This window comes from Herbaspirillum huttiense, assembly GCF_047300815.1.
GTDB lineage: Bacteria > Pseudomonadota > Gammaproteobacteria > Burkholderiales > Burkholderiaceae_D > Herbaspirillum > Herbaspirillum huttiense_A.
Genome location: NZ_CP178608.1, coordinates 5,399,201 through 5,455,094, shown reverse-complemented (window position 1 = coordinate 5,455,094; position 55,894 = coordinate 5,399,201). Strand labels below are relative to the sequence as shown.

The 55,894-nt window shown below is 63.6% G+C and carries 54 protein-coding genes (2 of these 54 cut by a window edge); 31 read left to right on the top strand and 23 right to left on the bottom strand.

What is annotated here, in order from left to right; genetic code table 11:
- The 6 genes from mnmG to ACLRDN_RS24980 all read left to right on the top strand — a co-directional run.
- A protein-coding gene (mnmG, locus tag ACLRDN_RS25005; RefSeq protein ID WP_413458468.1) for a tRNA uridine-5-carboxymethylaminomethyl(34) synthesis enzyme MnmG crosses the window boundary here: on the top strand, positions 1 to 747 show its 3' end. Its footprint begins 1,182 nt before the window's first position; the window shows 747 of its 1,929 coding nt (coding positions 1,183-1,929); the start codon falls outside the window, past its left edge; the stop codon is at positions 745 to 747.
- 52 nt (positions 748 to 799) lie between these two features.
- Positions 800 to 1,462, top strand: a complete 663-nt coding sequence (rsmG, locus tag ACLRDN_RS25000) for a 16S rRNA (guanine(527)-N(7))-methyltransferase RsmG (RefSeq protein WP_039782933.1) — start codon at positions 800 to 802, stop codon at positions 1,460 to 1,462.
- Entirely contained in the window at positions 1,462 to 2,013 is a 552-nt protein-coding gene (locus ACLRDN_RS24995; protein ID WP_413458467.1) for a lipocalin family protein, read from the top strand. The genes rsmG and ACLRDN_RS24995 overlap by 1 nt, the downstream gene beginning before the upstream one ends.
- 69 nt (positions 2,014 to 2,082) lie before the next feature.
- Positions 2,083 to 2,715 carry a leucine efflux protein LeuE gene (gene leuE / locus ACLRDN_RS24990; protein WP_413458466.1) on the top strand — a complete coding sequence of 211 codons (633 nt, stop codon included), beginning with the start codon at positions 2,083 to 2,085 and terminating at the stop codon, positions 2,713 to 2,715.
- A gap of 20 nt (positions 2,716 to 2,735) precedes the next feature.
- Positions 2,736 to 3,506, top strand: a complete 771-nt coding sequence (locus tag ACLRDN_RS24985; RefSeq protein WP_413458465.1) for a ParA family protein — start codon at positions 2,736 to 2,738, stop codon at positions 3,504 to 3,506.
- Between the two features lie 148 nt (positions 3,507 to 3,654).
- Positions 3,655 to 4,566, top strand: coding sequence for a ParB/RepB/Spo0J family partition protein (locus tag ACLRDN_RS24980; RefSeq protein WP_413458464.1), 912 nt, complete (start codon positions 3,655 to 3,657; stop codon positions 4,564 to 4,566).
- A gap of 87 nt (positions 4,567 to 4,653) precedes the next feature.
- On the opposite strand, the gene ACLRDN_RS24975 is transcribed toward ACLRDN_RS24980, so the two are convergent.
- A complete protein-coding gene (locus ACLRDN_RS24975; protein WP_413460445.1) occupies positions 4,654 to 6,210 on the bottom strand; it encodes a glucan biosynthesis protein G in 1,557 nt (518 codons plus the stop codon).
- A gap of 259 nt (positions 6,211 to 6,469) precedes the next feature.
- Between ACLRDN_RS24975 and bglX the strand changes: the two genes are divergently transcribed.
- Positions 6,470 to 8,824: a beta-glucosidase BglX gene (gene bglX / locus ACLRDN_RS24970; RefSeq protein ID WP_413458463.1), complete on the top strand. Its 2,355-nt coding sequence runs from the start codon at positions 6,470 to 6,472 to the stop codon at positions 8,822 to 8,824.
- Between the two features lie 111 nt (positions 8,825 to 8,935).
- Here the strand turns inward: bglX and ACLRDN_RS24965 are convergent, their stop codons facing one another.
- Positions 8,936 to 10,792 (bottom strand): ABC transporter ATP-binding protein, encoded by a 1,857-nt coding sequence (locus ACLRDN_RS24965; RefSeq protein ID WP_413458462.1) that lies wholly within the window; start codon positions 10,790 to 10,792, stop codon positions 8,936 to 8,938.
- Positions 10,793 to 11,163: 371 nt separating this feature from the next.
- On the opposite strand from ACLRDN_RS24965, the gene ACLRDN_RS24960 reads away from it, so the two are divergent.
- Positions 11,164 to 11,820: an HD domain-containing protein gene (locus ACLRDN_RS24960; RefSeq protein WP_413458461.1), complete on the top strand. Its 657-nt coding sequence runs from the start codon at positions 11,164 to 11,166 to the stop codon at positions 11,818 to 11,820.
- Between the two features lie 71 nt (positions 11,821 to 11,891).
- Here the strand turns inward: ACLRDN_RS24960 and ACLRDN_RS24955 are convergent, their stop codons facing one another.
- Complete coding sequence (locus ACLRDN_RS24955) at positions 11,892 to 13,595, bottom strand: methyl-accepting chemotaxis protein (protein WP_413458460.1); 1,704 nt, start codon at positions 13,593 to 13,595, stop codon at positions 11,892 to 11,894.
- 374 nt (positions 13,596 to 13,969) lie between these two features.
- Between ACLRDN_RS24955 and ACLRDN_RS24950 the strand changes: the two genes are divergently transcribed.
- Positions 13,970 to 15,745 (top strand): ABC transporter ATP-binding protein/permease, encoded by a 1,776-nt coding sequence (locus tag ACLRDN_RS24950; RefSeq protein WP_413458459.1) that lies wholly within the window; start codon positions 13,970 to 13,972, stop codon positions 15,743 to 15,745.
- Between the two features lie 120 nt (positions 15,746 to 15,865).
- A complete protein-coding gene (locus tag ACLRDN_RS24945; protein WP_413458458.1) occupies positions 15,866 to 16,714 on the top strand; it encodes a D-amino acid aminotransferase in 849 nt (282 codons plus the stop codon).
- A gap of 3 nt (positions 16,715 to 16,717) precedes the next feature.
- On the opposite strand, the gene ACLRDN_RS24940 is transcribed toward ACLRDN_RS24945, so the two are convergent.
- The gene (locus tag ACLRDN_RS24940; RefSeq protein ID WP_413458457.1) at positions 16,718 to 17,314 is read right to left on the bottom strand and encodes a hypothetical protein; all 597 of its coding nucleotides are present in this window, start codon (positions 17,312 to 17,314) and stop codon (positions 16,718 to 16,720) included.
- A gap of 4 nt (positions 17,315 to 17,318) precedes the next feature.
- The gene (locus ACLRDN_RS24935) at positions 17,319 to 17,897 is read right to left on the bottom strand and encodes a ComF family protein (protein ID WP_413458456.1); all 579 of its coding nucleotides are present in this window, start codon (positions 17,895 to 17,897) and stop codon (positions 17,319 to 17,321) included.
- Between the two features lie 259 nt (positions 17,898 to 18,156).
- Between ACLRDN_RS24935 and ACLRDN_RS24930 the strand changes: the two genes are divergently transcribed.
- Positions 18,157 to 18,438 (top strand): DUF493 family protein, encoded by a 282-nt coding sequence (locus tag ACLRDN_RS24930; RefSeq protein WP_017452757.1) that lies wholly within the window; start codon positions 18,157 to 18,159, stop codon positions 18,436 to 18,438.
- Positions 18,439 to 18,503: 65 nt separating this feature from the next.
- Here ACLRDN_RS24930 and gcvA read toward each other — a convergent pair whose 3' ends face one another.
- On the bottom strand, positions 18,504 to 19,454 hold the full coding sequence (gene gcvA, locus ACLRDN_RS24925; protein WP_413458455.1) for a transcriptional regulator GcvA: 951 nt from the start codon (positions 19,452 to 19,454) through the stop codon (positions 18,504 to 18,506).
- 195 nt (positions 19,455 to 19,649) lie between these two features.
- On the opposite strand from gcvA, the gene ACLRDN_RS24920 reads away from it, so the two are divergent.
- From ACLRDN_RS24920 to ACLRDN_RS24905, 4 genes are all read left to right on the top strand, one after another.
- Positions 19,650 to 19,964, top strand: coding sequence for a DUF2917 domain-containing protein (locus ACLRDN_RS24920; RefSeq protein ID WP_413458454.1), 315 nt, complete (start codon positions 19,650 to 19,652; stop codon positions 19,962 to 19,964).
- 35 nt (positions 19,965 to 19,999) lie between these two features.
- On the top strand, positions 20,000 to 20,692 hold the full coding sequence (gene lipB / locus ACLRDN_RS24915; RefSeq protein WP_276842421.1) for a lipoyl(octanoyl) transferase LipB: 693 nt from the start codon (positions 20,000 to 20,002) through the stop codon (positions 20,690 to 20,692).
- Positions 20,693 to 20,732: 40 nt separating this feature from the next.
- The gene (lipA, locus tag ACLRDN_RS24910; RefSeq protein WP_008333855.1) at positions 20,733 to 21,725 is read left to right on the top strand and encodes a lipoyl synthase; all 993 of its coding nucleotides are present in this window, start codon (positions 20,733 to 20,735) and stop codon (positions 21,723 to 21,725) included.
- 85 nt (positions 21,726 to 21,810) lie between these two features.
- On the top strand, positions 21,811 to 22,116 hold the full coding sequence (locus ACLRDN_RS24905; RefSeq protein ID WP_413458453.1) for a hypothetical protein: 306 nt from the start codon (positions 21,811 to 21,813) through the stop codon (positions 22,114 to 22,116).
- Positions 22,117 to 22,156: 40 nt separating this feature from the next.
- Here the strand turns inward: ACLRDN_RS24905 and ACLRDN_RS24900 are convergent, their stop codons facing one another.
- Entirely contained in the window at positions 22,157 to 22,738 is a 582-nt protein-coding gene (locus tag ACLRDN_RS24900) for a hypothetical protein (RefSeq protein WP_413458452.1), read from the bottom strand.
- 448 nt (positions 22,739 to 23,186) lie between these two features.
- Between ACLRDN_RS24900 and ACLRDN_RS24895 the strand changes: the two genes are divergently transcribed.
- Positions 23,187 to 23,936, top strand: coding sequence for a Fic family protein (locus ACLRDN_RS24895; RefSeq protein WP_413458451.1), 750 nt, complete (start codon positions 23,187 to 23,189; stop codon positions 23,934 to 23,936).
- A gap of 6 nt (positions 23,937 to 23,942) precedes the next feature.
- On the opposite strand, the gene ACLRDN_RS24890 is transcribed toward ACLRDN_RS24895, so the two are convergent.
- Both ACLRDN_RS24890 and ACLRDN_RS24885 read right to left on the bottom strand, forming a co-directional pair.
- Entirely contained in the window at positions 23,943 to 25,361 is a 1,419-nt protein-coding gene (locus tag ACLRDN_RS24890; RefSeq protein ID WP_413458450.1) for a coniferyl aldehyde dehydrogenase, read from the bottom strand.
- 33 nt (positions 25,362 to 25,394) lie between these two features.
- Positions 25,395 to 27,026 carry a GMC family oxidoreductase gene (locus tag ACLRDN_RS24885; protein WP_413458449.1) on the bottom strand — a complete coding sequence of 544 codons (1,632 nt, stop codon included), beginning with the start codon at positions 27,024 to 27,026 and terminating at the stop codon, positions 25,395 to 25,397.
- Positions 27,027 to 27,261: 235 nt separating this feature from the next.
- Between ACLRDN_RS24885 and ribA the strand changes: the two genes are divergently transcribed.
- The 3 genes from ribA to ACLRDN_RS24870 all read left to right on the top strand — a co-directional run bounded on the left by ribA (position 27,262) and on the right by ACLRDN_RS24870 (position 32,327).
- Positions 27,262 to 27,948 carry a GTP cyclohydrolase II gene (ribA, locus tag ACLRDN_RS24880; protein ID WP_039790315.1) on the top strand — a complete coding sequence of 229 codons (687 nt, stop codon included), beginning with the start codon at positions 27,262 to 27,264 and terminating at the stop codon, positions 27,946 to 27,948.
- Positions 27,949 to 28,169: 221 nt separating this feature from the next.
- On the top strand, positions 28,170 to 29,330 hold the full coding sequence (locus ACLRDN_RS24875) for a CobW family GTP-binding protein (RefSeq protein WP_413458448.1): 1,161 nt from the start codon (positions 28,170 to 28,172) through the stop codon (positions 29,328 to 29,330).
- A 156-nt stretch (positions 29,331 to 29,486) separates the two neighbouring features.
- A complete protein-coding gene (locus ACLRDN_RS24870) occupies positions 29,487 to 32,327 on the top strand; it encodes an EAL domain-containing protein (RefSeq protein ID WP_413458447.1) in 2,841 nt (946 codons plus the stop codon).
- A 68-nt stretch (positions 32,328 to 32,395) separates the two neighbouring features.
- Here the strand turns inward: ACLRDN_RS24870 and ACLRDN_RS24865 are convergent, their stop codons facing one another.
- A complete protein-coding gene (locus ACLRDN_RS24865; RefSeq protein ID WP_413458446.1) occupies positions 32,396 to 33,331 on the bottom strand; it encodes an AEC family transporter in 936 nt (311 codons plus the stop codon).
- 162 nt (positions 33,332 to 33,493) lie between these two features.
- On the opposite strand from ACLRDN_RS24865, the gene mnmC reads away from it, so the two are divergent.
- Positions 33,494 to 35,371, top strand: coding sequence for an FAD-dependent 5-carboxymethylaminomethyl-2-thiouridine(34) oxidoreductase MnmC (mnmC, locus tag ACLRDN_RS24860; RefSeq protein ID WP_413458445.1), 1,878 nt, complete (start codon positions 33,494 to 33,496; stop codon positions 35,369 to 35,371).
- On the opposite strand, the gene ACLRDN_RS24855 is transcribed toward mnmC, so the two are convergent.
- Positions 35,346 to 35,687, bottom strand: coding sequence for a hypothetical protein (locus ACLRDN_RS24855; RefSeq protein WP_413458444.1), 342 nt, complete (start codon positions 35,685 to 35,687; stop codon positions 35,346 to 35,348). The genes mnmC and ACLRDN_RS24855 overlap by 26 nt on opposite strands.
- 220 nt (positions 35,688 to 35,907) lie before the next feature.
- A complete protein-coding gene (locus ACLRDN_RS24850) occupies positions 35,908 to 36,885 on the bottom strand; it encodes a GNAT family N-acetyltransferase (protein ID WP_413458443.1) in 978 nt (325 codons plus the stop codon).
- 244 nt (positions 36,886 to 37,129) lie between these two features.
- Between ACLRDN_RS24850 and ACLRDN_RS24845 the strand changes: the two genes are divergently transcribed.
- Entirely contained in the window at positions 37,130 to 38,737 is a 1,608-nt protein-coding gene (locus ACLRDN_RS24845) for an NAD(P)/FAD-dependent oxidoreductase (RefSeq protein WP_413458442.1), read from the top strand.
- Between the two features lie 77 nt (positions 38,738 to 38,814).
- Here ACLRDN_RS24845 and phaP read toward each other — a convergent pair whose 3' ends face one another.
- The 3 genes from phaP to ACLRDN_RS24830 form a co-directional block, all read right to left on the bottom strand.
- Positions 38,815 to 39,384: a TIGR01841 family phasin gene (gene phaP / locus ACLRDN_RS24840; protein ID WP_006463404.1), complete on the bottom strand. Its 570-nt coding sequence runs from the start codon at positions 39,382 to 39,384 to the stop codon at positions 38,815 to 38,817.
- A 238-nt stretch (positions 39,385 to 39,622) separates the two neighbouring features.
- Positions 39,623 to 40,831, bottom strand: a complete 1,209-nt coding sequence (locus ACLRDN_RS24835) for a patatin-like phospholipase family protein (protein ID WP_413458441.1) — start codon at positions 40,829 to 40,831, stop codon at positions 39,623 to 39,625.
- Between the two features lie 134 nt (positions 40,832 to 40,965).
- Entirely contained in the window at positions 40,966 to 41,172 is a 207-nt protein-coding gene (locus ACLRDN_RS24830; protein WP_413458440.1) for a DUF3717 domain-containing protein, read from the bottom strand.
- A gap of 264 nt (positions 41,173 to 41,436) precedes the next feature.
- Between ACLRDN_RS24830 and ACLRDN_RS24825 the strand changes: the two genes are divergently transcribed.
- The 7 genes from ACLRDN_RS24825 (at position 41,437) to ACLRDN_RS24795 (ending at position 49,016) form a co-directional block, all read left to right on the top strand.
- Positions 41,437 to 42,672: an SfnB family sulfur acquisition oxidoreductase gene (locus ACLRDN_RS24825; RefSeq protein ID WP_413458439.1), complete on the top strand. Its 1,236-nt coding sequence runs from the start codon at positions 41,437 to 41,439 to the stop codon at positions 42,670 to 42,672.
- 40 nt (positions 42,673 to 42,712) lie between these two features.
- A complete protein-coding gene (locus tag ACLRDN_RS24820; RefSeq protein WP_413458438.1) occupies positions 42,713 to 43,975 on the top strand; it encodes an SfnB family sulfur acquisition oxidoreductase in 1,263 nt (420 codons plus the stop codon).
- Positions 43,976 to 43,984: 9 nt separating this feature from the next.
- Positions 43,985 to 45,364, top strand: a complete 1,380-nt coding sequence (locus tag ACLRDN_RS24815) for an LLM class flavin-dependent oxidoreductase (RefSeq protein ID WP_413458437.1) — start codon at positions 43,985 to 43,987, stop codon at positions 45,362 to 45,364.
- Positions 45,365 to 45,485: 121 nt separating this feature from the next.
- Positions 45,486 to 46,307: a MetQ/NlpA family ABC transporter substrate-binding protein gene (locus tag ACLRDN_RS24810; RefSeq protein WP_413458436.1), complete on the top strand. Its 822-nt coding sequence runs from the start codon at positions 45,486 to 45,488 to the stop codon at positions 46,305 to 46,307.
- A 150-nt stretch (positions 46,308 to 46,457) separates the two neighbouring features.
- Positions 46,458 to 46,607: a hypothetical protein gene (locus tag ACLRDN_RS24805; RefSeq protein WP_413458435.1), complete on the top strand. Its 150-nt coding sequence runs from the start codon at positions 46,458 to 46,460 to the stop codon at positions 46,605 to 46,607.
- A 138-nt stretch (positions 46,608 to 46,745) separates the two neighbouring features.
- The gene (locus ACLRDN_RS24800; protein WP_209535018.1) at positions 46,746 to 47,678 is read left to right on the top strand and encodes a DMT family transporter; all 933 of its coding nucleotides are present in this window, start codon (positions 46,746 to 46,748) and stop codon (positions 47,676 to 47,678) included.
- Between the two features lie 12 nt (positions 47,679 to 47,690).
- Positions 47,691 to 49,016 carry a DUF2863 family protein gene (locus ACLRDN_RS24795; RefSeq protein WP_413458434.1) on the top strand — a complete coding sequence of 442 codons (1,326 nt, stop codon included), beginning with the start codon at positions 47,691 to 47,693 and terminating at the stop codon, positions 49,014 to 49,016.
- A 9-nt stretch (positions 49,017 to 49,025) separates the two neighbouring features.
- On the opposite strand, the gene ACLRDN_RS24790 is transcribed toward ACLRDN_RS24795, so the two are convergent.
- Positions 49,026 to 49,352, bottom strand: a complete 327-nt coding sequence (locus ACLRDN_RS24790) for a hypothetical protein (protein ID WP_209585218.1) — start codon at positions 49,350 to 49,352, stop codon at positions 49,026 to 49,028.
- Positions 49,353 to 49,763: 411 nt separating this feature from the next.
- Between ACLRDN_RS24790 and ACLRDN_RS24785 the strand changes: the two genes are divergently transcribed.
- Positions 49,764 to 50,609, top strand: coding sequence for a transporter substrate-binding domain-containing protein (locus tag ACLRDN_RS24785; protein ID WP_413458433.1), 846 nt, complete (start codon positions 49,764 to 49,766; stop codon positions 50,607 to 50,609).
- A gap of 103 nt (positions 50,610 to 50,712) precedes the next feature.
- On the opposite strand, the gene ACLRDN_RS24780 is transcribed toward ACLRDN_RS24785, so the two are convergent.
- From ACLRDN_RS24780 to ACLRDN_RS24750, 7 genes are all read right to left on the bottom strand, one after another.
- Entirely contained in the window at positions 50,713 to 51,111 is a 399-nt protein-coding gene (locus ACLRDN_RS24780) for a PIN domain-containing protein (protein ID WP_413458432.1), read from the bottom strand.
- A complete protein-coding gene (locus ACLRDN_RS24775; protein ID WP_413458431.1) occupies positions 51,108 to 51,437 on the bottom strand; it encodes a hypothetical protein in 330 nt (109 codons plus the stop codon). The genes ACLRDN_RS24780 and ACLRDN_RS24775 overlap by 4 nt, the downstream gene beginning before the upstream one ends.
- A gap of 31 nt (positions 51,438 to 51,468) precedes the next feature.
- Complete coding sequence (locus ACLRDN_RS24770) at positions 51,469 to 51,660, bottom strand: hypothetical protein (protein WP_413458430.1); 192 nt, start codon at positions 51,658 to 51,660, stop codon at positions 51,469 to 51,471.
- On the bottom strand, positions 51,660 to 51,950 hold the full coding sequence (locus ACLRDN_RS24765) for a hypothetical protein (protein WP_413458429.1): 291 nt from the start codon (positions 51,948 to 51,950) through the stop codon (positions 51,660 to 51,662). The genes ACLRDN_RS24770 and ACLRDN_RS24765 overlap by 1 nt, the downstream gene beginning before the upstream one ends.
- A gap of 255 nt (positions 51,951 to 52,205) precedes the next feature.
- On the bottom strand, positions 52,206 to 52,979 hold the full coding sequence (locus ACLRDN_RS24760) for an amino acid ABC transporter ATP-binding protein (protein WP_413458428.1): 774 nt from the start codon (positions 52,977 to 52,979) through the stop codon (positions 52,206 to 52,208).
- A gap of 10 nt (positions 52,980 to 52,989) precedes the next feature.
- Positions 52,990 to 53,655, bottom strand: a complete 666-nt coding sequence (locus ACLRDN_RS24755; protein ID WP_413458427.1) for an amino acid ABC transporter permease — start codon at positions 53,653 to 53,655, stop codon at positions 52,990 to 52,992.
- Positions 53,656 to 53,809: 154 nt separating this feature from the next.
- Complete coding sequence (locus ACLRDN_RS24750; protein WP_413458426.1) at positions 53,810 to 54,013, bottom strand: hypothetical protein; 204 nt, start codon at positions 54,011 to 54,013, stop codon at positions 53,810 to 53,812.
- Between ACLRDN_RS24750 and ACLRDN_RS24745 the strand changes: the two genes are divergently transcribed.
- A complete protein-coding gene (locus ACLRDN_RS24745) occupies positions 54,012 to 54,809 on the top strand; it encodes an SDR family NAD(P)-dependent oxidoreductase (protein WP_413458425.1) in 798 nt (265 codons plus the stop codon). The two genes, ACLRDN_RS24750 and ACLRDN_RS24745, sit on opposite strands and share 2 nt — an antisense overlap.
- Before the next feature lie 59 nt (positions 54,810 to 54,868).
- Positions 54,869 to 55,894: the 5' portion of a D-amino acid dehydrogenase gene (locus ACLRDN_RS24740; RefSeq protein ID WP_413458424.1), read on the top strand. 240 nt of this gene lie beyond the right edge of the window; only the first 1,026 of its 1,266 coding nucleotides appear in the window; it begins with the start codon at positions 54,869 to 54,871; its stop codon lies beyond the right edge, outside the window.

Sequence of the window (55,894 nt, the reverse complement as noted above, 5' to 3'; positions counted from 1 at the left end):
CAGACCCAGGGCCGTGAAGCCTGGACTCCGCGCCGCGATGAAGCCTACCTCGGCGTGCTGGTCGACGACCTGGTCACACAGGGCGTGCAGGAGCCATACCGCATGTTCACCAGCCGCGCCGAGTATCGCCTCTCGCTGCGCGAGGACAATGCCGACCTGCGCCTGACCGAAATCGGCCGCGAACTCGGCTGCGTCGGCGATGCACAATGGGAAGCCTTCGAGCGCAAGCGCGAAGCCGTTTCACGTGAAATGGAGCGCCTGAAGTCGACCTGGGTGAACCCGCGCATCCTGGCTGCGGCTGAAGCCGAGCGCGTGCTGGGCAAGGCCATCGAACGCGAATACAACCTGCTGGACCTGCTGCGCCGTCCCAACGTGACTTATGACAGCCTCATGGGCCTGACCGGTACCGAAGGCCAGGCGCTGGCCGGCCCCGGCATCGAAGAGGGCCCGGTGCGTGAACAGGTCGAGATCCAGGTCAAGTACGCGGGTTACATCGCGCGCCAGGCCAACGAGATCAGCCGCCAGGATCACAATGAAAACCTGAAGCTGCCGGCCGACCTCGACTACATGGACGTCAAGGCACTCTCCATCGAAGTGCGCCAGAAGCTCAACAAGCATCGCCCGGAAACCCTGGGCCAGGCTTCCCGCATTTCCGGGGTGACCCCGGCGGCGCTGTCGCTGCTGCTGGTGCACCTGAAGAAGGGCGGCCTGAAACAGGCGGCGGGCGCTGACAACCAGGCGGCGTGAAGATAAATACCGGACACCTGTCCCGAACCAGATCAATACCAAGGCATCACGGATGAGCAACACTGCAGACCTGAACAATCTGACCCGCACCCTGAAGGAAGGCGCAACGGCCATGGGCCTGGCGCTCTCCGCTGCCCAGATCGACAAGCTGATGGCATACCAGGCCCTGCTGGCCAAGTGGAACAAGGTCTACAACCTGACGGCCCTGCGTGATCCGGCGCAGATGGTGACGCACCACCTGCTCGATTCGCTCTCGGCAGTGTCGGCCTTCGCGGGTGCCCAGCGGGTGCTGGATGTGGGTGCCGGTGGCGGCCTGCCGGGCATCGTGCTGGCCATCTGGGCGGCCGAGGCGCAGCCGCAGATGCAGATTACCCTGGTCGATACGGTTTCGAAGAAAACCGCCTTCCTCAATCAGGTGAAGGCCCAATTGCACCTGGGCAATGTGACGGTGCTGCATGCGCGGGTCGAGCAGTTGCCTGTCGAGCAACAATACGATGTCATCACTTCGCGTGCTTTTGCGGAACTGAAGGACTTCGTCACATGGTCGAACCACCTCCTGCAACAAGGTGGCAAGTACATCGCCCTCAAGGGCGTGCTGCCGCAGGAGGAAATCGACCGGTTGCCGGCGGGGTGGAAGGTGCAGCAAGTGCAGCCCCTGCAGGTGCCGGGCCTGGATGCCGAACGGCATCTCATCTTCATGGAAAGAACGACCTGATGAACAAACTGAAACTGGCCCTGGTGGCCACCATGGTCTCGATGGCAGCCTACGGCGGCCTGGGCATGGCGTCCGCTTCCGCCCAGGAGGTCAAGACGGTCCCTTCGGTGGACCTGAAGCGTTACGCCGGCAAGTGGTACGAAATCGCCAAGATTCCCAACAGCTTCCAGAAAAAATGCATTTCCAGCACCAGCGCCGAGTATTCCGCGCGCGATGATGGCATGATCGATGTCGTCAACCGCTGCAAGACGGCCGATGGCATGGATGAAGCCAAGGGTGTGGCGCGGGTGGTCCCGGGCAGCAACAACAGCAAGCTGGAAGTGCGCTTTGCACCGGCATGGCTGTCGTGGATCCCGATGGTGTGGGGCGACTACTGGATCATGGACCTGGACGATCAATACACCCTGGCCACCGTGGGCAGCCCCTCGCGCGAATACCTGTGGATCCTCTCGCGCACGCCTACCATCAGTGACGAGCAATACGAGAACGCACTCAACAACGCCACCAAGCAAGGGTTCGATACCGCGCGGGTGGTCAAGAGCAAGCCGTAACACGGTAACTCACATCAGGCCAGCGGCCCGGGCAGCAACCCGGGCCGCTCACATTCAAGGAGACCCACCATGCAGGCGATCTTTCATTCCCTCGGCATCACCGACATCTGGCAACTGATTGCGGCCACCATGGTGTTCCTGCTCCTGCCTGGTCCCGGTACCTTCTGCATGCTCACCTGCGCGGCCAAGAGCGGCTTGCGCGGCGGCTTCATGGCACAGGCTGGCATCATGCTGGGCGACATCGTGCTGATGTTCCTGGCTGCGGCCGGCGTGGCCGCCTTGCTGCATGCCAATCCCTTGCTGTTCCATGGCCTGCAATACCTGGGCGCGGCCTATCTGGCCTACCTGGGCGGACGTCTCCTGTTTGCAAGAGACGAGGGCGGTGGTACAGTCGTACCCTTTTCCAATGCCGCAGATTTCCGGCGCGGCTTTTTGGTCACCTTGTTCAACCCGAAAGCCATCGTGTTCTACATGGCCTTCTTCCCGCTGTTCCTGGATCCGGCCACGCAGCAAGGCGCGCTGACCTTCTTCACGATGGGCGCAGTCATCAGCAGTTGCACCCTCCTGTATGGCAGTTTCCTGGTCATCGTCGGCAATGCCGCCGCGCGCCGCATGGCCCGCAATCGCACCATCGCCAAACTGGCTTCACGGGCAGCCGGCGTATTCCTGATCGGTTTCGGCATCAAGTTGACCACGCAATAACGCACTCATAAGAACGAACTATGGCAAAAATATTTTGTGTCGCCAACCAGAAAGGTGGCGTAGGCAAGACCACTACCGCAGTCAATCTCGCGGCTGGACTGGCACAACTGAACCAGCGCGTGCTGCTGGCCGACCTCGACCCGCAGGGCAACGCGACCATGGGCTCGGGCGTGAACAAGGCGACGCTGGAAGGCTCGATCTATGAAGTGCTGCTGGGCATGTCCGACATCCGCGCCGTGCGCAAGCGCTCGGAGGCCGGTGGCTTCGACGTGCTGCCCGCCAACCGCGAACTGGCCGGTGCCGAAGTGGAAATGGTGGAGCTGGAACAGCGCGAAGCGCGCCTCAAAATCGCCTTCGCCGCTGTCGCCGATGACTATGACTTCATCCTCATCGACTGCCCGCCTGCGCTGTCCATGCTGACCTTGAACGGCCTGTGCTCGGCGCATGGCGTCATCATCCCGATGCAGTGCGAGTACTACGCGCTGGAAGGCTTGTCGGACCTGGTCAACACCATCAAGAAGGTGCACGCCAAGCTGAACCCGGAACTGAAAGTCATTGGTCTCTTGCGCGTGATGTTCGATCCGCGCATGACGCTGTCGCAGCAGGTCTCGGACCAGCTGGAACAGCACTTCGGCGACAAGGTCTTCAAGACCGTCATCCCGCGCAATGTGCGACTGGCCGAAGCGCCCTCATATGGTCTGCCGGGCGTGACTTTCGATCCTTCGTCCAAGGGCGCGCAGGCGTACATCGCCTTCGGCGCGGAAATGGTTGAACGCATCAAGACGCTGTAATTCAGGCGCTGATCACAGCGCGAATTCGGGCGTGAATTCATACGCGAATCAACGCTTGAATTGACGCTTGAATTCACGCTTGAATTCACGCTCCAATTGCAGCACTTCCCAACGCCGTAATCACGCATCGTTTTCATCAGGCAATCGCATGGCAACTCTACCGAAAAAATCCAAGGGTCTGGGACGCGGACTGGACGCGCTTCTCGGCGGCTCCTCCGACATCACCGAAGAAGCCCAGGCGCAAGCTGCGCAGGGCCTGCCCACGGTGATGGCCGTGACCGAACTGCAGGCCGGCAAGTACCAGCCGCGTACCCGCATGGATGAAGGGGCGCTCAATGAACTGGCGGCCTCGATCAAGGAACAGGGTTTGCTGCAGCCCATCCTGATCCGCGCCATCGGCCAGAAGAACGGGAAAGATACCTACGAGATCATCGCCGGCGAACGCCGCTTCCGCGCGGCCAAGATCGCCGGGCTGAGCGAGGTGCCGGTGCTGGTCAAGAACGTGGACGACCAGACCACGGCCGCCATGGCCCTGATCGAAAACATGCAGCGCGAGGATCTGAATCCCCTGGAAGAAGCCCAGGGCATCCATCGCCTCATCACCGATTTCGCCTTCACCCACGAGCAGGCGGCACTGGCCGTGGGACGCTCGCGCAGTGCGGTCTCCAACCTGCTGCGCCTGTTGAACCTGGCCAAGCCGGTGCAGACCATGCTCATGGCCGGCGACATCGACATGGGCCATGCCCGCGCGCTGCTGGCCGTCGATGCGGCGACCCAGATCCAGCTGGCCAACCAGATCGTGGCCAAGCGCATGTCGGTGCGCGATGCCGAGAAACTGGTCACCCGCGCCAGCGCCGAGCAGGCCGCCAAGCCGCGCGAAGCCAAGGACAAGTCGCGCGACATCGCGCGCCTGGAAGAAGAACTCTCGGACCTGCTGGCCACCCAGGTCAGCATCAAGACCGGTGCCCGCAACAAGGGCCAGCTGATCATCAATTTCAATGACCTCGATGCGCTCGATGGTGTCATCGCGCGCCTGCGCGGGGAGTCGGTGGAGAGCTGATCGCATCATCTTTCTGCATCAAAGCAAAAGGGGCTGCTCCATTCGGAACAGCCCCTTTTTTATTGATATAAATAATTTACGCCGACATCAGAAAGTCCGCTGCACATCCGAACGCGGCGGCAGCTGATAGCTCCAGGTCTCGGTGAGCGGCTTGCCGTTGGCGGTGAGCGCTGCGCGCAATTCGACCGCCTGCGCCACGTTGCGAATCTTCACCCGCAGCGTCAGGCGCCAGCCATTGATGGCCGGATTGGGCTGCAGCTGGGCATCGATCAGTTCGCCATTGTTGGAAACATTCACCTGAGGCTGTACCGCCGTCCCTGCGGGCAGGGAGCCCAACGGGCCACCGGTGAAGTCCACCAGCAAGGCCGTGGTGCCGTCGAAGGCGCGGATCAGGTTGGCCTGCGTGAGCTCGCCATCGGTATGGAAGGTCTGCTTGACCCAGCCCACTTCATTGTTGAGGATGGCCGGTTCATCCATGGTCCAGTGGATGCGGTAATCATAGGCCAGCGGCGTGCCGCGTGCGGGCTGTTGTGCAGGCACCCAGTAGGCCACGATGTTGTCGTTGGTCTCGTCGGCGGTCGGGATTTCAACCAGTTGTACGGCACCTTTGCCCCAGTCGCCCTTGGGTTCGATCCAGGCCGAGGGACGCAGGTCGTAGCGGTCCTTCAGATCTTCATAGGAAGAGAATTCGCGGCCGCGCTGCAAGAGGCCAAAGCCGCGCGGGTTGGTGACTTCGAAGGAACTCACTTCCACGTTCTGCGGATCGTTCAACGGACGCCACAGCCACTCGCCATTGCCCGTGTGGATCGCCAGGCCGTTGGAATCATGAATGGCCGGACGGAAGTTGCGGCGCGAGGATTGCTGGTTCGGTCCGAACAGGAACATGCTGGTCAGCGGCGCAATGCCCAAGCGGCCCACCTCCGCGCGGAGGAACACGCGCGCCTGCACATCGAGCAGGGCATCCTTGCCGGGCGTGAGGGTGAACTTGTAGGCGCCGGTCGCGCGCGGCGAATCCAGCAGCGCATAGAAGGTCAGCTGCTTTTCGCCCGGGGCCGGACGCTGGATCCAGAACTCGGTGAAGTTCGGGAATTCCTCGCCGCTCATCATGGCCGTATCGATCGCCAGACCGCGTGCCGAGAGCCCGTACACCTGTCCCTTGCCGATCACGCGGAAGTAGCTCGCGCCCAGCACGCTCATGACTTCATCTTCCTTGTCATCGCGGTTGAGGGGATAGACCACGCGGAAGCCCGCATAGCCCAGGTGCGCCGTGCTGTCCTTGGCCAGCGCCAGGTCGCCGAAGTTGAAGCGGTCGGTGCTGTAGCCCACGTCCTGCACGCGGCCATCGATGATCTCGTGGATGGTAACGGGAGCATTGAACTGCATGCCCTGGTGATAGAAGGCCAGCTTGAAGGGCGTCTTCTGGTCGCGCCATTCGAACTTCTCGCTCCTGGGCTGGATCTTCATGTAATCGGCGAACTGCATCGCCGCGAAGGTCGGTGAGAGATTGCTCACCGGTTTCTGATAGGGTTTGGCGGCCATGTCCCTGGCGCGTGCCACGGCCTGGTTGAGGTCGAAGCCCTGTGCGCCCTGTGCCTGTACCGAGGCCGCCAGCAGGGATGCCGACAGTACCAGTCCCTGCAGCAGGGGCCATTTCAATCCATGTCTGATCAATGCATTTCTCCACGAAGAAGCGGCGCGCGGGCATGAGCACCCACATCGCCGCCATGCGCCTGCGTGTCCCGCAGGCATCAAAACAGAATAATATAGCGAACCGTCCGGCTGGCTAAGCATCAAACAACGCAAGCAATAATTGCTCCCGCCGCCCCGGCTGCTGTCCCGCTTGTGCAGGTCACAGAGTAGAGGGCAGACCGCCGTCAAAGTTTAAAAAAGAGAGAGGAAACCCGTGCCCCACCAGCTTACCGAGCGGCAAGCCGCGCCCGCGCGCCGTCCCCGCCTGGCCTTGGCCATGACCCTGTGTGCGCTGGCCTGCAGCGCCGCGCTCACCGGCCCGGCCGCCCACGCGCAAGCCAATCCCGCCTTGCTCGGCGACAAGACTGCCTTCATCGATGACCTGCTGCGCCAGATGACGCTGGAAGAAAAGATCGGGCAGTTGCGCCTCATCAGCATCGGCCCTGAAATGCCCGCCAAGAAACTGGCCGAGGAACTGGCTGCCGGACGCGTCGGTGGCACCTTCAATTCCGTCACCCGTCCCGAGAACCGTCCTTTGCAGGACGGTGCCATGCGCTCGCGGCTGAAGATCCCGATGTTCTTCGCCTATGACGTCATCCACGGCCACCGCACCACCTTCCCCATCGGACTGGGGCTGGCCTCCAGCTGGGACATGGACATCGTCGGACGCGCCATGCGCATCTCCGCCGAGGAAGCCGCAGCCGACAGCATCGACATGACCTTTGCGCCCATGGTCGACATCAGCCGCGATCCGCGCTGGGGCCGCACCTCGGAAGGCTTTGGTGAAGATCCTTATCTGGTCTCGCGCATTGCCGAAGTCTCGGTACGCGCCCTGCAGGGCGACACCAAGCCCATCGCCGCCAATCGCGTCATGGCCAGCGTGAAGCATTTTGCGCTGTATGGTGCAGTCGAAGGCGGACGTGACTACAACGTCGTCAACATGGATCCGCAGCGCATGTACAACGACTACCTGCCGCCCTATCGCGCCGCCATCGACGCAGGCGCGGGTGCGGTCATGGTGGCGCTCAATTCCATCAACGGTGCACCGGCCACCTCCAACACCTGGCTGCTGCAGGACCTGTTGCGCCGCGACTGGGGCTTCAAGGGCCTGACCGTATCCGACCATGGTGCCATCACCGAACTGGTCAATCATGGCGTGGCACAGAACGATGCCGAAGCTGCGCGCCTGTCCATGAAGGCCGGCACCGACATGAGCATGGCCGACCAGGTCTACATCAAGCAATTGCCGGAGCTGGTGCGCTCGGGCAAGGTCTCGCAGCAGGAGCTGGACAACGCCGTGCGTGACATCCTCGGGGCCAAGTACGACCTGGGCCTGTTCAAGGATCCGTATGTGCGCATTGGCCGTGCGGCCGATGATCCGGCCGACGTCTATGCCGACAGCCGCCTGCATCGCCGCGATGCGCGCGAAGTGGCGCAGCAGTCCATGGTGCTGCTGGAGAACCGCAATGCCGCACTGCCGTTGAAGAAGAATGCGCGCATCGCGCTGGTCGGCCCGCTGGCCGATTCGCACATTGACATGCTGGGCAGCTGGTCCGCCGCCGGCAAGGATAAACAGACCATCACGCTGCGCCAGGGTTTGCAGGCGGCCATGGACGGGCAGGGCAAGCTGGTCTACGCACGCGGTGCCAACATCACCGAAGACAAGCATATCGTCGATTACCTCAACTTCCTGAACTGGGATGATCCGGAAGTGGTGCAGGACAAGCGCAGCCCCAAGGCCATGATCGATGAAGCGGTGAAGGCGGCGCGCAATGCGGAAGTGATCGTGGCCGCCGTGGGCGAATCGCGCGGCATGTCGCATGAATCGTCCAGCCGCACGTCACTGTCGCTGCCGCAGAGCCAGCTTGATCTGCTCAAGGCCCTCAAGGCCACGGGCAAGCCGCTGGTGCTGGTGCTGATGAATGGCCGTCCGCTGGATCTGAATTGGGCCCGCGAGAATGCCTCGGCCATCCTGGAGACCTGGTACACCGGCACCGAGGGCGGCAATGCGATTGCCGACCTGCTCTTCGGCGACGTCAATCCTTCCGGCAAGCTGCCCATCACCTTCCCGCGTTCGGTCGGCCAGATCCCCAGCTATTACAACCATCCGCGCGTGGGCCGTCCCTATACCGAAGGCAAGCCGGGCAACTACACCTCGCAGTACTTCGATGAGCCCAATGGCCCGCTGTATCCGTTCGGATACGGTCTGAGCTATACCGAGTTCAAGCTCTCCGAAGTGCGCCTGTCGCAGCCGAGCATGACGGCGGACGGCAAGGTGCAGGCCAGCGTGACGGTGAAGAATACGGGCCGCCGCGCGGGTGCGACGGTAGTACAGTTGTACATCCGTGATGTCGCTGCATCAGTGGTACGTCCGGTCAAGGAGTTGAAGGATTTCCGCAAGGTGATGCTGCAGCCGGGTGAAGAAAAAGAGGTGCAGTTCAGCATCGATCGCAAGGCGCTGTCCTTCTACAACGCCAAGCTGGAATACGTAGCCGAGCCGGGCGAATTCCAGGTGCAGGTCGGGCTGGATTCCAAGGACGTGAAGACGGCCTCGTTCACTTTGCAATAAAGCCGGGCAGGAAAGAAAAATGGGCGCACTCGACAGTGCGCCCATTTTTTTTGCAACAGCCAGAAATGATCTAAATCATTTATAAAAATCAGGCGTCACGCCTTCGTGCCATCACGCCATCACGGCGGCATCCTCTTCCTCTTCACCGAGGAAGCCACCACTTTGATGCGACCACAAGCGCGCATACAAACCACCGGCGGCCAGCAATTCAGCGTGCGTGCCTTGCTCCACGATACGGCCCTGGTCCAGCACGATGAGCCTGTCCATGGCCGCGATGGTCGAGAGGCGGTGTGCAATGGCCACCACGGTCTTGCCTTCCATGAGCTTGTAGAGCGAGGTCTGGATGGCCGCTTCCACTTCCGAATCGAGTGCACTGGTGGCTTCGTCCAGCAGCAGGATGGGCGCATCCTTCAACATCACGCGGGCAATGGCGATGCGCTGGCGCTGGCCACCGGAAAGCTTCACGCCGCGCTCGCCCACATGGGCGTCGTAACCGGTACGGCCCTTGGCGTCGGCCAGGGTACCGATGAAGTCATGCGCCTCGGCCCGTTCAGCGGCGTGGATCATCTCGGCATCGCTGGCATCGGGACGGCCATAGGTGATGTTCTCCCGCACCGAACGATGCAGCAGCGAGGTGTCCTGTGTGACCATGCCGATCTGCGCGCGCAGGCTGTCCTGCGTGACGTGGGCGATGTCCTGGCCATCGATGGTGATGCGGCCGCCCTCGATATCGTAGAAGCGCAGCAGCAGGTTGACGATGGTCGATTTGCCGGCGCCGGAGCGGCCCACCAGGCCGATCTTTTCACCGGGGCGGATCACCAGGTCCAGCTTGTCCACCACCGGGCGCGGGGCCGAGCCGCCATAGCTGAAGCTGACACCCTCAAAGCGCAGTTCGCCCTGGCTGACCTTGATCGGTTTGGCATCGGGCGCATCCTTGACCTCGTGCGCACGCGCCAGCGTATTGATGCCATCCTGCACCGTGCCCACGTGTTCGAACAGCGACGACATTTCCCACATCACCCAGTGCGCAATGCCGTTCAGGCGCAGCGCCATGGCAGTACTGGCGGCCACCGCGCCGATGCCGACCTTGCCCTGGGTCCAGAGATACAGCGAGACCCCGGTGGCACCGATGATGAGCACCATGTTCAGGATGTGATTGACCACCTCGAAGCCCGATACCAGGCGCATCTGGCGATTGACCGTGGTCAGGAATTCACGCATGGCGCTGCGGGCGTAATCGGCCTCGCGACCCGCATGCGAGAACAGCTTCACGGTGGCGATGTTGGTATAGGCATCGGTGATGCGTCCGGTCATCAGCGAGCGCGCATCGGCCTGGTTGCGGGCCACTGCCGACAGGCGCGGCACGAAGTAGCGCAGCGCCACCGCGAAGGCGGCCAGCCAGACGAAGAAGGGGGCCAGCATCCACATGTCGAAGCTGCCGACCACACCGATCAAGGTAGCGAAGTAGATGGCGATGAAGACCAGGATATCGCCCACGATCATGCAGAAATCACGCACCGCCAGCGCGCTTTGCATGACCTTGGTGGCCACGCGTCCGGCGAACTCGTTCTGATAGAAACTCATGCTCTGGCTCAACATGAGGCGATGGAAATTCCAGCGCAGCAGCATGGGGAAATTGCCCGCCAGGGTCTGGTGCTTGTACATGGTCTGCAGCGCGATGAGCAGCGGACTGGCCGCCAGGATCACCACCAGCCACACCAGGGTATGGCCTTCCTGCGCCCACAGCTGCGCCGGCTCGATCTTGGAGAGCCAGTCGACGATGCGGCCGAGCGCAGCAAAGAGCAGCGCCTCGAAGACACCGATGATGGCCGTCATCAGGGTCATGGCGGCGATATAGGGCCGCACGCCCTTGGTACAGAACCAGATGAAGCGCATGAAGCCGCGCGGCGGCGGCAGCGGCTGCGACTCGGGGTAGGGGTGGACCAGTTTTTCAAACCAGCTGAACATCAGGGAACTCCAAAAATCGGATCAGGGCCGACGGCGGTGCGCCAGGCAGGCTGCCAGCGAGGCAGCCACCAGCGTAGCGGCGCGGTCGGGCGTTGTTACTGTGGCGTACCGGAAGGGAATGTTGCGCGTGGCGGTACGCCGTTCATGCGCGGCGGGCAGATCGCTGCGGCAGCAGGGCCGCTATCGTGATCCCGGGGCAGGCCGCGAAATTGATGGAAGCCGCATCATCTCACATGCGCCCCGCTTGCGTGTAGCAGAGCCTTGGGAAAACACTTGTCGGAAAATCGGAATGGTGAACCCGGCCGTATTTTCCGGTCCTTGTGATTGATCTGCGATACTGATGAATTGTCACCTTTGTATCTGTTTGAATCATGAATCTTTCCCAGGTTGCCGCTGCCTTCCGCCCCTTCGACACGCTGGCCGCACAATTGTTGCCGCAGGTCGAGGATGACGCCGGCGATGGCTCGCATGACCTCTCGCATCTCTTGCGCGTATGGAACAACGCCCGCCGCCTGCAGGCCGAGGAGGGCGGCGACCTGCGCATTCTGCTGGCGGCCGTCATCCTGCACGACTGCGTGCGGGTGGAAAAGAATTCGCCGCTGCGCAGCCAGGCTTCGACACTCTCTGCCCAACGCGCACAGGAGATTTTGTTGTCACTGGGATGGACGCAGGAGGAGGCACAGCGCGTGGCCCATGCCGTGCAGGCGCACAGCTATTCGGCGCAGATCACGCCGCTGACGCTGGAGGCGAAGATCGTGCAGGATGCCGACCGGCTCGACGCCATCGGGGCCATCGGCGTGGCGCGCTGTTTCTATGTGGCGGGGAGGATGGGATCAAGCCTCTATGAAGCGCTCGATCCGCAGGCGCAGCAACGGCCGTTGCAGGATGCGCGCTATGCGCTGGATCATTTCCCGGCCAAGCTGTTTCGTTTGCAGGAAGGATTCCAGACGGCGGCCGGTGCCGCCATGGCGCAGGCGCGCCAGGAGAGGATGCGCGGGTTTGTGGAGCAATTCCTGGGCGAGCTGTAATGTGAGGTATCGCCCTTGTGCCGTCAGCCTGGTAGCGCCGGGAGGCGAACCAGGCTGACGGTGCCCTTGGATCACGCCGCCTTGCGCACCACTTCCAGCTTGGGCACCACGCGCAGCGGGACCTGCACGGTGTTGAGCGCAGGCGCGGGCGCCGGGGTTGCCACCAGGCCGGTCGCATCGGGCGCTTCCAGCTGGAACACACCGACGGCCCGTGTCAGGCTCACGGCCTGCTCCTGCAGCGTAGCCACGGCGGCGGTGGCTTCTTCCACCAGGGCCGCATTGTGCTGGGTCACCTGATCCATCAGCGCGATGGCCTTGTTGACTTCCTCGATGCCCAGGCTCTGCTCATGGCTGGCCGAGGAAATCTCGCCCATCACATCGGTGACCTGCTGCACGCTGGCCACGATCTGCTCCATGGTTTCGCCAGCGCGTTCCACCAGGCGGGTACCGGTTTCCACATTGCCGACCGAAGCATCGATCAACTGCTTGACCTCCTTGGCGGCGGCAGCACTGCGCTGGGCGAGATTGCGCACTTCGGTGGCCACCACGGCGAAGCCGCGTCCCTGTTCGCCGGCACGGGCTGCTTCCACGGCCGCGTTCAGGGCAAGGATATTGGTCTGGAAAGCGATGCCATCGATCACGCCGATGATGTCGACGATCTTGCGCGAGGAGGTGTTGATGGCCGCCATCGTATCGACCACTTCCTCCACGATGGCGCCGCCCTGTTTGGCGATGTCGGAGGCATTGCGTGCCAGTTCATTGGCTTCGCGGGCGTGGCCGTCGTTCTGCTTCACGGTCGCGGTGAGCTGCTCCATGGCCGAGGCGGTTTCTTCCAGCGAGGCAGCCTGGTCTTCGGTGCGCGCCGAGAGGTCGCTGTTGCCCGCGGCAATCTGGGCGCTGATGGTGGCCACACCCGTGGCCGCATCGCGCACGTCGGTGACGGTATTGCGCAGGTTGCCGCTCATCTCCGAGAGCGCGGCCATGATGCTCAGCCGCTTGCCGCCAATGCTTGCCGGCTGGGCCGCAGCGTCGGCGTGATAGAGCTCGCCGCGATCCACTGCCAGCGCGAGCTGCTTGACTTCATCGGGCTCGGCCCCGAGTGCGCCACGGATGCTGCGCGTGATGAGCGTGGCCAGTACCGCGCCCGCCACCAGGGCAGCCCCCAGCAGCACCAGCATGAAGGCCTGGAAGCCGTGGGCGGTGCTGCGGGCCTTGGCAGATTCGGCCTGGCTCATGCTTTCTTCCAGGTCGATGAAGCCGTTGATGGCTGCCAGCCAATCGGTGAAGGCCGGCTTCACCTGGGTCAGCAGCAGCTGCCGTGCGCCTTCGGTATCACCCGCATTGCGCAGGGCGATGGCCTTGGCGGCCAGCGGCATGGCGCGGGCCTCGATGGCCTTGATGCGTTCCAGGCCGGCACGTTCATCGGCGCTGACCTTCATGGTGGAAAAGGCGGCATCGAGGGGCCGGGCCGATTGCTGGTAGTCGGCATCGAGCTTGTTGATCTGGGCGATGACGTCCTTGAGTTCGCCCTCACCCACCAGGGTCAGGTCGCGCAGGGCGATGGCGCGGTCGTGCACGCTGCCACGGAAATTGATGGCATAGCGCTGCTTGACGCTGTTGTCTTCGCTCACGGTGGCCAGGCTGCCTTCGATGGCGTTGACCTTGGAAATGCTGGCCACCGTCAGCACCAGCATCATGGCCAGCACCAGCGCAAAGCTCAGTGACAGTTGGGCCGCCACGCTGAGCGAACGGCGCTTGGGGGTTGAGGCTTGCATGTGATTCTCCGGAAAATGTAAGCCGATGCTCTGGCGGTGCGTTGCAAGGGTGGGTGGCGCTGACGGGGCCCGACAAGGAAGCGGACCTGGTGCGTCGGATTATTGCGGTCCGCCCGGCCGGCGCCAATGACACAAAAGTATTAGCCGACCACCTCCGCGTTTGGCATTGATGTCAGGCAACACCGGCAAAGACTGCAGTCTAGCCGTGATCGAAGCTCGCCGTGATTGATTGTCTGGATGCATTCAATAGCCGTGAATGCTGGTTCGAAAGAGCATTAAACGGGGCTTAATGCTTTCCTGATGCGGTTTAAGCCTGGTTTAAGTCTTCTGCGGCAAGCTGGGCAGCAAGGAAGACAACCCCCACAGGATTCGCCATGACCGAACAAACACCTGGCCAGCAGGCCAGCCATGCCAATCGCGCCACCCGCGCGGAGATCTGGCGCCTCATCAAGCCCTTCTGGGTCTCCGAAGAAAAGTGGAAGGCCTGGGCCCTGCTGCTGGCCATCCTGGCGCTGAACCTGGGCATGGTCTACATCAACGTGCGGCTCAATTCCTGGAACCGCGACATGTACAACGTCCTGCAGTCGCGCGACTATCCGCAATTCAAGTCGCTGCTGTGGCAGTTCTCGGGGCTGGCCTTCGTCTTCGTGGCCATCGCCATCTACAGCGTCTACCTCAAGCAAGCGCTGCAGATCCGCTGGCGCTACTGGATGAGCACGCGCTACCTCGACCGCTGGCTGGCGCATCGCGCCTACTACCGCATCGAGCAGGGGCAGGAGGGCCGGCTCTCCGACAACCCCGACCAGCGCATCGCCGAGGACCTGCACGCGCTCACCAGCGATACGCTCTCGCTGGTGCTGGGGTTCATCTCCAGCAGCGTGACGCTGTTCTCCTTCATCCACATCCTGTGGTCGGTGAGCGGGCCGCTGTCCTTCACGGCGCTGGGACAGTCGTGGGTCATCCCCGGCTACATGGTCTGGTTCGTGATCGCCTATGCCGCCATCGGCTCCGGTGTGGTGTGGTGGATCGGCCGTCCGCTGGTCGGCTTGAGCTTCAACCAGGAACGCTTCGAGGCCAATTTCCGTTTCGGACTCATCCGCGTGCGCGAGCATGCCGAGGCCGTGGCCCTGTATCGCGGCGAGCCGCGGGAACGCGCACAGCTGACTGCACGGCTGGACGACATCCGCGCGAACTGGTGGAACATCATGCGGCTGACCAAGAGGCTCAACGTGGCCGTCAATTTCTACGGGCAGTTCGCGGTGATCTTCCCCATGCTGGTGTCGGCACCGCGCTATTTTTCCGGGGCCATTTCGCTGGGCGTGCTGATGCAGATCAGCGATGCCTTCGGCCAGGTGCAGGATGCGCTGTCGTGGTTCATCAATGCCTTCACCACGCTGGCCAGCTGGAAGGCTTCCATCAACCGGCTGGCCGGCTTCCATGCGGATGTCGAACGCGCGGCCGGCATGCCGCGCACGCTGGCCGTGACGCAGCATGGCGGCAGTGCAGTGACGCTGGAGGGCGTGCAGCTGTCCTTCCCCGATGGCAGCCTCATGCTGCGCCGCCTGGATGCGCGCGTGGAGTCGGGCGAGCACGTGCTCATCAGCGGTCCTTCCGGATGCGGCAAGTCGACCCTGATCCGCGCCATGGCCGACATCTGGCCTTACGGCGAGGGCCGCATCGCGCTGCCGCAGGATGCGCCCGCGATGTTCCTGCCCCAGCGCAGCTACCTGCCCATCGGCACGCTGCGTGCAGCGCTCTCCTATCCGGCTGCCGAGGGCAGTTTTGATGACGCGCTCATTACGCGTTACCTGGGTTTGTGCCGTCTTGCGCATCTTGCCTCCCGGCTGGACGTGGCGGCCAACTGGAGCCAGGCGCTGTCACCGGGCGAGCAGCAGCGCCTGGCATTCGTGCGGGTGTTCCTGAACCGTCCGCGCCTGGTGTTCCTGGACGAGGCCAGCAGCGCCATGGACGGCGAGACTGAGGAAGCGCTCTATGCCGCCTTGCCGCGCGAGCTGCCGGGCGTGACCGTGATCAGCATCGCCCACCGCGAGACGCTGGCGCGCTTCCATGACGTACGCTGGAAATTCGTGCCGCCCGCCGCCGGCGAGGGGGCCGGACACCGTGTGGAAACGCTGCCGATGGCGGCGTGAGGGCAGGGCGGCGTTATACCGTTTTTGCATAGGGACGCCGGGAGCCGCGTGACAGAATGGATTCATCGCGGCACGGTTGCCGCCTTCACCCGATCACTCTCGATTACCGGAAAGCCCATCATGAACGATCCCATCGTCTACCTCAACGGCGAACTCACGCCCCTCTCCGAAGCACGCGTGCCGGTGCTGGACCGCGGCTTCATCTTTGGCGACGGCATCTATGAGGTGATCCCCATGTATCGCCGCAAGGCCTTCCGTGGCCGGCAACACCTGGCGCGCCTGTTCCGCAGCCTCGACAGCATCGGTATTCCGAATCCGCATGACGAAGCCGGCTGGAATGCCCTCATCGACCAGGTGGTCGAGGCCAATGGTTTGGACGACCAGATGATCTACCTGCAGGTCACCCGGGGTGTGGCCAAGCGGGCGCATGCCTTCCCCAAGGAGGTGGTGCCGACGGTGCTGATCATGACCAATCCGATGGCCCTGCCGCCGGCGGCTTCCATCGAGAAGGGCGTGGCCTGCGTGAGCATGGAAGACCGCCGCTGGCTGAACTGCCAGATCAAGTCCACCTCGCTGCTGGGCAATGTGCTGGCAGCGCAGTTCGCGGCCGAGCACCAGGTGACCGAAGCGATCCAGTTCCGTGATGGCTATCTGTCGGAGGCGTCGTCCTCCAACGTGTGGGTGGTCAAGGAGGGCAAGATCGCAGCGCCCCCCAAGGACAACCTGATCCTGGAAGGCATCCGCTATGGCCTGATGGAAGAGCTGTGCGCCGAGCAGGGGATCGTGCTGGAGTCGCGCCGCATCACGCGTGAAGAAGTGCTGGCGGCCGATGAGCTCATGATTTCCTCGGCCAGCAAGGAAGTGCTGCCGGTGGTCACGCTCGATGGCCAGCCGGTCGGCAGCGGCCAGCCGGGGCCGGTGTTTGCCAAGGTGTATGCGGCGTATCAGGCGGCCAAGGCGCGGCTGTAAGAGTTAGTGGGCGGCGTACAATGCGCCGCTCACGTCCTGCGTGAACAGGTTGGATTGCTTTGCATTGACATGCAGGGCAGGTAGCCTGTGTTCCAGCCCGAGCTTGCGCTGCGCTTGCAGACGCGCGGAGGCGCTCATGCACGAGAGCAGGGCCTCGATCCTCTCTGCGCACTTCACCGCCAGGAATTGGGTAGGCGGATCGATGAAGACCCAGGAATATTTCTGGCGATTCAGCAGTTCGATCACGTTGCCGAGCGTGCCGGTACTTTTGGCGTCCCAGATCATCAGCCCTGAATCGGCGACGTCGGCCATGGCGATATCCTTGGCCGTGAAGAAGGCGCGCGTGCCCGGGCGCTGCGTGGCAGGGATGCGTCGCACGGGCCACTGACCGATATTGTTGCGCGGCACCTGCCCGCTGCAGAAGACCGTCACGCGCCGGTAAGCCATCGCGTGCAGGAACTGCTGGATTGCCGTATCAGCGCCGTCGGCATCGCCGACTACCACCGCGAACTCCTGGCGCACGATGTTCAGGATCCTTTCCTGGACCTTGGGATGCAGGTGCCGGATGCTGATGGAGCCAGCAATGAAAACGGTAGTCATGGGCTTACCTCCACGTCAGTGTTGCCACGAAAATATCCCCGATTTTCTCATAGCGGCGCAACGCATCGCATGCAGCATCGACCGAAGCACCACTATCGTACAAGTCGTCGAGCAGCAATGTGTCCCAGCGGCCTTCTCCGGGGATCAGGCGATTCAAGATCAGCGTATTGGTCAGCACGGCGTCTTTTTCGGCACGCGTCCGCAGGTTTTTCAGAAGCGCTGCCCCCTTGGCCTTGCTCAACAGCGCAAACACGGGTTTGCCAACCAGACGTCCTAGCGCATGCGCAATGGCAGCGACCGGCTGCACACGGCGAACATGCGATGAAGCCATTGGCACGATCAGGCCGAATCCCGGCAGCAAGGGCAGGATGTGGGATTGCACGGCCTGCGCCAGTGGCAGGACGTAGCGCTGCTGTTGCCGGTATTTCAGCTGATACAGAGCTTCGCCTGCTTCGGTGCGTCGCGTGTGCCATTGCATGTGGCCTGCCGCGTTGTACCCGGCCGGCAGACTGTAGAGGGAGTGCTTGTCGAGGGCATACCCCCGTTCAAAGCGACCTTGGAGCATTTTGAGGTTGACTTGCATGGGACACCGCATCTTGTCGGGAAGACACAGAGTCTTGTGCGGCAGCGCATGCTCATCAATCGCGATTGTTGGAGATTTTGGAACAGATTACTGGCGCGGACGTCCGGGCCGGATGACGCTTTCTGCACGCCACCCCGCCCGCATGGCGTAGAATGCAGGCATTCCCCACCCAACACCTCCGCTTGAACCCGGCCTGTTCATCCCCATCTGAGGGCATTGAAACCGGAGCGCCAGGCGGACAACGCCAAGGCGGTTTGCCATGACTATGCCCACTATTTCCCCTGAAGAATCCCTGATCGAGTATCCCAGCGACTTCCCCATCAAGGTGGTCGGGATCACCCATGACGCCTTCGCCGAGACCATCGTCGCCATGGTCATCGAGCACGACCCCGAGTTTCACGCGGGCAAGGTCGAGATGCGTCCCTCCACCCAGGGCAAGTACCTGTCGCTGACCCTGACCGTGCGCGCCACCAGCCGCACCCAGCTCGACAACATCTACCGCGCGCTCTCCACGCACGAGATGGTCAAGTTCGTGCTCTGAGGTCCACCATCCCCTCGGGAAAACCGGCGCAGCCCGCAAGGCGCGCCGGTTTTTTCATGTGCGCATCACTTCTTGCGGGTTGACGTTTTCTGCACCGTGCCCGGCCATTCCGACTGCGCCTGGAATTGCCGCATCTCTTCCACGATCCATTTCCTGAAGGCCGCCACGCCCGGCTTCTCCAGCCCTTCCGGCAGGTGCACCAGGTAGTGCGCCTCCTCGCACAGCTGTGCCACGTCGAACAGCCGCACCAGGGTGCCGCTGGCGATCTCCTGCCAGGCAATCGTATGGCGCGACAGCGCCACCCCCTTGCCCTCCACCGCATGGCGCAGCGTCAGCGAAGAATCTTCCACCACCAGCGTGCCGCGCGGCTCCGGCAGGTCCAGCCCGGCCAGGGCCAGCCACGGCTGCCAGGATTCGCGCGTATCCATGCGCAGCAGCGTGCAATGCACCAGGTCGGCGGGACGCACCAGCTTCTTGTTCTGCTTGCCGCGATAGCCGGGCGCGGCCACCGGGTAGTAATAGTCCTCGCTCAGTTTCTCGGTGACCACGCCCGGGTACTGGCCCCGGCCAAAGCGGATGCCGATGTCCACCCCGTCCAGCCGCAGGTCGACCAGGTGGCTGCCCGATTGCAGCACCACCTCGATTTCCGGATGGACATCGATGAACTTCCACAGGCGCGGCGCCAGCCAGCGTGAAGCGAAGGAGGGTGTGGCCGAGATCACCAGCCGCTGCTGGCGCGTCTGGCTGCGCAGGTGGTCGGCCGCTTGTGCGATCTCGCCCAGGGCCTTGCGGATGGTGGCGGCGAAGCGTTCGCCGGTCTCGGTGATGGAAATGCGCTTGCCATGGCGATGGAACAGCTGCAGGCCCAGGTCTTCCTCCAATGCGCGCACCTGGTGGCTGATGGCCCCCGGCGTGACGTGGACTTCCTCGGCCGCACGCGAGAAACAGCCATGGCGGGCGGCCGCATCAAAGGCGCGCAGGGCGGCCAGGTTGGGGAGCTTGCGCAAATCGGCCATGATGGCTCCTTGTGAATTTCATTAGCAAGGAGAACCAATATATATCGTTTTGCTGCGCTTGCGGGCTTTCCTACAATGATGACTCATCACGCATCATTCCAGGCATTTCTCCCTTGCAGCCGCACCCTCCCGGGCATCGCGGCAGGGACGCGGCTTGCCTGGCGATGCAGACAGTTGAGCAAAGGAGCCCTCGCCATGACAATTTCATTCACAGATTCCAGCCTTCCCGGCCAATTGCAGCCAGGCCAGGTACAGACCCGCCGCCTGCAGGGCGGCGTGCGCATCCGGGTGACTTCCGGACTGGTGTGGCTGACCATCGCCGGCTGCCGCGAAGACATCTGGCTCAAGCCCGGCAGCTGCTTCGACTACCACGGGCGCGGTGACGCCCTCTTCGAAGCGGTCAACGGCGCGGCCGAGTTCACGGTCACGCCCTTGCCCCCCAAGGGCTGCAGTGACGAGACGATGCGTATTGCCAAGCTCCTGCCGCACGGCCTGATCCGCTGGTTCTGATACGGGCAAAGACGAATTTCGCTACACTGGCGGGCATGCAAACCGCACTGCCCACCGCCAGCACGCCCGTGGCTGGCGCCCGCCGGCCCGAGATCGTCCGGCGCGGCGTCGAGCCCTACGAGGCCAGCTTCGCCGCCATGCGCGCCTACACCGATGCGCGCACCGCCGACACCCCCGACCAGCTCTGGATCGTCGAGCATCCCCCTGTCTACACGCTGGGCCTGGGTGCCGATCGCGCCCATGTGTTGAATCCGCACGACATCCCGATTGTCCAGACCGATCGCGGCGGCGAGGTCACCTACCACGGCCCTGGCCAGGTGGTGATCTACCTGTTGATGGACCTGCGCCGCAACCGCAGCGGGGCGCGCCTGTTCGCCCGCGAATTCGTGCACAACATCGAAGAGGCGGTGATCGCCACGCTGGCGGCGTATAATCTGGCCGGTGTACGCAAGGAGGGGGCGCCCGGCATCTACGCCGCCGACGGCCCCTGGCAGGGCGCCAAGGTGGCCGCGCTGGGCTTGAAGATACGGGGCAACGGCTGCACTTACCATGGTGTTTCGCTCAATGTGGCGATGGACCTGGCACCGTTTTCCTGGATCAACCCCTGCGGCTACGAAGGCCTGGCCACCGTGGACATGCAGACCCTCGGGGCTGCCGATGCCCGGCTCGACGCTGTCCAGGACTTGCTTGCCGACCAACTGATCGCCCGCTTCGCGGGCATGGCTTGAGCCCCACGCGCCGCGAGCGCCCGGGGCCGGAACGACCGACATGACTACCGAACTCACTCCCGCAGCAGATTCTTCCTCCAATGCCACCGGCTCGGCGCGCGCCAATCCGCTGGACAAGCAGAAGGGCGCCGGCAAGACCGCCTGGATCCCGATCAAGGTGGTGGCCGCCGAAAAGTTGAAGAAGCCGGACTGGATTCGCGTCAAGGCTGGTTCGCCCACCACGCGTTTCTACGAGATCAAGGACATCCTGCGCGCCAACAACCTGGTGACGGTCTGTGAGGAAGCCTCCTGCCCCAACATCGGCGAATGCTTCGGCAAGGGCACCGCGACCTTCATGATCATGGGCGACAAGTGCACCCGCCGCTGCCCCTTCTGCGACGTCGGCCACGGCCGCCCCGACCCGTTGGACCCCAACGAGCCGGAAAACCTGGCCAAGACCATCGCCCAACTGCGCCTGTCCTACGTGGTCATCACCAGCGTGGACCGCGACGACTTGCGCGATGGTGGCGCAGCGCACTTCGCAGCCTGCATCCAGCGTGTACGTGAATTGTCGCCCGAGACCCGCATCGAGATCCTGACCCCGGACTTCCGCGGCCGCATGGACCGCGCGCTGGAAATCCTCAAGATGGCCCCGCCGGATGTGATGAACCACAACCTCGAAACCGCACCGCGCCTCTACAAGGAAGCGCGTCCTGGTTCGGATTACGAATATTCGCTGAGCCTGTTGAAGCGCTTCAAGGACCTGCATCCGGAAGTGCCGACCAAGTCCGGCATCATGGTGGGCCTGGGCGAAACCGACGAGGAAGTGCTGCAGGTCATGCGCGACATGCGCGCGCACAACGTGGACATGCTCACCATCGGCCAGTACCTGATGCCCAGCGGCGACCACCTGCCGGTGCGCCGCTACGTGCACCCCGACACCTTCAAGATGTACGAGGAAGAGGCCTACAAGATGGGCTTCGTGCATGCCGCCGTGGGCGCGATGGTGCGTTCGAGCTACCATGCTGATCAGCAGGCGCACGGGTTGGTCTAAGGCCTTCTATAAATTCCAATAATAAGCGCAGCTCAAAAATGATATTTGCCACTCTGCATAGATCAATGAAGCCGTAGCGTGCAGAGTGGGAATTTTCACCAACCTGGTCAATCTGACACCTGATAACTTGGCGTGGCATTGGTTGGGGACTTCGCATAATCCTCATGCCGAAATTGGTGGGATTCGGATTTTAGAAAGTGGTCCTTTTCTCGCTTCGAGTGCGCTTTTCGGACAGGCTGCATTTCTGGTGATGACAATCAATGACCATCAGCGTTATCGGGGAGAGGGCCTCGCTTTTCTCCTCTGGTATTGCTGGTCGACAGTGCTCTTTTACAAGATCGCCGAGATCAGACTTCACCTGTTTAAAATTCGCAGTATTCAATCCGCTTGAGGCGAGTCTGGTGACATTACTTCATTCGTGAAGGTTGGGTTTAAAGCGGTTTTGTTAGCGTAAGTTGCCCTAATAATTCTGCTTGCCGATTCTTGAGTGATTGAGCCGTCAATAGTACGTCTCGTTCGAAATCATCTGGCCAATTAATCTTTGAATGCCATGAATACGGAACCTTCTCTTCCTTCCACCTGCGATGGTTTATTGCCCATGAATTGCAATGATCTAAGAATTCAATATGGCTCTCAGGAAACGTAGAGCCCTCGATAAGATGGGCCTTGGTTTTAAGGAGTGTTTTAATAAACTCGTTTCGCGGAAGAAAATCTGCTTCAGCCCAAAAAAGCCAAGTGGCCAAGTCACTTTCTGACAGTAATTCTTCACCAATGAAGACAGTCTCTCTGCCCAAGGTGTCCAAAAGGTCCAAGTAAGTTCGCCTTCCCTCGAAAAGTGCGGATGCCAAAGGCCCATATAGTTCTTCGATTTGCCGCTCGAGATATTTCTGTTGTGCCTCCAATTGACCACGCTTTCGGTGTTGGCGAGAGGTAATCACATGATTTATTAGCCAACCAACAGCGGCAAAAGATGTTGTCATCAATGTGATGGTTGTTTGCGTTTCAAGGGCCATTTTTTCCTATCTGGCTCAAGCTTCGAGAGCGGGAGCACTAACAGAACCATAAGCAGGATCCAAAGCATCGTCGTGATTCGTCATCCATTCGATATCTGGTGACCACCGGTCATCGAAGTAGCCGCTAGCTATTGGCTAGCCGTCTATTCGCCACGCCGACCGTATAATTTGCAGGTGTGAGCAAGGCTGAACAAATTGTTTGCCAGTGACTTTTCTGATTAACGCGATAGCGCTAACGTTTCTGCTAGCTATAACCGATCAGGCTGTAAGGGCTGTGAAGCGGAAGGCCTAAGAGCAACCCTTTACGCGTCGCCATCTTGAAGCAGTTGTATAGAGGTTACTGTTCTTAAGCCTTAATATCCTAGTCAATATTGTTGGAATTTCAAGCAACTTTGCGGTATAGGTACGCGCGATTGTTAAAATTTTGCAGCGCTTTCCGCAGCGGACAATGCCTACGTACACCAGCTTATCCATCATCGATGTCGAGAAAACTTGGTTAGACGTGGTCCGCCCCGTACCTCGCTATACGCAAGCATCGCTGCACGAGAAATTGGTACTGGATTGGACTTTCCATTCCAATGCCCTCGCAGGCAACACACTGACCCTGCGCGAAACCAAAGTGGTGCTGGAAGGCATCACCGTCGGCGGCAAGTCGCTGCGCGAGCACTTCGAGGCCATCAATCACCGCGATGCCATCTTCTTCGTCGAGCAGGTCGTGGCCGGCCACGAGCCCCTGAGCGAAGCGCACATCAAGGACATCCACAGTCTGGTGCTCAAGGGGATCGATGCCGATGAAGCGGGCCGCTATCGCCGCGAGAACGTGGTGATTGCCGGCGCCAGCACCACCCCGCCGGATTTCCTGCATCTCAACGATGAAATGCGCACCTTGCTGGCGTGGTATCAGCAGGCCGGCAGTCTGCATGCGGTCGAACGTGCAGCGCAATTGCATACGCGCTTCGTGAAGATCCATCCCTTCATCGATGGCAATGGCCGCACCGGCCGCCTGCTGTTGAATCTGGAGTTGATGAAATCCGGCTATCCCCCGGCGGTCATCCGCAAGGAAGATCGCCTGGCGTATTACGACGCTCTCGATGAGGCCTGCGTCAGCGGCGACCATGCGGCCATCACCACCCTCGTGGCCGAGAGCGTGCAGCGTTCGCTGCGCTTGTACCTGGACCTGCTGCCTGCGCCAGGATGAGCGGCATCAGCTCAATCGTCTGATCAACCCCATCACCCATTCAAATTTTTTTCCATAAGGCGGATGTAAGAGCGTTCCGCCGTTCCAACGCGCCTGCCGGAACACCGGCTTGCGCTTGCTGAAGGTATCGAAGCCCCAGCGCCCGTGATAGGCGCCCATGCCGCTTTCACCAACGCCGCCAAAGGGCTGCTCCTCCTGCACCAGGTGCCACAGGCAATCATTGATGGTCACGCCGCCCGCATGGGTCTGCCGCAGCACCTGTTCGCGCCGTGCCGCATCCTCGCCGAACCAGTACAGCGCCAGCGGGCGCGGACCTTGCCGCACATGGGCGATGGCTTGCTCGGGTGTGTCGTATTCGAGGATGGGCAGCACCGGCCCGAAGATCTCTTCCTGCATCACCCGCATCGATGCTGTCGCCCCCAGGATCAGCGTGGGCGCGAGCTTGCGGCTCTGGCCCAGCTGTTCTCCCGCCGGGTTCACCTCGATCACCTGCGCACCTGCCGCACGCGCTTCTTCTACCAGCGCCTGCAATCGCGCCCGATGGCGCGGGCTGATGATGGCGGTGTAGTCGGGGTTGTCGTGCAGACGCGGATACAGACGGCCCATCGCTTCGGCCAGTTGCTGCGCCACCCCGGTCGCTTGTCCACGCGGCACCAGCAGATAGTCCGGTGCCACGCAGGTCTGCCCGGCATTGAGCAGCTTGCCGAAGGCGATGCGCTGCAGGCTGGCCTGCAAGCGGCACGAGGCATCGAGAATGGCTGGCGATTTGCCGCCCAATTCCAGCGTCACCGGTGTCAGGTTGGCCGCCGCCAGTTGCGCGATCTGCCGTCCGACCTGGGTCGATCCGGTAAAGAACAGGTGATCGAACGGCAGTGAAGCAAAAGCTTGCCCGATGCTGGCGTCCCCGGTGACCACGGCCATTTCCTCCGGGGCGTAGCAACGCGCGACCAGCTCGGCCAGCAGGGCCGAGAGCCGGGGCGCGAGTTCCGAGGGTTTGAGCAGCACCCGGTTGCCCGCCGCCAGCGCCGCCAGCGCCGGGCCCAGCGCCAGTTGCAGCGGGTAATTCCACGGCGAGATGATGCCTACCACGCCCAGCGGCTGCGCCAGCAGGCGATTGCTGCCGGGCAGGAAGTGCAGGGCGGTGGCCACGCGTTGCGGACGCATCCAGCGTTTCAGGTGCGATTGCGCATGGCGGATGCCGGCGCGCAGCACGAACAGTTCGGCCATGCGCGTTTCATGCTGCGAGCGGCCCCCGAAGTCGGCATCGATGGCGGCGATGAGGGCCGCTTCGTGCTCGTCCATCAGCGCCTGCAGGCGCGCCAGCCGGTCCATGCGCACTGCGTGCGAGGGATCACTGTCGGCAGCAAACGCCTGTTGCTGAGCGATGAAAAGCTGCTGCAATTCTGCAGCGGTGGTATCAGTCATTGATGCATCCTTGCATGGTGTCATCGAAGGGTGTCAGGCCGCCTCGGCATGGGCCTGGCTGGCGCGGATCATGTCGGCCGCCTTCTCGGCAATCATGATGGTGGGCGCATTGGTGTTGCCGCTGACCAGCGTGGGCATCACCGACGCATCCACCACCCGCAGGCCCTGCAGTCCATGCACGCGCAATTGCGCATCGACCACCGCCATCTGATCCTCACCCATGCGGCAAGTGCCCACGGGATGGTAGATGGTGTCGGCACGCTGGCGGATCATGGCTTCCCAGGCCCCTTCATCCATGCCCTCGCGGCCGCCGAAGAGTTCGCGCCGGCAATAGCGGCGCAGCGGTTCGGTCATGACGATCTGGCGCGCAATGCGGGCCCCCGCGATCATGGTGGACAGGTCGCGCGGGTCGGAGAGATAACCCGCATCGATCAGTGGATCGGCCATGGGATCAGCCGATTGCAACCCCACGCGGCCGCGCGAATGCGGGCGCAGCATGCACATGTGCAGGGAGAAGCCGTAACCGGCATGCAGCTTTCTTGCATGGTCATCCACGATGGCGATGCAGAAATGCAGCTGGATATCCGGACGTTCCAGTTCCGGACGGGTCTTGAGGAAGGCCGCGCCTTCGGCAAAGGGCGTGGCGATGAGGCCCTCGCCATGCCGCTTCCAGGGCAGCAGCTGGCCCAGCAGGCGCAGGCCGCCGACCACGCCCAGGCCGAAGTTGTCGGTGTCGCGGGTGGTCCATCCCTGCGTGAAATCGAGGTGATCCTGCAGGTTCTGGCCCACGCCGGGCAGGGCGTGATGCAGGTCGATGCCGTGCGGCAGGATGTCCTCGGGCCGGCCCACCCCCGACAGTTGCAGCAATTGCGGCGAGCCAAAGGCCCCGGCGGCGATGATGACTTCACGCGTGGCGCGCACCTGCGCTTCTTGCTGCTGCTGGCGATAGGCCACCCCCACCGCGCGCTTGCCCTCGAACAAGACGCGCTGCGCACGCACCTGGCGCAGCACGGTCAGGTTGGGCCGCTGCTCCATCACCGGATGCAGGTAGGCCGCCGCCGCCGAGCAGCGCTCGCCGCGATGATCGGACGTGTGGAACTGCGTGACCTGGTACAGGCCCACGCCTTCGTTGTCGCCGGTGTTGAAGTCCTGGCACAGCGGATAGCCGCGCGCTTGCGCCGCCTCGATGAAGGCGCGCGTGATCGGCCGCGGGCGATTCTGTTCCGCGACCTGCAGCGGGCCGCTGGCCCCGTGCCAGGCATCGGCCCCGCGCACGTTGTTCTCGGAACGCTTGAAATAGGGCAGCACCGACTCCCAGTCCCAGCCGGGGCAGCCAGCCTGGGCCCAGCCATCGTAATCCTGGCGCTGGCCACGGATGTAGAGCATGGCGTTGATGGCCGAGGAGCCCCCCAGGGCGCGGCCGCGCGGCTGGTAGCCGCGGCGGCCGTTGAGGCCCGCCTGCGGGGTGGTCTGCAGCGCCCAGTTGTTGAGCTTGCCGTAGCCGGGCAGCATGGCCACCACGGCGGCCGGGGTGCGCACCAGCAGGCTGTCGCCCTGGCCGCCAGCTTCCAGCAGGCAGACCGTGATGCGTGGATCTTCCGACAGGCGGGCGGCCAGCGTGGCACCCGCCGAGCCGCCACCGGCGATGACGTAATCGAACAGCACGGTTGTCTCCCTTTGTTATCGTTGACCGGCTTTCAAGGGGGCGCCGCCCTCGGGGCTGGCGCCGTGTCCGGTGTGTCCCGGACTGGCTGGCATTATGACCCGGCCGATGCGGCCTGTTCAAATTCCCTGCACGAATTGGACAATTGCCTTGACCGGGGTGGCCGGCGCGCTGAAATAAACCCGGGCGCAAGGTAAGATACGCGGTTCTGAGCATTCGATTCGAAAGCAGGTTGTCATGTCCTCACCGATCGCACCGGCCGCTGCCGCGCCGGAAGAAAAACTGGTCTTCGTCAGTTCGTGCAAGTTGCCCATGCCTTGGGCGACCTTCGAACTGCACGCCTTCTACGATGAAGTTTCCGGCAAGGAACACCTGGCCCTGACCCTGGGCGACGTCGGCAACGGCGAGCCGGTGCTGGGCCGCGTGCACTCCGAGTGCCTGACCGGCGACGCGCTGTTCTCCCAGCGCTGCGACTGCGGCGCCCAGCTGGAAGCAGCCCTGAAGAAAATCGCCAAGGAAGGCCGTGGCGTGCTGTTCTACCTGCGCCAGGAAGGCCGCGGCATTGGCCTCTTGAACAAGATCCGCGCCTATCACCTGCAGGACCAGGGCGCCGATACGGTCGAAGCCAACGAACGCCTGGGCTTCCCCGCCGACATGCGCCGCTACACGATCGTGCTGCCCATGCTGGCGCATCTGAAGATCACCAGCCTGCGCCTGATGACCAACAACCCGCGCAAGGTCAAGGCGCTGGAAGACAGCGGCATCACGGTGGCCGAGCGCATCGCCCTGATCGCCAACCACAATCCCTTCAACATCGGCTACCTGGGCACCAAGGCCCGCAAGCTGGGCCACCTGCTGCCGGGCCTGGCCAAGACCGAAGAGAAGACCGAGAAGGTACCGCTGGACGCGCACGACAACGAGTAAGGCGCAGGCATCACGCGGGTGAATGCAGGGCGGGCGGCCATTCAGATGGTGAATTCCCGTCATCCGGTAAAACCAGGTAAAGATGCCGGCCCGCGCCGGGCGCGGCTTGCCGCCAGGACGGACCCCATGTGGTCCGTCTTTTTTTTGTCCGGCGCGGGCAGCCCCCTTGACGCATCAGGTAGCATGACGGCTGGATCGTCCATTCTTCCCGTCTTTACACCATGAACCCATCCGTACCTCCTGGCGCCGCACCGATACCCGTTTCCCTGCTGACCGGTTTCCTGGGCAGCGGCAAGACCACGCTGCTGAACCATCTCATCACCCAGCCGGAGATGAAGAACACCTTGGTCATCATCAACGAGTTCGGCGAGATCGGCCTGGATCACCTGCTGGTGGCCCACAGCCAGGAAGAGACCATCGTCGAGATGAGCAGCGGCTGCCTGTGCTGCACCATCCGCGGCGACCTCAAGAAGACTTTGAAGGACATCACCTGGCGCTTCGCCGAAGGCGGCCAGCGCAAGTTCGACCGCGTGGTCATCGAGACCACCGGCCTGGCCTCGCCCACGCCCATCCTGCATACGCTGATGACGGACGCCTTAATCTCGGCGCGCTATCGCCTCGACGGCGTGATCGTCACGGTCGATGCGGTCAATGGCATGTCGACCCTGGACCATCATCCCGAAGCGGTCCAGCAGGCCGCCGTGGCCGACCGCCTGCTGCTGACCAAGACCGACCTGGCCGATGCCGATACGCTGTCGGCCCTGCAGGCGCGGCTGCGCACGCTCAATCCGGGCGCGCGCCAGCTGCAGCCGCAGGTCGGGCAGATCGCCGCTGCCGAGCTGCTCGATGCGGGCCTCTTCAAGCCCGGCGAGAAAATGCCGGACGTCGCCCGCTGGCTCAACGAGGAAGCCTTCGCCGAGAAAGAGGCACACGCCCATCACGCGCACCATCATCACGGCCACGGCCATGATCACCACGATCATCATGGCCACCACCACGACGATCACGCCCACGACGTTAACCGTCACGATGACCACATCCGCGCCTTCTGCTTTACCTTCGACGAGCCCATCGATCCGGTGCTCTTCGATGAATGGCTGAGCTTGCTGGTCGGCTTCAAGGGCCCCAACATCCTGCGCATCAAGGGCATCCTCAACCTCAAGGGCGAGGACAAGCCGACCGTCATCCACGGCGTGCAGCACATCTTCCACCCCACGGCCACACTGCCGGAGTGGCCCTCGGAAGACCGCCGCAGCCGCATCGTCTTCATCACCCGCGATATCGAGCGCGCCACCATCGAGCGCTCTTTCGATGCCTTCATGCAGGCCCAGGCCATCGAGCGCGAGCAGCGCCAGCAGCGGCAGTCGCCGCCGGCCTACTGAAGCGGCATGCAGGGGGAAACGGCCGCATTGTTCCCGTGCGGCAACTTGCGGGCAGGCACCAGGAATTGCCTGATTAAAAATAACTGCGCTTCGGCCGATAACGAGGGATCAGCCGGATTATGATCTGGCTCACCTTAGGGAAATAACGATTCATCTATGCAGCGTGTGATCAACAAGCTGGGGGCAACGTTGTCGGCATCGCTCACGCTGATGCTGGGCGTGTGTGCCACCGTGACGGTCTTCGTCGCCACCAGCCATCTGGAAGAGGATGCCGTCCACCTGGACTTCGAGCGCCGGGCCGGGCTGCGTGCCTTCACCATCCAGCGCGGGCTGGAAGAGGCCGTCCAGGTGCAATCGGTGGTCAATCACTTCTATGCCACCGTGGGCGACCCCACGCGCGAACAGTTCGAGAGCTTCACCCGTCCGCTGCTGGAACGCTATCCCTACGTGCGCGCCTTCAGCGTGCAGCGTTTCGTGGCCGACGAAGACCGGCTGGTGTTCGAGGCCCTGCGCCAGGGCGCCAAGCCGGGCTTCGAAATCACCGCCCTCGAGGACGGCCGGCCCGTGCGCGCTTCGCAGCAGCCCACCTACCTGGTGGTCGATTACGTGGAACCGGTGCCCGGCAATGAAGCCGCGCTGGGTCTGGATGTCTCGCGCAACGCGGCCATCACCGGCGCGCTTGATGCGGCCGTGGTCAGCGGCCGGCCTTCTTCCACCCCGCCGATCCGGCTGGCCCAGTCCGGGCCGGACGAGCGCGGACTGCTGGTGATCCAGCCGGTCTATCGCGGCGGCGTGCAACCGACCGATACCGCCGCCCGGCGCGCGCTGCTGGTGGGCGATACCACGGCCGTGCTGGAGTTGAACGGACTGGTGCAGAAGATCCTCGACGGCGCCGGCCTGATGTCCGACCACGAGATCGGCCTGCGCATCTACGTCGGCCCCCAGGCCGATCCGGCCAACCTGGTCTACCGCCATGACAGCGTGGCCCAGCCGGCTCAATGGCTGGACCAGATCATCAAGCCCGGCAGCTTCTTCCGCCATCCTTCTTCCACCCTCACCAGTTTCGACATCGCCGGCCAGACCTGGCACATGGAGATCAGCATCCCGCCGCGTTCGGTCTTTGCCGATCACTACGGCTCGCTGCTCATCGGCCTGGTCGGCGTGATCGCTTCGCTGCTGGGCGCGGCCTACATGCGTGCGCTGTCGATGCGTTCGCACCGCGTGCAGCAACTGGTGGAAGACAAGACCGCCGAGCTGCGCACCACCAACGCCTTGCTGTCGGACGACATCAAGGCGCGCCGCCTGGCCGAGCGCGCGCTGCGCCTGCGCCACCAGGCCATCGAGGCCAGTGCCAATGCCATCCTGATCCTCTCGGCCCAGGCGCCGGAGTACGCCATCGAATACGTCAACCCGGCCTTCGCCCGCATCACCGGCTACAGCAGCGGCGAAGCGGTGGGCAAGAGCATTCGTTTCCTGGAAGGGCGCGACAGCGATCCCGAGGGGTTCGAGACCGTCTGGATCGCCATGCGCGAGCAGCGCGAGCACAACGTTGTGCTGCGCAACTATCACAAGGATGGCTCGGAGCTGTGGAACGATTTCTACATCGCCCCGGTGCGCGATGAGAGCGGCGTGGTCACCCACTTCGTGGCGGCGCTCTACGACATCACCTCGATGAAGCGCTATGAAGCCGAACTGGAATTCCAGGCCAGCCGCGACACCCTGACCGGCCTGATCAACCGCCACATGCTGCGCCATCACCTGGAGCAGGCCATCGGCGCGGCCGAGCGGCAGAAGCAGGCTTTGTGGGTGGTGTTCGTGGATCTGGACCGCTTCAAATTCGTCAACGACACCCTCGGCCACAAGGCCGGCGATACCCTGCTGCGCACCGTGGCCGGCCGGCTGCGTGCGGCCGTGCGCGAAGCCGATACGGTGGCGCGCCTGGGCGGCGACGAATTCATCATGATCCTGCCGGAGCAGGACGAGCTCTCGCTCGACACCCGCAGCCTGCAACGCATCATGGATGCGGTGGCCGCACCGGTGACGCTGGGCGGGCATACGCTCTTCATGACCTGCAGCATCGGCGTGGCCTGCTATCCCAACGATGGCACCGATGGCGAGACCCTCATCAAGCATGCCGACATTGCCATGTATCGCGGCAAGCAGACCGGCCGCAACAATTTCCAGTTCTATACCCCGGCCATGAACGAGCAGGCGCTGGAACGCCTGCGCATCGAAGGCGACCTGCGCAATGCGCTGGATCACGGCGAATTCCTGCTGCACTACCAGCCCAAGGTGGACCTGGCCTCGGGCCGCGTGGTGGGCAGCGAGGCGCTGATCCGCTGGCTGCATCCGCAGCTGGGCATGGTCTCGCCGGCGCGCTTCATCGGCCTGGCCGAAGAGACCGGCCTGATCCTGCCCATCGGCGCCTGGGTCCTGCGCACCGCCTGCACCCAGTGCCGCCAGTGGCAACTGGCCGGGCATGAAGACATCAGCGTCTCGGTCAACCTCTCGGTGGGCCAGTTCCTGCAGAAGGATCTGGTCTCCTCGATTGCGGATGTGCTGCAAGACACCGGCCTGCCGCCGGCCTCGCTGGAAATCGAACTCACCGAGAGCCTCATGATGACTGACGTCGAGCACGCCATCGGCATCCTGGCGGGCTTGAAGAAACTGGGCATCCGTCTTTCCATCGACGACTTCGGCACCGGTTATTCGTCGCTGGCCTACCTGAAGCGCTTCCCCATCGATGTGCTCAAGATCGACCGCTCCTTCGTGCGCGACATCACCATCGATGCCGATGATGCGGCCATCACCGCTTCCATCATCTCGCTGGCGCGCCACTTGAAACTGCGCGTCATTGCCGAAGGGGTGGAGACCGATGAGCAGCTGGACTACCTGCGCCACTATGGATGCGACGAGATCCAGGGTTACCTGTTCAGTCCGCCGGTGGCGGCCGAGAAGTTCGAACAGATCCTGCGGGAGGAGCGGGTGATTTTGTAATTTCCTTCACGGGCTGTTCCGGAATAGGGCCGCACGGCAATGCCGCTGCGGCCTTTTTCATTTCCGGCTCAATGATGCGCAATCCAGGCCAGGATGAGCGCGATGGTGGGCAGCGAGAGAGTGGTGGAGACCAGGATGGCACGCGACATGGCGGTGACTTCGCGCTGGTACAGCTCGGCCAGCATGAAGGGGCCGGTGCCGATGGGCAGCGCCGACAGCAGCACTGCGCTGTCGGCCCACAGGCGCGGCATGGGCAGGATCCAGTAGGCCAGCACGGCGGTCACGGCCGGCTGCAGCAGCAATTTGAAGGCCACCAGCAGCCACACCGGCGAGCCACCCGCCGTGCGCACCGGCTGGGCCAGGAACAGCCCCAGCGAGACCAGCGCGCAAGGACCGGCCGCACCGCCCAACATCTTGAAGAGCTGCTGTACGCCAGGGGGAATGGCCACGCCGCTCAAGGCCACGATGATGCCGGCCACCGGCGCGATCATGATGGGATTGCGCAGCAGCGAGCGGCCCACCTTGGCCACGGTCTGGCCGAAGGCGGCCTGGGCATGCAGGCAGGTTTCCAGCAGTACGATGGCCACCGCAAAGAGCAGGCAGGCCGTCATCACCATGGCGATCACCGAGGGCGGCAGGCCATCGCTGCCGAAGGCCAGGTAGCACAGCGGAATGCCGATGAAACCGGTATTGGCATAGGAACTGCCGAGGCTGTCGATGATGACGTCGGGCGCGGCCGCTTTCTGGCGCAGGCGCAGCGCGGCCGTGAGCAGGAACACCACCGCCACGCCGATGGCGAAGACGGCGATGAAGCGCAGGTTGGCGAAGTCCGCAGCTTTGAGGCGCGACATGGAATCGAACAGCAGCGCCGGCAGCGCCAGCCAGATCACGAAGCGGTTCAGCTCGCTGGCCGCGCTCGCCGAAAGGATGCGGCGCTTGCGGCACATCCAGCCCAGGAAGATCAACGAAAAAATCGGGAAGACGATGTTGAAGATGGCGAGCATGGCGTAGCGCAGCCATGCTGCGGGGCGGGTTGATCGGCGTCGGATGTGAGAACAGGCCCTAGACCCTACGAAGCTGCTCCTGCTTTGTCAAGGCGCAATGCCGCACGGGGCGGGCGGCGTAGAATGGCGGCCTTGTCTGATTTATCCACAGGGCTTTTCACGATGCCTGCGCGTCCTCTTCAACTTGCCTCTTCCGAATTGCTGGCCGCCTGGCGCGCCGAGGCCGGCACGATTTCCTCCGCACTGCAGGGCGTTCCGGACTGCCTGCGCGAGCAGCGCAGCGCCACCGTGCTGGACCTGCATTTCGGGCTGGGTCAGTCCTTCTTCGCCACCTGGCATGCCTTCGCCCGCCAGCGCGCGCAAGGGGAGGGCGCGGTGCATCTGCACTACATTGCGATCCTGCCGCATCCGCCGTCCGCGGAAGTCCTCTCCGAAGACTTAACTTATGCACAGGCCTTGCGCGCTGCATGGCCGCTGCCCTTGCCGGGCACGCACCGTCTCTTGCTCGATGAAGGCCGCCTCACGCTGACCCTGGTCTGGGGCGCGGTGGAAGAAGAACTGGCGCGGCTGGAAGCGCCGGTGGACCTGTTCTACCTGCATGCCGACCCGACCCGCTTCGATCCTGCCGCGCCAGCCTGGCATGCGCATGCCTGCAAGCGCCTGGCGCGGTTGGCCTGGACCGGGGCGCGGGCACTGGTGTTCGGTGCGGCTGGCGATGCGGCGCTGGCGGCGGCGATGCGCCAGGTCGGTTTCCATGGACAGGCGCAGGACGGCGCGCTGGCCTTGCGTTATGCACCGGCCTGGGCGCGTCCGGTCACGCATGTGGCGGCCTCCGATACGCCCTTGCGGCGCGATCTGCCGCATGCGCGGCAGGCGCTGGTGATCGGCGCCGGGCTGGCCGGCACCGCTGCGGCCGAGCGGCTCACGGCGCGCGGCTGGTGCATCGATCTCATCGATGCGGGCCCGGCGGTGGCCACCCGCGCTTCAGGCAATCACGGTGGTCTCTTCATGCCCGCGCTGGCACGCGATGACAGCCCGCTGGCGCGGCTCACACGGGCGGCCTTCTTGTTTGCCTCGCAACGTCTGGAGGATCTGGGTGGTTTGGGGCTGGAGGATCACGCCGCCGTTCGTGGCGAGCGCTGCGGCATCCTGCAATTCGGCCGCGATGCCAAGCAGGCGATCTCCTTCGAGCAGGGCGCGCGCGAGTGGCAGTATCCGCCGCGTTATGCGCGCTGGATGTCCGCCAGTGAGACGGCAAGCGCACTGGGCATGCCGACCATGGGCGGCGGCTATTTCTTCCCGGAAGCGGGCTGGCTCAATCCGCCCTCGGTGTGCCGCCGCATGCTGGCGGTGGCGCAGTCGCAAGGCGAGGTGCGTTCGCATTTCAATCGCGCTGTCGCGCGCCTGGTGCGCGTGGACGATCAATGGCAGGCGGTCGATGGTGATGGTGCGCTGATCGCGCAAGCTCCGGTGGTGATCCTTGCAGCGGGCGCGCAGGCGCGCGTGCTGGCGCAGGCGGCGGGTTTGCCCTTGAATGCGGTGCGCGGCCAGGTCATGCACCTGCCCGCCGAAGGCTTCCCCGATTTGCCGCATGCGCTGTGTGGTGACGGTTACCTCACGCGCCCCTATGCCGGGCAGGTGTGCATGGGGGCCAGCTATGATCGCTTCGACGATCCTGCGCTGCGTGCGGACAGCCATGCCGAGAACCTGGCCCGCCTGCAGCACATGCTGCCGCAGATCGCGGCACACATGTCGCTGCCGCAGCCGGATGCGGATCTTCCTGGGCGGGTCGGCCAGCGCTGCATTGCGCCGGACCGCTTGCCGCTGGTCGGTGCCTTGCCGGGTGAGGCGGGGCTCTTTGGCCTGTTGGGCTATGCCTCGCGCGGCCTGATCTGGGCACCGCTGATGGCCGAGTTGCTGGCCGCGATGATCGAGCGCGAGCCCTTGCCGCTGCCGCGCGAATTGGTGGCGGCGCTGGACCCGGCCCGTTTCGGCGCGGATTCAGCGGCCGGCCTCAACGCACCCAGTGACCCGGAATGAACACCCAGCCACCCGGACCCGGTTGCCAGTGGGCCGGTTCATAGCGGGCGTAGTGGCGGCGCATGCGTTCCCAGTGGCCGCCGATCCAGATGTGACGATGGCCGTTCCAGGCCCAGTAGCCGGGTGCCCAGGCATAGCCGTGGCGCGGGGCGGGCACCACTTCATAACGCGGGGCGGGCGGTGGCGTACCGATGCGTACGTCCACGCCGACCACCTGCGCTTGCGCGGCAGGGGCCAGGGTTGCGGTGGCAGCGAGCGCAGAGAGGGTCGTGAGAAGGGCGAAGGCGAGGCGAGTGGTTTTGGTCTTGGTGTTCATGTTGGACTCCTGCAAGGTGGTATTGCGTGGATGCAGCGCAAGCGGGGCCGCGCTGTGAAAACCACTGTAGGAGCCGGGCTTCTTTAAGACTGTAATGTTGTGTTTCCAGTTGTGTCCGTGCCTGCCAGCGCTCCCGTCTTGCAGCCCGAAGGCAGCGCCGCGCGGGGGGATCCGGTAACAAATCGCGGCACACCGATACATGCCGCCAGCCACGCAACGCTCACTTCCTGCGCGCCGCGCGCTCGTAACGCTGCTCCACCACGCGGCTGCCCCATTGTTCGCCGGGCGACTCCTCGGCCAGTTCGAAGCCGGCCGACAGATACAGGTGGCGTGCCGCATCCAGTCCCTGGAAGGTCCACAAGTAGCACGCCAGGCGATGGGCATCGACGAAGGCCATGGCCTGTTCCAGCAAGCGCCGTCCCACGCCGCTGCCGCGCAGACCGTCGTCGACGATGAACCAGCGCAGGTGCGCTTGCCGCTGCTGCAGGTCGCCATCGATCACGATGGAGGCCAGGCAGCGCCCGTGTTCGATGTGGGTCCAGAGCTGCTTGCCGACCTGGGGCAGGGTTTGCGCGAAGCGGCCCAGTTCGCTGGCCACCTTGTGCTCGAAGAACACCCCGAAGCCGGCCGCCTCGGCGTAGTAGCGCGCATGCAGGCTGGCGATGTCGCCGATGCAGCCGGGCTGGTAGCCGGTGTTCAATTCCGCTGCCGCGCCTTTGGCCGGACGTGCTGCCGCATTGGGGTTGTCGCGCGACAGGGCCTCGGAGTACAGCGCCAGCGAGCGCACCAGGCCCTGCTGGTCTTCCGGCAGGATGCGCCGCAGGGCCCCGGAGACCTGGTCGGTGGCGAACTTGTCGATCTTCTTGCGCAGCGCCTGCCCCTCTTCGGTCAGCGCCAGGCTGTAGGCGCGCCCGTCGCCCGGCACCGGGCTGCGGCGTACCAGCCCCAGTGCCTCCAGCTTGGCCAGCTGGCGGCTGGTGTTGGATTTGTCCAGGTACAGCAGCTCGCCCAGCTCGCGCGCCTGCAAGCCGGGTTTGAGGCCGATCTCGATGAGCGCGTGCACCGCCGAGGGCGCCAGGTCGCTGCCGGCCAGGGTGCTGCGCATGAAGCCCAGTTCCCGCACCAGCTTGCGCGAGAGCTCGCGCAACTGGCGGATGGTCTGGTCGCGCGGGGGAGAGTGCAGGCCGTCATAGTCCATGGCAGGATCCGGTAATGGTTGCGAAGTGCAATCAATGCTGCGCCAGATACTTGCGTTATGCAACTTGTTTGATGGCGTGGGCCATGCTGGCTGTCGCACCTGCGCAACTGGCGGGGCCGGGCTGGGAGCGCCTGCCGGGCTGGAGTAAAATGTCGCCTTTCGCGCAGCCTTCCGCCGTGAGCACACCGGCCATCGTGGCCTGCGCCACCTCCTGCATCCCCAGTCTTGTTGAAAGTCCCCGCACATGTTGCGCATCTCTGAACTGACCCTTCCGCTGAGCCATACGGAAGACGAACTGAACGCCGCCATCCTCGATCGCCTGGGCATCCCGGCCGGCGACCTGCTGTCCTTCACGCTGTTTCGCCGCAGCTACGATGCCCGCAAGAAGACGGCCATCACCCTGAACTACACCATCGACGTCGAGGTGAAGGACGAGGCGGCGGTCCTGGCACGCCATGCGAAGACCACCAATGTCGGCCCCACGCCCGATACCTCCTATCACTACGTCACCCGCGCTCCGGCCACCATCAAGAAGCGCCCGGTGGTGATCGGCTTCGGTCCCTGCGGTCTTTTTGCGGCGCTGATCCTGGCCGAGATGGGCTTCAATCCCATCATCCTGGAACGCGGCAAGACCGTGCGCGAGCGCACCAAGGACACCTGGGGCCTGTGGCGCCAGCGCGAACTGAAACCGGAATCGAACGTGCAGTTCGGTGAGGGTGGCGCCGGGACCTTCTCCGACGGCAAGCTCTACAGCCAGGTCAAGGACCCCAAGCACTATGGCCGCAAGGTGCTGGCCGAATTCGTGGCCGCCGATGCGCCGCCGGAAATCATGTACGTCAGCAAGCCCCACATCGGTACCTTCCGCCTGGTCAAGATGATCCAGCTCATGCGCGAAAAGATCGAGAAGCTGGGCGGCGAATTCCGCTTCGAGCAGCGCGTCGAGGATGTGCTGATCGAAGACGGCCAGATCCGTGGCCTGACCCTGAACACCGGCGAACAGATCGAAGCCGACCACGTGGTGCTGGCCATCGGCCACAGCGCTCGCGATACCTTCGAGATGCTCTACGAGCGCGGCGTCTACATCGAGGCCAAGCCGTTCTCGATCGGCTTCCGCGCCGAGCACCCGCAGTCGCTGATCGACAAGTGCCGCTTCGGTCCCGGTGCCGGCCATCCCATCCTGGGCGCGGCCGATTACAAGCTGGTGCACCACGCTTCCAATGGCCGGTCGGTCTACAGCTTCTGCATGTGCCCGGGCGGCACGGTGGTGGCGGCGACCTCCGAGCCGGGCCGCGTGGTCACCAACGGCATGAGCCAGTATTCGCGCAACGAACGCAATGCCAACAGCGGCATCGTGGTGGGCATCTCGCCGGCCGACTATCCGGGCCATCCGCTGGCCGGCATTGCCTTCCAGCGCGAGTGGGAAAGCCGCGCTTACGAGCTCGGCGGCGGCAACTACAATGCGCCGGGGCAACTGGTGGGCGACTTCATCGCCAATCGTCCCTCGACCCAGCTGGGCAGCGTGGAGCCGTCTTACAAGCCGGGCGTGACGCTGGGCGACCTCAACCCGTCGCTGCCCACGTATGCCATCGATGCCATCCGCGAGGCGCTGCCGGCTTTCGAAAAGCAGATCCGTGGCTACTCCATGCATGACGCCGTGCTGACCGGCATCGAGACGCGGACCTCTTCGCCCATCCGCATAAAGCGCGATGACCACACCCTGCAGAGCCTCAACACCAAGGGCCTGTACCCGGCTGGTGAAGGCGCCGGTTATGCGGGCGGGATCATGTCGGCGGCCATCGACGGCATCCGCGTGGCCGAAGCGCTGGCGCTGGACATGGTGGGACAGGGCTGATCCCCCGGACCGCCCAAAGCAAAACGCCGCTCCGGTGACCCGGGGCGGCGTTTTGTTTTTACAGCCTGAAGTGAAGATTACTTCTTGGCGCGGGCCGAAGCGACGGTCTTTTCAGCAGCAGCGGTGAACTGTTTGGTCGCGTTGGCCAGGTTGGCTTCCAGCGTTTCCACAGCTTGCTTGGAGTTCTTGGACAGTTGCTCGTAGGCAGCGTTGGCGTTGGTGAGGGTAGCCTTCAGGATGGAGACGGCTTGCTCCGAACCCGGGGGCGCGTTCTTGCTGATCTCGTCGATCAGGGCCGACAGCTTGCGGCTGGTTTCGGAGATCTGGGCTTCAGCAGCCTTGGTGAATTCAGCCTGGGTCGAGGACACGATACCGGCCAGGTGACGGCTGTAGGCGGTGGCCTTTTCAGCGCCCGGCTGTGCTTGGGCGGCGGCCAGCGACAGCAGTTCCTGCGGGTCCTTGGCGGCGGCCAGCTGCTTGGCGGCAGCGGTGGCTTCTTCCAGGGTGGCCTTGGTGGCCGACAGGTTCAGCTCAACGATCTTTTCCACGCCTTCGAAGGCCTTGGCGGTCAGGTTGTTGATGAGGTCCAGGTGGGCTTGCAGGTTGGCCTTGGTGGCGGCGGAAAACTGATCTTGGTACGAAAACATGTGCATCTCCTAGGTGATATGAACAAATGAGCTTGCCGACGAGCGTGACGATCAAAACAATCGGCGTTCGAGCGCGGCTTTCGACCAGAATCAATCAACAATCATGATTTGTGCGCCGCAACAATTCTTATTTTATGCACTTCTTTGGTGAAATCAAGTGTTATTTGTGCGGCGCACAAAAAATAATCCGCCGCGTGGACATTTTGCTACGCCGCACCAGCAGCGGCTTTGCGGGCGATCAAGCCGAACGTTCGGTCGTTTTCTCCGGGCGGACGTGGGTGTCGCCGCTGGGCAGATCGTGGACCACGATGCCGGTATCGCTCTCGGAAAACGGACAGCCCTTGCCCAGCGCGATGGCACGCAGGCCATCCTGGTAGCCCTGCTCCCAGCGCCACATCACCGAGCCCTTGGCGAAGTTGACGTCCTTGGAGGCCATGTTCCAGTCGCGCCCGGCGTAGGCCAGGCGGACGATGTGGATGGTGCTGTCGGCACCGAGCTCCTCCATCATCTGGCGGTCCTGCTGGGTCAGCATGGCAGGGGGCAGGCGCTTGTAGAGCGCGTGGGCCGCGCGGCGCAGCTTGTATTGCTGCAGGTAGGCATCGATGTGGCGCTGTGAACGGGAGGCGAAGGTGACATCCTTTTCGCGCGTCTGCACCTCTTCCAGGGTGCGTGGCTCCGGTCCGTCGGCATGCCACAGGTCGACCATCATGCAGAGCAGGTTGGTGCGCGGCTCATCGTTGAGCACGGCTTCCAGCGGCGTATTGGAATACAGCCCGCCATCCCAGTACAGTTCGCCGTCGATGCGCACCGGCGCAAAGCCCGGGGGCAGGGCGCCGCTGGCCATGACGTGTTCCGGTCCCAGCGGCCGCTGGCGCGAATCGAAATTGACCAGGGTGCCACAGGTGACCTTGACCGCCGCGACCGTCATGCGGATGCCGGAGGGACCGTTGAGGTAATCGAAGTCGACCAGGCGCGACAGCGTCTCGCCCAGCTCGGCAGTGCTGTAGAAACTGGCCTCGTCGGGCGGCACAGGCAGGCCCAGCGCAAAGGGGTTCAGCGGACGCGGCCGGAAGAAGCCGGCCGTGCCGCGCAGAAACGTATCGAGCGTGGTCAGGCGGGTGGCCCAAGGGCGCAAGGTGTCCGGGACCTGGCGCAGGTCGAACACGTCCGGATGCGCCACCGTCTCCCAGAATTCGCGCAGGCGGTCGATGCGGGTCTCGCGCGGGTTGCCCGCAATCAAGGCGGCGTTGATGGCACCGATGGAGGTGCCGACCACCCAGTCGGGGGTCAGGTCATTCTCGTGCAGGGCCTGGTAGACCCCGGCCTGGTAGGCACCCAGCGCACCGCCTCCTTGCAGCACCAGCGCCACGCGCGGCTTGGCAGCCACGGTAGCGGTGGCGGATTTGCGGCGGGGGGAGGGCGGCGACTGATCCTGATCCTTGCGCATCGTTCTTCCTTTCTGGGGATACCGGGTGGATCCGGCAACAACGTGAAGGTTCTGCAACAACAGCAGGAGTCTAGGATAACGCGCTTACACGGAAGTGACCGTCACTGTACGCGGACGTACGAAAAACCTGCAGTTCAGCTGGCCAGCCAGGCCTCGATCAGCTGGCGCGCCTGGGCATCGATCTGCTCCAGCTCCACTTCATGGCGGCGATGGAAGATCATCATCGCGTACAGGCCCGCCAGGGCATTGACTTCCGGGGACAGTGCGCATTCCTCTCCGCTGGCCGGGCGCTGGTGGCGCCAGTAGTTGATTGCATCTTCGAGTTCGGTGAGGGTGAGCATGGCGGTATTTCTTGATAAAGACGTAAGGTAAAACGTCGGCGCATTCTACTCCATTTCAGCCGCCGATACTGGTTGAAAACACAGTATGGCCGGGCTTGCCAGGCCTCCATGCAATTTCCGCATAAGCATGTGCGCGCTCTGCAGCATGCGAAAAACAAGCAAGCACATGCGCAATGCTTCGTTCGGATTCCCCCCTCGCTTTGCTCTAATGAGACCCCTCGCGCGCCCTTTGGCGCCGCCCGCACTATCCCTCAGGAGTAGTTCATGTCCGCGCACATCCTTGAAACCGTCCGCCGTCCCGGCCTGCGCCAGGCCCAGCGCATTACGAGCGAAGCGCAGGCGCTGCAGGTTGCCGCCGAGCTGGCTGCCGAGTTCGGCCAAAGCGCCGCCGAGCGCGACCGGGAGCGCATTCTGCCGTTCGACCAGATCGAACGCTTTTCGCACAGCGGCCTGTGGGCCATCACCGTGCCGCGCTCCCATGGCGGTATCGGCGCGTCATGGCAGACGGTGGCCGAGGTGTTTCGGCTGATCTCTGCGGCCGACCCTTCCATCGGCCAGATTCCGCAAAATCATTTCGGCAATCTCAACCTGATCGCCAAGCTCGCCAGCGAAGAGCAACAGCGCTTCTTCTTCAACGAGGTGCTCGAAGGCGCGCGACTGGGCAATGCCGGTCCCGAGCGCAACGGCAAGAACGTGCTGGACGTGCGCACCCGCGCCACGCTCGATACCGCCGCCGGCGACGGCAGCTACCTGCTCAATGGAACGCGTTTCTATTCGACCGGTGCGCTCTATGCACACTGGATTCCCAGCCGCGCCATCGATGACGAGGGCCAGCCGCTGGTGGTCTACAGCCGCCACGATGCGCCGGGTGTGCGGGTGATCGATGACTGGTCCAGCTTCGGCCAGCGCACCACGGCCAGCGGCACGGTGGTGTTCGACAAGGTGCGCGTGCCGGCGTCGCAGGTGCTGCCCTTGAAGGACGCGCTGCAACAGCCCAACAACATCGGTCCGGTCTCGCAGCTGATCCAGGCCGCCATCGATGCCGGCATCGCCCATGCGGCCGTGCAGGACACCATCGCCTTCGTCACCACCCGTTCGCGTCCCTATGTGGACAGCGGCCTGGAGCGCGCCAGCGACGACCCCTACATCCTGCGCGACATCGGCAACCTGAGCCTGCGCCTGCATGCGGCCGAAGCGCTGCTGGAAGAGGCGGCCGCCGTGCTCGACAGCCTGCCCGCCAAGATCAGCTTCGAGCAGATGGCGCAAGCCTCGGTAGCCGTGGCCGAGGCCAAGGTGCTGTCCACCGAAGTGGCCCTGCTGGCCTCGGAAAAACTGTTCGAACTCTCCGGCTCGGCTGCGACCCTGGCGAGCCACAACCTCGACCGCCACTGGCGCAACGCGCGCGTACACACGCTGCATGATCCGGTGCGCTGGAAATATTTTGCGGTCGGCAATTACGCCCTGAACGGCACGCCGCCGCCGCGCCACTCCTGGAGCTGATGCCCGGCCCCTGCCTTCCCTCATTCGAACGCGAACCATCATGACCCAGACCGCTGCCGCCCAGGCCACCCACACCACGCTCGATTCCCTGCCGCCGCCGTCGGGCACGCCACCGCGCCTGGTGGCGCGCATCCGCGACGACGCCGAAGCCATCGCCGCCGCGCGCAAGCTGGCCGAGGACTTCAGCCGCGAAGCCGCGCTGCGCGACCGCGAGCGCAAGCTGCCCTGGGACGAGCTGGAACGCTACGTGCGTTCGGGCCTGTGGGGCATCACCGTGCCCAAGGAATACGGCGGTGCGGGTGTCAGCTACGGGACCCTGGCCGAAGTCATCGCCACCATCTCGGCGGCCGATGGTTCCATCGGACAGATTCCGCAAAACCATTTCTATGCGGTGGAACTGATCCGCGTCAACGGCAGCCAATCGCAGAAGCGGTTCTTCTTTGACCGGGTGCTGCAGGGCGACCGCTTCGGCAATGCCCTGGCCGAACTCGGCACCAAGACTTCGCATGACCGCAAGACCCGGCTGAGTCGCAATGAACACGGCCCCGGCTACCGCATCAACGGCCGCAAGTTCTACGCCACCGGTGCGCTCTATGCTGACTGGGTGCCGACCTCGGTGATCGATGAAGAGGGTGTGCAGCAACTGGCCATCGTGCCGCGCCATGCCCCGGGCCTGACCATCATCGACGACTGGTCCGGCTTCGGCCAGCGCACCACCGGCAGCGGCAGTGCCGTGTTCGAGAACGTCCATGTGCCGGCCGATGCCGTGATCGGGTTTGCCACGGCCTTTTCGCGGCCCACGCAGATCGGCCCGATGGCACAGATCCAGCACGCGGCCATCGATCTGGGCATCGCGCGTGCGGCCTATGCGGACCTGCTGCAATTCGTGCGCACCCGCTCGCGGCCCTGGGTCGACAGCGGTGTGGAACGCGCCGGCGACGATCCGCTCACCATTCGCGAAGTGGGCGACCTGACCATCCAGCTGCACGCCGCCGAAGCGCTGGTGCGCCGCGCGGGCCGCAAGGTCGATGCTGCGGCCGCTGCGCCCACTGAAGAGAGCATCGCGGAGGCGTCCATTGCGGTCGCCGAGGCACGCGTGCTGACCACTGAAGTCTCGCTGGCGGCCGGCAGCAAACTGTTTGAGCTGGCCGGTTCGCAATCGACCTTGTCCGAACACAATCTCGACCGCCACTGGCGCAATGCCCGCACCCATACGCTGCATGATCCGGTGCGCTGGAAATATCACGCCATCGGCAATTACGTCCTGAATGGCAAGAAGCCGCCGCGTCACGGCGCGATCTGAGGAGCCCGCATGGCCAAGAAGGAAATCCGTCTCAACGCATTCAACATGAATTGCGTCAGCCACATCAACCACGGCCTGTGGACGCACCCGCGCGACCGCTCGCAGGATTACACCGACATCGCCTACTGGACCGACCTGGCGCGCCTGCTGGAACGCGGCAAGTTCGATGGCCTGTTCCTGGCCGATATCGTCGGCGTCTATGACGTCTACCAGGGCAATACCGATCTCACCCTGCGCGAGACCATACAGCTGCCCGTGAACGACCCGCTGATGCTGGTCTCGGCGATGGCGGCAGTGACCGAACATCTGGGCTTTGGCGTGACCGCCAACCTGACCTATGAGGCCCCGTTCCTGTTTGCGCGCCGCATGTCCACGCTGGATCATTTAAGTCGTGGCCGCGTGGGCTGGAACATCGTCACCGGTTATCTCGACAGTGCCGCGCGCGCCATGGGCTTGCACGAACAGCTGGAACACGACCAGCGCTATGACCGCGCCGATGAATTCATGGAAGTGGTCTACAAGCTCTGGGAAGGCAGCTGGGAAGACGGTGCCGTGGTGCGCGACCGCGCGCGCCGCGTCTATGCCGACCCGGCCAAGGTGCACAAGATCGCGCATCATGGCGACTACTACCACGTCGAAGGCATCCACCTGAGCGAACCGTCGCGCCAGCGTACGCCCGTGCTGTATCAGGCCGGTTCGTCCGGACGTGGGCAGGCCTTCGGTGCGCGCCATGCGGAATGCGTGTTCATCTCCAGCCAGAGCAAGGACGCCACGCGCAAGCTGGTGCAGAGCATTCGTGACGGGGCGGTGCGCGAGGGACGCGATCCGGACGCCATCAAGATTTTCATGGGCCTGACGGTGGTGACCGGCCGCACTGACGAGGAGGCCCAGGAGCGCTTCCGCGAATACGCCAGCTACGCCAGTCCCGAAGCGGGGCTCGCGCATTTCTCGGCGGGTACCGGCATCGATTTTTCGAAGTACGAGCTGGATGAACCGATCCGCGCGGCCAAGACCAATGCCATCGAATCGCTGACCAAGGTGGTTACGCAACCGGAGCTGAACTGGACCAAGCGCAAGCTGCTGCAACAGCTCGAACTGGGTGGCCGTTATGCCAGCATCGTGGGCGCGCCCGACCGCATCGCCGATGAACTGGAAAGCTGGGTGGCCGACACCGGCATCGACGGCTACAACCTGACCCGCACGGTCACGCCGGAGAGCTTCGAAGACTTCGTGAACCTGGTCATTCCGGTGCTGCAGGAACGCGGTTCCTACAAGCGCGACTATGCCCAGGGTACCTTGCGTGAAAAACTTTTCCAGCGTGGTGCCACCTTGCCGCAGGAGCACGTGGGTGCGGGTTTCCGGGCGGGAGCGGCGGTCGAGCACGCCTGAAGAAAATCGCCAGGTGGCTGCGCGCAGGGACATGCGCGCAGCACATAAGCAAAGCGGAAATGATTCCTTCCGCACCGGTTGAGGGCTCGCTACATTGGCCTTTTTTCAACCGGGGAAGAGAATGAAATCGATCGTCACCAACTGGCTTTCGGGCCTTGCCATGGGCGTACTGGCCAGCGCCAGCATCACGGCCCAGGCCGCCACCGACCAGGTAATCCGCGTGGGCGTGACCAGTGGTCCGCATGCGCAGATCTTCGAGCAGGCACGCCGCGTCTTCGAGCGTGACAATCCGGGCTACAAGGTCAAGATCATCGAGTTCAACGACTACATCCAGCCCAATGCGGCGCTGGACGCGGGCGAGCTCGATGCCAACAGCTACCAGCATCGTCCCTTCCTCAATGCGCAGATCAAGGCGCGCGGCTACAAGCTCTATGCCGAGGGCAAGACCATGATCGGGCCCATGGCGATCTATTCGCGCAAGTATCGCAAGCTGGAGGACCTGCCGGTGGGGGCAAAGATCGGCATTCCCAATGACCCGGCCAACGAGAGCCGCGTGCTGCTGCTGTTGCAGAAGCAGGGCATCATCAAGCTGCGCGAGGGCATCGATCCGCTGACCGGCACCAATGCCACGCCCATCGACATCACCGAGAATCCGAAGAAGTGGAAGTTCGTCGAGATCGACGCCGCGCAATTGCCGCGCACGCTCGATGACCTGGATGCCTCGGCCATCAATGCCGACTATGCCTCCAAGGCCGGCTTCAATCCGGCGCGCGACAGCCTGGTCGTGGAAAGCGGCGACAGCCCCTATGCCTGCCTGATCGCCGTGCGCGACAAGGACCGTGCGCAGCCTTGGCTGGGCAAGCTGGTGCAGGCGTATCAGTCGCCGGAGGTGAAGCGGTATATCGAGACGGAGTTCAACGGGGGGATTTTGGCGGCTTGGTGAGTGCGATCGTTATTGCCGGACGTTGATTTGTTTTGATGGCGCGGCAAAAATTTTTGAAACGCATCGACCTCAAGAAAGCGGCCCTTATAGTGAAGTCCCGGCGCATGTCCGCATGCGGCAGGCTCAACGTTCACGAGAGGGAATTCGCTCATGTCATTTTTCCGCAAGTTTTGGCAGGATCTTAAAAACGGTGAAATGCACGCCGGTGCGCTGGCGGCTGAGCTTGGCACGATTGGGTTCGTATTGCTGCTTCTGCTATTGGGCGGTGTCAAAAAACTCATCGAGATTTTCTGGCATTGAGCTCGCCGCACTTTTCTTTTCCACAGGGCTGCACGTCCTCATTCGGTTCACTTCGTTCGAGCAGGTAAAATGCTGGCTCCATTCACCGGAGCCAGCGTCGTCCATGTCGCCGGCCTCGACACGATATCCGAACCGAACATGAGCTACACCCCCAGCCGCCCCATGGGCTATGGCTGTCTGATCCTGAGCATGTCCCTGGTTGGCGCTTACGTCGCGCTGACCAAGCCGCTGGCGGCGCTGCTGCCGGTGTTCCTGCTGGCCTGGCTGCGCTTCGGCATCGGCGCGGTCGCCATGCTGCGCTGGCTGAAGAAGCCAGCCGATGAAAAACCGCTCTCCACGCAGTCGCGCTGGCTGGTCTTCCTCGAATCCTTCCTCGGCAATTTCCTTTTTACGCTGTGCATGATTACCGGCGTGTCGATGACCAATGCGGTCTCGGCGGGCGTGATCATGTCCTCCATTCCGGCGGTGGTGGCGGTGATGAGCTGGGTCTTCCTCAAGGAAAAAATCAGCCTGCGGGTCTGGGGCGCGGTGGCTTGCGGGGCCATCGGCATCGGCTTGCTGTCGTTGGCCAAGGACAGTCATGGCGCGGCCGCTGCCAGCGGCGGGCAGAGCGCCTGGCTGGGCAACGTGCTGGTGTTCTGCGCCGTGCTGTGCGAGGCCGCCTATGCCGTCATCGGCAAGAAGCTGACCACGGTCCTCACGCCCAAGCGCATCAGCGCCGTCATCAACCTGTGGGGCCTGCTGCTGATGACCCCCATGGGCTTGTACACGGCGCTGCAGTTCAATTTCTCCACCGTGCCGGCCAACATCTGGCTGCTGCTGGTCTTCTATGCCCTGGCCGCCAGCGTCTGGACCGTGTGGCTGTGGATGACGGGATTGAAGGTGGTCCCGGCTGCGCGTGCCGGCGTCTTTACCGTGATGCTGCCGGTCTCGGCCGCCGTGGTCGGGGTGCTGGCCCTGGGGGAAAGCCTCTCGGCGCTGCAGGCCGGTGCCTTCGCCGTGGCCCTGGCCGGGATGTTCCTGGCCACGCTGCCGGGCCGCAATACTGCCGACAAGTTACCGCTGAACTGAGCGAGGAAAAAAATGAATCAAGCCAAACGCCCCACCGGCAAACCACATTCCCCGGGCCCCAAGAAGGCCGCTCCCGGCCACGCCAAGCCAGCCGCGAAGGCGGGCCCCGCACGCGATAAGCCCAAGACCCACGTCTCCACCGAAGCCGCCCGCCGTCGCCAGCACCAGGCCCATGCGGCCTCGCAGAGCCTGGATGAAGATGAACTGCGCGTGCAGCAGATGGTGGCGCTGGCCAGTGCCGTGGCCGCCGATGCGCCGGACCGCGCGGGCCGCCGCGTCGGCCAGGATGAACTGGAACGCATGGTGCGCAACACCCTGCGCGAGCGCGATGACGACACCCTCTACGAAGTGCTGGAACAGCTTCGCTACGACGATCCGCGCGGCCATGCTTTCCTGCGTGAAGTGGTGGAAGAGGGCGCCGACATCATCGTGCTGCGCCGGGGCGAGAAGGAACTGGAAATCAATGCCTTCCTGATCCCCTTGCTGGCGCGCACGCGCGGTGGCCTGCGCGAGGAGCAGGCCCTGGCCGATGGCGATGCCTTCGACACCCTGCGCGAGAGCATCCAGAAGGCCGGGCTGGAAAGTCCCAAGGCGCGCGTGGTACTGGTGCATCACCTCTACCATCCGGAAGAGATCAACGCCCTGAGCTTCAGCGAAGTGGAGGCCATGAATCGCGATGCCTTCGCCTCGCTCACCGACAAGAAGATCCTGAGCGTACCGGCCATCGAGCGCAGCATGCGCGGCTGGCCGGCCAGCCATTTCGCGGCCGACGATGAGGCACTGGAACTGCGCTTCCTGCTGGGCTTTTCGCTCAAGGAGGTGACTGATCCCTTCTATGCGATTCCGCAGGAAGAAGCGGCCGCCGATGCTTACTTCGAATCGCGCGCGCAACGCTTCCGTGAGTGGAGCCAAGAGATCACGCCGCTCATGCAGCAATGCCTGACCGGGCAAACCGGCGAGGCTGCGCAGTGCCAGTTGCACTTCCTGTACCAGGATCTGTTCCATGGTGCCAAGCACACCGGCAATGGCGAATACCGCACCCTGCAGATGCTCTCCGAACTGGAGGCCGGGCTGGCGCAGTCCGGTGCGCAGGCGGCCGGGGCGAGCGCCTTCCTCGCGCTGGTGGACGAGGATGACGAGACCACGCTGCAGGTGGTACTGCGCAATGCGCAAACCACGCTGGCGCGCTCTGAACATCTGGTCGAGGGCGATCTGCAGGCGGTGCTGTTCGATGCCGCCGATGCGGTGGCTTCGCTCGGTGTGACGGCCGTGCGCCTGGCTGATGGCTTTGATGAGAACGGACAGCCGTTGCGTGCGCGCGATCTGCCGGCGGCCTGATCAGCGGGCTCAGTCCAGCAGCGCCTGCAGGCTCGTTCCCGCCGGCTGGCATCGGAAAATCAACTCTACCTGCATCGGACGCCAGCCACGGATGAGCTGGCGCAGGTCGGCCTGCATCTGCTGCTTGCCGCAGAAGGCGGTCGCCTTTTCACGGGCGGCCGAGGTCAGGGCCGGAATCGACATGGTGTAGCTCACTCCCGTGGCCGAGACCGTGTAGAGATCGCCGCGCCCGGCGCTGACTTCGCTGAAGTTGGCGCATCCGCCCAGGGCGGCTGCACCGAGACAGGCGGCCAGCAGGCGGCCGTTGTGGCGATGATGATGATGGTGACTGCGCATGAGATCCCCCTTGTACTCGTGACGCGTGCTGTCGGCAATTGCCTTGCGGCATCAACACGACAAGGCAAGCCTACGCGCGGCATGGCTGCCGGTGGGGATGGCTTACCCGCTTTTACCCGGATGACGTGGCTGTAAAAAAATCTTCAATGGCGTTCGAAAAAGAACGCGCCCTGTCAATTTTCGTACAGGCGCGTCAGGACGCCGGACACTTCACCTGAGCGTAAAAAATTTCCTGCCTGCTGGGAGGCTGGGCCGTGCGGCTCCCCGTGCCTGGTATTGGCCTGCGCGAGCGGCTGGCGGCTGGGCTAAAATCATCGACGCCGTCCGGCTTGGGCCGGGCGGCAGACCACGTGTGCCATGCTGCCGATCACAGCGCAGCGGCGCCATCCGCCAAATCAGGGAGAACCGAGAATGACCAACCGTCGCAGTTTCATCACCGGCGTGGCCGGCCTTGCCGCCGCCACTGCCATCCCCAACGTCTTCGCCCAGGCCGCCGCTGCGACCGGCTCCACGGAACCGACCCTGGCCCGCGTGCAGCGGACCAAGACCCTGCGCATCGGTGCCGTGCGCGGTGCCGCACCGTACTACAACAAGGACCTGGCCAGCGGCGAGTGGGGCGGTTTCATGATCGATTTCGCCAAGAGCCTGGCGGCCAGCCTGAACGTGAAGCTGGACATCACCGAGACCACCTGGGGCAATTCGGTGCTGGACCTGCAGACGCACAAGATCGACCTGTTCTTCGGCATGAACCCGACCCCGGCGCGCCGCGAAGTGATCGGCTTCACCGAGCCGCTGTTCCTGAACGCCTTCACGGTGGTCTCCAAGAAGGAGTTCAAGACCTGGGCCGACCTGAACAAGCCGGAAGTCAAAATCGCCGTGGACATCGGTTCTTCGCATGACCAGATGATCAGCCGCGTCTGTCCCAACGCCACCATCGTGCGCCTGGAAAAAGCAGATGACGCCACCCTGGCGCTGCAGACCGGCCGCGTCGATGCGCAGGTGCTGGTGTGGCTGCTGGCCCTGAACATCCTCAAGAAGAATCCTGCGCTGGGCAAGATGACTGTCCCGCAGCCGCTGGAAGCGACCTCCACCAACATCGGCGTGCCCAAGGAAGAGGACAAGGCCTGGGTCGAGACCATCAACAAGTGGATCGCCGCCGAGCGCGCCGCCGGCAAGATCAAGCCGACCGTGCTGGGCAATCTGCAGAAGCTCTCCGGGGTGAAGCCGGAGGATGTGCCGGCGCAGATTCCGCTCTGATGGCGGGCGGCCTGATCGGCCGCGCTGCAGGCAAAGAAAACCCGCGCTGAAATGCCAGTGCGGGGTTTTTTTGGCGGGCCGGATGGCGCTTGCGCGCAGGGCTTCAGTTGTTGAGCAAACGCATGCCGGCGGTTCGGGCGGCGTTGCGATCAAAGGTCATGGTATCGCTGCAACCTGCCTGGTGGCCGCTGCGTTCGATCAGGCAATCCGCAAATCCTGCTGTTGATTCAGCAAAGCGGTGAAGCGCCTGCAATGCACTTTCGGAATTTTCGACGACAATTTCAGGGGCCAGCAGTAGCCTCCCGATGATGCGCACCAATTGAGGCTTGCGCACCTTGTAGGCAGCATGCAGCACCCACACCAATTCTGCCAGAGCGATCTGGGACAGGAAGCCCGGATGCTGCTCGCTCAGTGATTCGATCGGTGCCGTCGCTTGTGCTGATTGCAGCGGATGGTCCTGGGCGAAGTAGCGTGCCAGCACATTGGTGTCCAAGCCGATCATTGCGGTGCTCCGCCTTGCCGGGCAATGGCGTGCGCCATTTCCTGCAGAGACACGGGACGTTGCAGCGGCCGCACGCAGCCCTTGAGTGCCCGGATCGACCCTGAAGGGATGCCAGGAGTGGCTTGCGACCGGGGCTGGGGCGCGATGGCGTTCTTGTTTTTTGCATGAGCCTTGAGCACGTGGGGAGCGATGGTAGCGGCAGGCATGGTGAACCTCCAGTCAGGGGGAAAGGGGAGAACCGCGAACTTGCCTGATGCCCTGCCTGAAGTCGAGGTCATGGCGATTTCTCCTTGGCAGGTCTCGATTTTTTGCGGAGCATCTTTCATGGCAGGGCGGATCGCCTCTGATGAATTTGACTCATTTGATTCGCTTGAACTCGCTGGCCTGGAGCATCACTTCCAGCAGGGTCTCCAGCTTGATCATGCGCTCGGTGAGATTTTCGATCCGTATCTGTTGCTGACGCAGGGCTTCGCTCTGGCGGGTCACCTTGTCTTCCAGCTTGATGACACTCGCCAGGGCGCTCCAGATACGGCCGGTAATGCCGAACATCAGGCGCTCCTGGCGCGGGCCGATGCCTCCAGCGCCACCAGGCGAGCATTGCTGGCCTCGATGAAGGCCAGCGACGCATCGACGCTGGCTCCGGCCCGTTCGGCGGCTTCCTCCGCCAGAATCGCCAGTGCGTCCAGCTCCTCTTCCCATTGCGCAGCCTCATAAGCCAGGGCACCGAGACACATCAGCTCCGAGATCTGCATCCCCAGCTTGCGCGCCTTGGCAGCGATGATCTTCTCTTCTTGCGCGGTGGCTTCGACCACGATGGTTGCGACGGCAGCAGTACGCATGATGAACCTCCAGACAGGGATGGGGAGAACCGCGAACTTGCCTGATGCCCTGCCTGAAGTCGAGGTCATGGCGATTTTTCCTTGGCAGGTCTCGATTTTTTGCGGAGCGTCTCCCGCACGCTGGTAGCGTCTTCCTGTAAGTCGGCCCATGAAGCAAAGAAAAAAATGGCGCACAGAGAAATCTGCGCGCCATCTTTCCGTCCTGGTGAAAACCTGGTGTCAGCCCGGTTTCAATGCCAACTCCATCACCCTCGTTCAGGCATTGAAGCGGGCCAGGAACGCCTGCGTTGCCGCCTCCTGCGGATTGTCGATCACCTGTGACGGCGGTCCGGCTTCCACCACCACGCCATCGCGCATGAACACCACCTGGTCCGCCACTTCGCGGGCGAAGGCGATCTCGTGCGTGACCAGGATCATGGTCATGCCATCGGCGGCCAGGCCGCGGATCACGTTGAGCACTTCGCCGACCAGCTCCGGGTCCAGCGCCGAGGTCGCTTCATCGAACAGCATCACGTCCGGCTGCATGGCCAGCGCGCGGGCGATGGCGATGCGCTGCTTCTGGCCACCGGAGAGCTTTTGCGGATACATGTCGGCACGGTCCGACAGGCCCACCTTCTGCAACAGCGCCATGGCCTTGGCGCGCGCTTCGGCCTTGGGCGTGCGCAGCACGGTGACCATGCCTTCCATGACGTTTTCCACCGCCGTCATGTGCGGGAACAGGTTGAAATGCTGGAACACCATGCCGGTGCGCGCCCGGAAGGCGGCCAGCTCGCGGTCCTTGGGCAGGCGCGACTTGCGGCCGTTGAATTCGAAGTGGCGCTCGCCGATGCGTACCGTGCCCAGGTCCGGCACGGTCAGCAGGTTCAGGCAACGCAGCAGCGTGGACTTGCCCGAGCCCGAGGGGCCGATCATGGCCACCACGCTGCCTTTGGGGACGGCGATGGAAATGTCCTTGAGCACCACGTGCTCGCCAAAGGCCTTCTTGAGATTGCTGATCTGGATCATCGCGTGCGCATGTTGATTGTTCATCGTCTTCTCCTCAACCGTGCTGGACCGACAGGCGGTTTTCCAGGCGCTTGGCCCAGATGGTGGCCGGCAGCAGGATCACGAAGTAGATGATCGCGACCAAGGTGTAGATTTCCAGCGGACGATAGGTTTCGTGCGCGATGATCTGGCCCTGGTACAGCAGGTCGGGCACGGCCAGCACCGACAGCAGCGAGGTGTTCTTCAGCTGCATGATGGACTGGTTCACCAGCGGCGGCGTCATGCGCTTGAAGGCCTGCGGCAGGATCACGCGCTTCATCAGCTGCAAACGCGTCATGCCCAGCGCCCAGCCCGCTTCGGACTGGCCCACATCGATGGAGACGATGCCGCCGCGAATGATCTCGGAATAGAACGCGCCGCCATACAGCGCCAGCGACAGCATGGCCGCCGTGCCCGCCGACATCTCGATGCCCAGCAGCACCGGCAGCGCATAGTAGAACCACACCAGCTGCACCAGTACCGGCGTGCAGCGGAATACTTCGACGAAGGCGCGCAGCGGTCCGGAGATGAAGGGGTTCGACGACAGCCGGCCCAGGCCCACTACCAGACCGACCAGCAGGCCCAGCGCAATACAGGCCACGGTGTAGGAGAGGGTATAGACGAAGCCGATTCCGATGATGCTCCTGAATTGCCAGAGCGAGCCGAAGTCCCATTGATACATCTGCGATTTTCCTTGGTTGCCAATTGCATGAGCCCGGGGAGGGCAGGGTGTGCAGCGCATGCACGAACCATGCCCTGTCGCTCCGGGACACTTGCGGGCCGGGTACCGAGAGGAGGGAGGACGTGGGAAGAACTGCCCGCGCATGGATTGCAAGTCACCGCAATCGATGCTGCGGCGTGCCGCGAACCCGGCCATTGTAAAGGAGAACGCCTGGAGCACGAACTGAACAAAACGTCTCCATCATGCGCCGGGAACCCCCGTAGATGCGGGCTTTGGCTAAAATGACGCTATTGCGCAAGTGAAGTGTTGTGCCAAATTCCCGGTGACCGGGAACGTGCTGTTTCATCTTCTGGATCATGAACCCGTCCCCTTTTTCTTCTCTTCCTGCTGCCAGTTCGCCCCATTCTTTACGGGTCATCCTCATCACCGGTGCCGCGCGCGGCATCGGTGCGGCGGTGGCCACCACCGTGGCGGCACCCGACCTCGCCCTGGTCCTGCATGCCCGCAGCGAATCGCCGGAGCTGCAGGCGGTGGCGCAGCAATGCCGCGCGCAAGGCGCGCAATGCACGCTGGCGCTGGGCGACCTGGCCGATGCGCAGACGGCAGCGCAGTTGCGTGACACTGCGCTGGCGCACTACGGCAGGCTCGATGCGCTGGTGGCCAATGCCGGCTTTGCCGATCGCAAGCGCATCGGCGAACTGGAGGATGCGGACTGGTCGCGCTCGCTCGATGCGCTCCTGGGCGGCTTCTTCCGTTTGATCACCGCTTGCCGCGAGCCGCTGCAAGCCAGCGGGCAGGGCCGCGTAGTGGCGGTGAGCTCCTTCGTGGCGCACGTATTCCGCCTGGGGGAATCGGGCTTCCCGGCATCGGCGGCGGCCAAGGCGGGCATCGAGGCCCTGGTGAAATCGCTGGCGGTGCAGGTGGCCGCGGCCGGGGTGACGGTCAACGCGGTCGCGCCCGGCTACGTTCAGAAAAGCGACCCGGCCAAGTCGGCCATCGACCCGGCCGCCTGGCAGGCGGCGCTGGCGAGGATACCGCTGCAGCGCCTGGGACAGCCGCAGGAGATCGCCAACGTGATCGCCTTCCTCCTGAGCCCGGCTGCCTCCTACGTCACCGGACAGGTGTGGCACGTGGATGGCGGGCTCACCCTGTAATGCGCAAACGATTTAAATCATTTATATCATTTATATTTTTCGGAAGTTGAACTGAGACCATGCGCATCATCGTGCTGGGCGCCGGCATCGTCGGCGTCACCACTGCTTATTTCCTCCGCGAACGCGGCCATGAGGTGGTCGTGGTGGAACGCCGCGCCGAAGTCGCCGCCGAGACCAGCGTGGGCAATGCCGGCCACGTCTGCCCCTCGTATGCCACGCCGTGGGCGGCTCCCGGCATGCCGGCCAAGTCGCTGAAGTGGTCGGTGCAGAGCTGGCTGGGGATCGAGGCCGCCTTGCGTTTCACGCCGCGCCTGGATGCGCATCAGTGGAAGTGGCTCAAGACCTTCCTGGCGCAATGCACGCCCGAGCGCTATGCCCTCAACAAGGCGCGCATGGGGCGCCTGGCGCGCTACAGCCACGGCCAGTTGAAGCAGATCCGCGAACGTCTGGACATCCGCTACGAACAGACCACCGGCGGCAACCTGCAATTGTTCCGCACCCAGGAAGGGGTGGACAACGCCGGGCTGTCGACCAAGGTATTGGCCGAAGCCGGGGTGCCCTACGAGCTGCTGGATGCCGATGGCTGCGTGGCTTTCGATCCGGGCTTGCATGCGGCCCGTCACGAATTGAAGGGCGGCCTGCTGTTGCCGATGGATGAGACCGGCAACTGCCCGCTGTTTGCGCGCGCCCTGGCCGCCTGGCTGCAGGCGCATGGAGTGGAGTTTCACTTGTCCACAGAGGTGCAAGCCATCGAGGTGGCCGGTGGCCAGGTCAGCGGCCTGCGCACGCCCACCGGTACCTTGCGCGGCGATGCCTATGTGGTCGCCTGCGCCAGTGCCTCGGTGCCGATGCTGAAACCCCTGGGACTGGACCTGCCGATCTACCCGGTCAAGGGCTATGCCATCACCGTGCCGGTGGCTGACGCCAAGAGCGCGCCGCGCAGCGGCGTCATGGACGAGTACTACAAGGTTGCCATCACCCGCATGGGCAATCACATCCGTGCGGCAGGCACCGCCGAGATCGGCAGCTGGGATACGCGTGTGACCCCGCGCGATTGCGCCACTGCGCTGAAGTCGCTGAAGAAT

Bases quoted from the DNA above. Each gene is read 5' to 3' on its own strand.
- ACLRDN_RS24940 (WP_413458457.1), bottom strand. From the start codon at position 17,314: ATGACTACCGTTTTCATTGCTGGCTCCATCAGCATCCGGCACCTGCAT.
- ACLRDN_RS24760 (WP_413458428.1), bottom strand. From the start codon at position 52,979: ATGAACAATCAACATGCGCACGCGATGATCCAGATCAGCAATCTCAAG.
- ACLRDN_RS24955 (WP_413458460.1), bottom strand. From the start codon at position 13,595: ATGCAAGCCTCAACCCCCAAGCGCCGTTCGCTCAGCGTGGCGGCCCAA.
- ACLRDN_RS24960 (WP_413458461.1), top strand. From the start codon at position 11,164: ATGAATCTTTCCCAGGTTGCCGCTGCCTTCCGCCCCTTCGACACGCTG.
- ACLRDN_RS24795 (WP_413458434.1), top strand. From the start codon at position 47,691: ATGAATCAAGCCAAACGCCCCACCGGCAAACCACATTCCCCGGGCCCC.
- ACLRDN_RS24750 (WP_413458426.1), bottom strand. From the start codon at position 54,013: ATGATCCAGAAGATGAAACAGCACGTTCCCGGTCACCGGGAATTTGGC.
- phaP (WP_006463404.1), bottom strand. From the start codon at position 39,384: ATGTTTTCGTACCAAGATCAGTTTTCCGCCGCCACCAAGGCCAACCTG.
- ACLRDN_RS24770 (WP_413458430.1), bottom strand. From the start codon at position 51,660: ATGTTCGGCATTACCGGCCGTATCTGGAGCGCCCTGGCGAGTGTCATC.
- ACLRDN_RS24755 (WP_413458427.1), bottom strand. From the start codon at position 53,655: ATGTATCAATGGGACTTCGGCTCGCTCTGGCAATTCAGGAGCATCATC.
- ACLRDN_RS24875 (WP_413458448.1), top strand. From the start codon at position 28,170: ATGAACCCATCCGTACCTCCTGGCGCCGCACCGATACCCGTTTCCCTG.
- leuE (WP_413458466.1), top strand. From the start codon at position 2,083: ATGCAGGCGATCTTTCATTCCCTCGGCATCACCGACATCTGGCAACTG.
- ACLRDN_RS24850 (WP_413458443.1), bottom strand. From the start codon at position 36,885: ATGGACTATGACGGCCTGCACTCTCCCCCGCGCGACCAGACCATCCGC.
- ACLRDN_RS24775 (WP_413458431.1), bottom strand. From the start codon at position 51,437: ATGAAAGATGCTCCGCAAAAAATCGAGACCTGCCAAGGAGAAATCGCC.
- ACLRDN_RS24950 (WP_413458459.1), top strand. From the start codon at position 13,970: ATGACCGAACAAACACCTGGCCAGCAGGCCAGCCATGCCAATCGCGCC.
- ACLRDN_RS24820 (WP_413458438.1), top strand. From the start codon at position 42,713: ATGACCCAGACCGCTGCCGCCCAGGCCACCCACACCACGCTCGATTCC.
- rsmG (WP_039782933.1), top strand. From the start codon at position 800: ATGAGCAACACTGCAGACCTGAACAATCTGACCCGCACCCTGAAGGAA.
- ACLRDN_RS24845 (WP_413458442.1), top strand. From the start codon at position 37,130: ATGTTGCGCATCTCTGAACTGACCCTTCCGCTGAGCCATACGGAAGAC.
- ACLRDN_RS24865 (WP_413458446.1), bottom strand. From the start codon at position 33,331: ATGCTCGCCATCTTCAACATCGTCTTCCCGATTTTTTCGTTGATCTTC.
- ribA (WP_039790315.1), top strand. From the start codon at position 27,262: ATGTCCTCACCGATCGCACCGGCCGCTGCCGCGCCGGAAGAAAAACTG.
- gcvA (WP_413458455.1), bottom strand. From the start codon at position 19,454: ATGGCCGATTTGCGCAAGCTCCCCAACCTGGCCGCCCTGCGCGCCTTT.
- ACLRDN_RS24765 (WP_413458429.1), bottom strand. From the start codon at position 51,950: ATGCGTACTGCTGCCGTCGCAACCATCGTGGTCGAAGCCACCGCGCAA.
- ACLRDN_RS24800 (WP_209535018.1), top strand. From the start codon at position 46,746: ATGAGCTACACCCCCAGCCGCCCCATGGGCTATGGCTGTCTGATCCTG.
- ACLRDN_RS24935 (WP_413458456.1), bottom strand. From the start codon at position 17,897: ATGCAAGTCAACCTCAAAATGCTCCAAGGTCGCTTTGAACGGGGGTAT.
- ACLRDN_RS24985 (WP_413458465.1), top strand. From the start codon at position 2,736: ATGGCAAAAATATTTTGTGTCGCCAACCAGAAAGGTGGCGTAGGCAAG.
- ACLRDN_RS24895 (WP_413458451.1), top strand. From the start codon at position 23,187: ATGCCTACGTACACCAGCTTATCCATCATCGATGTCGAGAAAACTTGG.
- ACLRDN_RS24780 (WP_413458432.1), bottom strand. From the start codon at position 51,111: ATGATCGGCTTGGACACCAATGTGCTGGCACGCTACTTCGCCCAGGAC.
- lipA (WP_008333855.1), top strand. From the start codon at position 20,733: ATGACTACCGAACTCACTCCCGCAGCAGATTCTTCCTCCAATGCCACC.
- ACLRDN_RS24805 (WP_413458435.1), top strand. From the start codon at position 46,458: ATGTCATTTTTCCGCAAGTTTTGGCAGGATCTTAAAAACGGTGAAATG.
- ACLRDN_RS24870 (WP_413458447.1), top strand. From the start codon at position 29,487: ATGCAGCGTGTGATCAACAAGCTGGGGGCAACGTTGTCGGCATCGCTC.
- ACLRDN_RS24965 (WP_413458462.1), bottom strand. From the start codon at position 10,792: ATGTTCAGCTGGTTTGAAAAACTGGTCCACCCCTACCCCGAGTCGCAG.
- ACLRDN_RS24830 (WP_413458440.1), bottom strand. From the start codon at position 41,172: ATGCTCACCCTCACCGAACTCGAAGATGCAATCAACTACTGGCGCCAC.
- ACLRDN_RS24815 (WP_413458437.1), top strand. From the start codon at position 43,985: ATGGCCAAGAAGGAAATCCGTCTCAACGCATTCAACATGAATTGCGTC.
- ACLRDN_RS24785 (WP_413458433.1), top strand. From the start codon at position 49,764: ATGACCAACCGTCGCAGTTTCATCACCGGCGTGGCCGGCCTTGCCGCC.
- ACLRDN_RS24825 (WP_413458439.1), top strand. From the start codon at position 41,437: ATGTCCGCGCACATCCTTGAAACCGTCCGCCGTCCCGGCCTGCGCCAG.
- ACLRDN_RS24920 (WP_413458454.1), top strand. From the start codon at position 19,650: ATGACAATTTCATTCACAGATTCCAGCCTTCCCGGCCAATTGCAGCCA.
- ACLRDN_RS24995 (WP_413458467.1), top strand. From the start codon at position 1,462: ATGAACAAACTGAAACTGGCCCTGGTGGCCACCATGGTCTCGATGGCA.
- ACLRDN_RS24745 (WP_413458425.1), top strand. From the start codon at position 54,012: ATGAACCCGTCCCCTTTTTCTTCTCTTCCTGCTGCCAGTTCGCCCCAT.
- ACLRDN_RS24890 (WP_413458450.1), bottom strand. From the start codon at position 25,361: ATGACTGATACCACCGCTGCAGAATTGCAGCAGCTTTTCATCGCTCAG.
- ACLRDN_RS24790 (WP_209585218.1), bottom strand. From the start codon at position 49,352: ATGCGCAGTCACCATCATCATCATCGCCACAACGGCCGCCTGCTGGCC.
- ACLRDN_RS24945 (WP_413458458.1), top strand. From the start codon at position 15,866: ATGAACGATCCCATCGTCTACCTCAACGGCGAACTCACGCCCCTCTCC.
- ACLRDN_RS24930 (WP_017452757.1), top strand. From the start codon at position 18,157: ATGACTATGCCCACTATTTCCCCTGAAGAATCCCTGATCGAGTATCCC.
- ACLRDN_RS24900 (WP_413458452.1), bottom strand. From the start codon at position 22,738: ATGGCCCTTGAAACGCAAACAACCATCACATTGATGACAACATCTTTT.
- mnmC (WP_413458445.1), top strand. From the start codon at position 33,494: ATGCCTGCGCGTCCTCTTCAACTTGCCTCTTCCGAATTGCTGGCCGCC.
- lipB (WP_276842421.1), top strand. From the start codon at position 20,000: ATGCAAACCGCACTGCCCACCGCCAGCACGCCCGTGGCTGGCGCCCGC.
- ACLRDN_RS24855 (WP_413458444.1), bottom strand. From the start codon at position 35,687: ATGAACACCAAGACCAAAACCACTCGCCTCGCCTTCGCCCTTCTCACG.
- ACLRDN_RS24980 (WP_413458464.1), top strand. From the start codon at position 3,655: ATGGCAACTCTACCGAAAAAATCCAAGGGTCTGGGACGCGGACTGGAC.
- ACLRDN_RS24835 (WP_413458441.1), bottom strand. From the start codon at position 40,831: ATGCGCAAGGATCAGGATCAGTCGCCGCCCTCCCCCCGCCGCAAATCC.
- ACLRDN_RS24810 (WP_413458436.1), top strand. From the start codon at position 45,486: ATGAAATCGATCGTCACCAACTGGCTTTCGGGCCTTGCCATGGGCGTA.